The organism is Actinobaculum massiliense (assembly GCF_001457435.1).
Taxonomy (GTDB): domain Bacteria; phylum Actinomycetota; class Actinomycetes; order Actinomycetales; family Actinomycetaceae; genus Actinobaculum; species Actinobaculum massiliense.
This window is the reverse complement of sequence record NZ_LN881717.1, coordinates 748,564-805,113: the sequence shown is the minus strand read 5'-3', so window position 1 is coordinate 805,113 and position 56,550 is coordinate 748,564. Positions and strand designations below refer to the sequence as shown.

The 56,550-nt window shown below is 59.9% G+C and carries 53 protein-coding genes, 2 tRNA genes and 1 other RNA gene (2 of these 56 cut by a window edge); 36 read left to right on the top strand and 20 right to left on the bottom strand.

What is annotated here, in order from left to right:
- Nucleotides 1-268 carry the 3' portion of a hypothetical protein gene (locus BN2664_RS05425; RefSeq protein ID WP_007001213.1) on the top strand. The gene continues 104 nt to the left of window position 1, outside the view, so the window shows 268 of its 372 coding nt (coding positions 105-372); the start codon falls outside the window, past its left edge; it ends in the stop codon at nt 266-268.
- Nucleotides 269-465: 197 nt separating this feature from the next.
- On the opposite strand, the gene BN2664_RS05420 is transcribed toward BN2664_RS05425, so the two are convergent.
- Both BN2664_RS05420 and BN2664_RS09365 read right to left on the bottom strand, forming a co-directional pair.
- The gene (locus BN2664_RS05420; protein WP_007001214.1) at nt 466-729 is read right to left on the bottom strand and encodes a hypothetical protein; all 264 of its coding nucleotides are present in this window, start codon (nt 727-729) and stop codon (nt 466-468) included.
- A complete protein-coding gene (locus tag BN2664_RS09365) occupies nt 726-1,241 on the bottom strand; it encodes a pyrimidine dimer DNA glycosylase/endonuclease V (RefSeq protein WP_081586577.1) in 516 nt (171 codons plus the stop codon). The genes BN2664_RS05420 and BN2664_RS09365 overlap by 4 nt, the downstream gene beginning before the upstream one ends.
- A 200-nt stretch (nt 1,242-1,441) precedes the next feature.
- On the opposite strand from BN2664_RS09365, the gene BN2664_RS05415 reads away from it, so the two are divergent.
- Nucleotides 1,442-4,786 carry a Cna B-type domain-containing protein gene (locus BN2664_RS05415; RefSeq protein ID WP_058120639.1) on the top strand — a complete coding sequence of 1,115 codons (3,345 nt, stop codon included), beginning with the start codon at nt 1,442-1,444 and terminating at the stop codon, nt 4,784-4,786.
- Nucleotides 4,787-4,867: 81 nt separating this feature from the next.
- Here BN2664_RS05415 and BN2664_RS05410 read toward each other — a convergent pair whose 3' ends face one another.
- Nucleotides 4,868-5,842, bottom strand: coding sequence for a PfkB family carbohydrate kinase (locus BN2664_RS05410; protein ID WP_007001217.1), 975 nt, complete (start codon nt 5,840-5,842; stop codon nt 4,868-4,870).
- Between the two features lie 27 nt (nt 5,843-5,869).
- Entirely contained in the window at nt 5,870-7,273 is a 1,404-nt protein-coding gene (locus BN2664_RS05405) for a sugar porter family MFS transporter (protein WP_007001218.1), read from the bottom strand.
- Between the two features lie 203 nt (nt 7,274-7,476).
- Here BN2664_RS05405 and BN2664_RS05400 point away from each other — a divergent pair, with 203 nt between their 5' ends.
- Nucleotides 7,477-8,475: a LacI family DNA-binding transcriptional regulator gene (locus tag BN2664_RS05400; RefSeq protein WP_007001220.1), complete on the top strand. Its 999-nt coding sequence runs from the start codon at nt 7,477-7,479 to the stop codon at nt 8,473-8,475.
- Nucleotides 8,476-8,646: 171 nt separating this feature from the next.
- Here the strand turns inward: BN2664_RS05400 and BN2664_RS05395 are convergent, their stop codons facing one another.
- The 3 genes from BN2664_RS05395 to BN2664_RS05385 all read right to left on the bottom strand — a co-directional run bounded on the left by BN2664_RS05395 (nt 8,647) and on the right by BN2664_RS05385 (nt 10,719).
- On the bottom strand, nt 8,647-8,931 hold the full coding sequence (locus BN2664_RS05395; protein ID WP_007001221.1) for a hypothetical protein: 285 nt from the start codon (nt 8,929-8,931) through the stop codon (nt 8,647-8,649).
- A gap of 206 nt (nt 8,932-9,137) precedes the next feature.
- Nucleotides 9,138-9,848 carry an SGNH/GDSL hydrolase family protein gene (locus BN2664_RS05390; protein WP_051014120.1) on the bottom strand — a complete coding sequence of 237 codons (711 nt, stop codon included), beginning with the start codon at nt 9,846-9,848 and terminating at the stop codon, nt 9,138-9,140.
- Between the two features lie 268 nt (nt 9,849-10,116).
- On the bottom strand, nt 10,117-10,719 hold the full coding sequence (locus BN2664_RS05385; RefSeq protein ID WP_007001223.1) for a biotin transporter BioY: 603 nt from the start codon (nt 10,717-10,719) through the stop codon (nt 10,117-10,119).
- Between the two features lie 421 nt (nt 10,720-11,140).
- On the opposite strand from BN2664_RS05385, the gene BN2664_RS05380 reads away from it, so the two are divergent.
- The 6 genes from BN2664_RS05380 to BN2664_RS05360 all read left to right on the top strand — a co-directional run bounded on the left by BN2664_RS05380 (nt 11,141) and on the right by BN2664_RS05360 (nt 16,521).
- Nucleotides 11,141-12,376 (top strand): amidohydrolase, encoded by a 1,236-nt coding sequence (locus BN2664_RS05380; RefSeq protein WP_007001224.1) that lies wholly within the window; start codon nt 11,141-11,143, stop codon nt 12,374-12,376.
- Complete coding sequence (locus BN2664_RS05375; protein ID WP_007001225.1) at nt 12,377-14,146, top strand: MFS transporter; 1,770 nt, start codon at nt 12,377-12,379, stop codon at nt 14,144-14,146.
- A 383-nt stretch (nt 14,147-14,529) separates the two neighbouring features.
- The gene (locus tag BN2664_RS05370) at nt 14,530-14,727 is read left to right on the top strand and encodes a hypothetical protein (RefSeq protein WP_007001226.1); all 198 of its coding nucleotides are present in this window, start codon (nt 14,530-14,532) and stop codon (nt 14,725-14,727) included.
- A 204-nt stretch (nt 14,728-14,931) separates the two neighbouring features.
- A complete protein-coding gene (locus BN2664_RS05365; protein ID WP_007001227.1) occupies nt 14,932-15,291 on the top strand; it encodes a hypothetical protein in 360 nt (119 codons plus the stop codon).
- Nucleotides 15,292-15,444: 153 nt separating this feature from the next.
- Nucleotides 15,445-15,618 carry a hypothetical protein gene (locus BN2664_RS09160; protein ID WP_155856489.1) on the top strand — a complete coding sequence of 58 codons (174 nt, stop codon included), beginning with the start codon at nt 15,445-15,447 and terminating at the stop codon, nt 15,616-15,618.
- Nucleotides 15,619-15,783: 165 nt separating this feature from the next.
- The gene (locus BN2664_RS05360) at nt 15,784-16,521 is read left to right on the top strand and encodes a phosphoglyceromutase (protein ID WP_007001228.1); all 738 of its coding nucleotides are present in this window, start codon (nt 15,784-15,786) and stop codon (nt 16,519-16,521) included.
- A gap of 118 nt (nt 16,522-16,639) precedes the next feature.
- On the opposite strand, the gene phoU is transcribed toward BN2664_RS05360, so the two are convergent.
- Nucleotides 16,640-17,323 carry a phosphate signaling complex protein PhoU gene (gene phoU / locus BN2664_RS05355; protein ID WP_007001229.1) on the bottom strand — a complete coding sequence of 228 codons (684 nt, stop codon included), beginning with the start codon at nt 17,321-17,323 and terminating at the stop codon, nt 16,640-16,642.
- A 262-nt stretch (nt 17,324-17,585) separates the two neighbouring features.
- On the opposite strand from phoU, the gene BN2664_RS05350 reads away from it, so the two are divergent.
- From BN2664_RS05350 to BN2664_RS05340, 3 genes are all read left to right on the top strand, one after another.
- A complete protein-coding gene (locus BN2664_RS05350) occupies nt 17,586-18,914 on the top strand; it encodes a sensor histidine kinase (RefSeq protein ID WP_007001230.1) in 1,329 nt (442 codons plus the stop codon).
- Nucleotides 18,911-19,603, top strand: coding sequence for a response regulator transcription factor (locus tag BN2664_RS05345; protein ID WP_007001231.1), 693 nt, complete (start codon nt 18,911-18,913; stop codon nt 19,601-19,603). The genes BN2664_RS05350 and BN2664_RS05345 overlap by 4 nt, the downstream gene beginning before the upstream one ends.
- A 95-nt stretch (nt 19,604-19,698) precedes the next feature.
- Nucleotides 19,699-20,250 (top strand): CarD family transcriptional regulator, encoded by a 552-nt coding sequence (locus BN2664_RS05340; RefSeq protein WP_007001232.1) that lies wholly within the window; start codon nt 19,699-19,701, stop codon nt 20,248-20,250.
- Nucleotides 20,251-20,410: 160 nt separating this feature from the next.
- Here the strand turns inward: BN2664_RS05340 and BN2664_RS05335 are convergent, their stop codons facing one another.
- A complete protein-coding gene (locus BN2664_RS05335; protein WP_007001233.1) occupies nt 20,411-21,826 on the bottom strand; it encodes an MFS transporter in 1,416 nt (471 codons plus the stop codon).
- 67 nt (nt 21,827-21,893) lie between these two features.
- On the opposite strand from BN2664_RS05335, the gene cysS reads away from it, so the two are divergent.
- From cysS to BN2664_RS05315, 4 genes are all read left to right on the top strand, one after another.
- Nucleotides 21,894-23,321, top strand: coding sequence for a cysteine--tRNA ligase (cysS, locus tag BN2664_RS05330; RefSeq protein WP_007001234.1), 1,428 nt, complete (start codon nt 21,894-21,896; stop codon nt 23,319-23,321).
- Between the two features lie 94 nt (nt 23,322-23,415).
- Nucleotides 23,416-24,423 (top strand): 23S rRNA (guanosine(2251)-2'-O)-methyltransferase RlmB, encoded by a 1,008-nt coding sequence (rlmB, locus tag BN2664_RS05325; protein WP_007001235.1) that lies wholly within the window; start codon nt 23,416-23,418, stop codon nt 24,421-24,423.
- 76 nt (nt 24,424-24,499) lie between these two features.
- Entirely contained in the window at nt 24,500-26,005 is a 1,506-nt protein-coding gene (locus BN2664_RS05320) for a hypothetical protein (protein ID WP_007001236.1), read from the top strand.
- Nucleotides 26,006-26,043: 38 nt separating this feature from the next.
- A complete protein-coding gene (locus BN2664_RS05315) occupies nt 26,044-26,754 on the top strand; it encodes an ASCH domain-containing protein (protein ID WP_007001237.1) in 711 nt (236 codons plus the stop codon).
- Nucleotides 26,755-26,821: 67 nt separating this feature from the next.
- On the opposite strand, the gene BN2664_RS05310 is transcribed toward BN2664_RS05315, so the two are convergent.
- On the bottom strand, nt 26,822-27,421 hold the full coding sequence (locus tag BN2664_RS05310; protein ID WP_007001238.1) for a LytR C-terminal domain-containing protein: 600 nt from the start codon (nt 27,419-27,421) through the stop codon (nt 26,822-26,824).
- Nucleotides 27,422-27,607: 186 nt separating this feature from the next.
- On the opposite strand from BN2664_RS05310, the gene BN2664_RS05305 reads away from it, so the two are divergent.
- The 5 genes from BN2664_RS05305 (at nt 27,608) to BN2664_RS05285 (ending at nt 32,362) form a co-directional block, all read left to right on the top strand.
- Entirely contained in the window at nt 27,608-29,104 is a 1,497-nt protein-coding gene (locus BN2664_RS05305; protein ID WP_058120637.1) for a uracil-xanthine permease family protein, read from the top strand.
- A 491-nt stretch (nt 29,105-29,595) separates the two neighbouring features.
- Complete coding sequence (locus BN2664_RS05300) at nt 29,596-30,246, top strand: hypothetical protein (protein WP_007001240.1); 651 nt, start codon at nt 29,596-29,598, stop codon at nt 30,244-30,246.
- A 218-nt stretch (nt 30,247-30,464) separates the two neighbouring features.
- Nucleotides 30,465-31,163 (top strand): hypothetical protein, encoded by a 699-nt coding sequence (locus BN2664_RS05295; protein ID WP_007001242.1) that lies wholly within the window; start codon nt 30,465-30,467, stop codon nt 31,161-31,163.
- Between the two features lie 115 nt (nt 31,164-31,278).
- The gene (locus BN2664_RS05290; protein WP_007001243.1) at nt 31,279-32,160 is read left to right on the top strand and encodes a patatin-like phospholipase family protein; all 882 of its coding nucleotides are present in this window, start codon (nt 31,279-31,281) and stop codon (nt 32,158-32,160) included.
- Nucleotides 32,161-32,277: 117 nt separating this feature from the next.
- A tRNA-Ser gene (locus tag BN2664_RS05285) sits at nt 32,278-32,362 on the top strand.
- A gap of 66 nt (nt 32,363-32,428) precedes the next feature.
- On the opposite strand, the gene BN2664_RS05280 is transcribed toward BN2664_RS05285, so the two are convergent.
- The 5 genes from BN2664_RS05280 to BN2664_RS05260 form a co-directional block, all read right to left on the bottom strand.
- Nucleotides 32,429-32,641 carry a hypothetical protein gene (locus tag BN2664_RS05280; protein WP_007001244.1) on the bottom strand — a complete coding sequence of 71 codons (213 nt, stop codon included), beginning with the start codon at nt 32,639-32,641 and terminating at the stop codon, nt 32,429-32,431.
- 41 nt (nt 32,642-32,682) lie between these two features.
- Nucleotides 32,683-33,609, bottom strand: a complete 927-nt coding sequence (locus tag BN2664_RS05275; protein ID WP_007001245.1) for a DedA family protein — start codon at nt 33,607-33,609, stop codon at nt 32,683-32,685.
- 88 nt (nt 33,610-33,697) lie between these two features.
- Nucleotides 33,698-34,282, bottom strand: coding sequence for a YbaK/EbsC family protein (locus tag BN2664_RS05270; protein WP_007001246.1), 585 nt, complete (start codon nt 34,280-34,282; stop codon nt 33,698-33,700).
- A gap of 153 nt (nt 34,283-34,435) precedes the next feature.
- Entirely contained in the window at nt 34,436-34,630 is a 195-nt protein-coding gene (locus tag BN2664_RS05265; protein ID WP_040316989.1) for a hypothetical protein, read from the bottom strand.
- A gap of 110 nt (nt 34,631-34,740) precedes the next feature.
- A complete protein-coding gene (locus BN2664_RS05260) occupies nt 34,741-35,886 on the bottom strand; it encodes an acyl-CoA dehydrogenase family protein (protein ID WP_007001248.1) in 1,146 nt (381 codons plus the stop codon).
- 228 nt (nt 35,887-36,114) lie between these two features.
- Here BN2664_RS05260 and ffs point away from each other — a divergent pair.
- The 5 genes from ffs to BN2664_RS05240 all read left to right on the top strand — a co-directional run bounded on the left by ffs (nt 36,115) and on the right by BN2664_RS05240 (nt 42,460).
- Nucleotides 36,115-36,211: signal recognition particle sRNA small type (gene ffs, locus BN2664_RS09010), an RNA gene on the top strand.
- A 105-nt stretch (nt 36,212-36,316) separates the two neighbouring features.
- The gene (locus BN2664_RS05255; protein WP_058120636.1) at nt 36,317-39,157 is read left to right on the top strand and encodes a DNA polymerase III subunit gamma and tau; all 2,841 of its coding nucleotides are present in this window, start codon (nt 36,317-36,319) and stop codon (nt 39,155-39,157) included.
- The gene (recR, locus tag BN2664_RS05250) at nt 39,157-39,819 is read left to right on the top strand and encodes a recombination mediator RecR (protein WP_007001250.1); all 663 of its coding nucleotides are present in this window, start codon (nt 39,157-39,159) and stop codon (nt 39,817-39,819) included. Before BN2664_RS05255 ends, recR begins: the two co-directional genes overlap by 1 nt.
- Nucleotides 39,820-40,064: 245 nt before the next feature.
- Nucleotides 40,065-41,339: an aspartate kinase gene (locus BN2664_RS05245; protein WP_058120635.1), complete on the top strand. Its 1,275-nt coding sequence runs from the start codon at nt 40,065-40,067 to the stop codon at nt 41,337-41,339.
- A complete protein-coding gene (locus BN2664_RS05240) occupies nt 41,336-42,460 on the top strand; it encodes an aspartate-semialdehyde dehydrogenase (RefSeq protein ID WP_007001252.1) in 1,125 nt (374 codons plus the stop codon). The genes BN2664_RS05245 and BN2664_RS05240 overlap by 4 nt, the downstream gene beginning before the upstream one ends.
- An 11-nt stretch (nt 42,461-42,471) precedes the next feature.
- Here BN2664_RS05240 and BN2664_RS05235 read toward each other — a convergent pair whose 3' ends face one another.
- Nucleotides 42,472-43,770 (bottom strand): DUF4032 domain-containing protein, encoded by a 1,299-nt coding sequence (locus tag BN2664_RS05235; protein WP_007001253.1) that lies wholly within the window; start codon nt 43,768-43,770, stop codon nt 42,472-42,474.
- A 111-nt stretch (nt 43,771-43,881) separates the two neighbouring features.
- On the bottom strand, nt 43,882-44,604 hold the full coding sequence (locus BN2664_RS05230) for an ABC transporter ATP-binding protein (RefSeq protein WP_007001254.1): 723 nt from the start codon (nt 44,602-44,604) through the stop codon (nt 43,882-43,884).
- Nucleotides 44,605-45,122: 518 nt separating this feature from the next.
- On the opposite strand from BN2664_RS05230, the gene BN2664_RS05225 reads away from it, so the two are divergent.
- The 4 genes from BN2664_RS05225 (at nt 45,123) to BN2664_RS05210 (ending at nt 49,487) form a co-directional block, all read left to right on the top strand.
- Complete coding sequence (locus BN2664_RS05225) at nt 45,123-46,205, top strand: protein kinase domain-containing protein (protein WP_081586552.1); 1,083 nt, start codon at nt 45,123-45,125, stop codon at nt 46,203-46,205.
- Between the two features lie 45 nt (nt 46,206-46,250).
- Nucleotides 46,251-48,233 (top strand): bifunctional serine/threonine protein kinase/MFS transporter, encoded by a 1,983-nt coding sequence (locus BN2664_RS05220; protein WP_007001256.1) that lies wholly within the window; start codon nt 46,251-46,253, stop codon nt 48,231-48,233.
- 125 nt (nt 48,234-48,358) lie between these two features.
- On the top strand, nt 48,359-49,204 hold the full coding sequence (locus BN2664_RS05215) for a DsbA family protein (RefSeq protein WP_007001257.1): 846 nt from the start codon (nt 48,359-48,361) through the stop codon (nt 49,202-49,204).
- Between the two features lie 210 nt (nt 49,205-49,414).
- Nucleotides 49,415-49,487 (top strand) — tRNA-Thr (locus tag BN2664_RS05210).
- A 112-nt stretch (nt 49,488-49,599) separates the two neighbouring features.
- Here the strand turns inward: BN2664_RS05210 and BN2664_RS05205 are convergent.
- Nucleotides 49,600-50,289, bottom strand: a complete 690-nt coding sequence (locus BN2664_RS05205; protein WP_202898584.1) for a uracil-DNA glycosylase — start codon at nt 50,287-50,289, stop codon at nt 49,600-49,602.
- Between the two features lie 26 nt (nt 50,290-50,315).
- On the opposite strand from BN2664_RS05205, the gene BN2664_RS05200 reads away from it, so the two are divergent.
- The 4 genes from BN2664_RS05200 to BN2664_RS05185 all read left to right on the top strand — a co-directional run bounded on the left by BN2664_RS05200 (nt 50,316) and on the right by BN2664_RS05185 (nt 54,817).
- On the top strand, nt 50,316-50,600 hold the full coding sequence (locus BN2664_RS05200; protein WP_007001259.1) for a DUF3263 domain-containing protein: 285 nt from the start codon (nt 50,316-50,318) through the stop codon (nt 50,598-50,600).
- 137 nt (nt 50,601-50,737) lie between these two features.
- On the top strand, nt 50,738-51,382 hold the full coding sequence (locus tag BN2664_RS05195; RefSeq protein WP_007001260.1) for a LytR C-terminal domain-containing protein: 645 nt from the start codon (nt 50,738-50,740) through the stop codon (nt 51,380-51,382).
- Between the two features lie 415 nt (nt 51,383-51,797).
- Nucleotides 51,798-53,420, top strand: coding sequence for a chaperonin GroEL (gene groL, locus BN2664_RS05190; protein WP_007001261.1), 1,623 nt, complete (start codon nt 51,798-51,800; stop codon nt 53,418-53,420).
- Nucleotides 53,421-54,424: 1,004 nt separating this feature from the next.
- Entirely contained in the window at nt 54,425-54,817 is a 393-nt protein-coding gene (locus BN2664_RS05185) for a hypothetical protein (protein ID WP_007001262.1), read from the top strand.
- A gap of 205 nt (nt 54,818-55,022) precedes the next feature.
- Here the strand turns inward: BN2664_RS05185 and BN2664_RS05180 are convergent, their stop codons facing one another.
- On the bottom strand, nt 55,023-55,355 hold the full coding sequence (locus BN2664_RS05180) for a hypothetical protein (RefSeq protein WP_058120633.1): 333 nt from the start codon (nt 55,353-55,355) through the stop codon (nt 55,023-55,025).
- Between the two features lie 644 nt (nt 55,356-55,999).
- Here BN2664_RS05180 and BN2664_RS09360 point away from each other — a divergent pair.
- Together BN2664_RS09360 and BN2664_RS09355 are read left to right on the top strand one after the other, a co-directional pair.
- The gene (locus BN2664_RS09360) at nt 56,000-56,212 is read left to right on the top strand and encodes a hypothetical protein (protein ID WP_007001264.1); all 213 of its coding nucleotides are present in this window, start codon (nt 56,000-56,002) and stop codon (nt 56,210-56,212) included.
- A 7-nt stretch (nt 56,213-56,219) separates the two neighbouring features.
- A complete protein-coding gene (locus BN2664_RS09355; RefSeq protein ID WP_007001265.1) occupies nt 56,220-56,444 on the top strand; it encodes a hypothetical protein in 225 nt (74 codons plus the stop codon).
- 88 nt (nt 56,445-56,532) lie between these two features.
- On the opposite strand, the gene BN2664_RS05170 is transcribed toward BN2664_RS09355, so the two are convergent.
- A protein-coding gene (locus BN2664_RS05170; protein WP_007001266.1) for a hypothetical protein crosses the window boundary here: on the bottom strand, nt 56,533-56,550 show its 3' end. The gene runs 1,434 nt beyond the window's last position; 18 of the gene's 1,452 nt are visible here — the last part of the coding sequence; its start codon lies off the right edge, out of view; its stop codon occupies nt 56,533-56,535.

Here is a 56,550-nt window from a genome sequence, read left to right as displayed (position 1 = left end):
GCTTGTACGAGGAGCCACTTACGATCCGGGCATTGTGAAAGAGCCGAAGGGGATACGAGCTCTGGGGCTCAACACGCTTGGCAAAAAGGTATCGGCCACCTACCGCAAAGATCACGAGCAACACTACTGGAACGTGACCGGTGCGGCAGATGTTCTCGTCATTGAACTTGATCCGACGTTTAAGTACAGGCGCCTCATTCTTTCTGTCGACGATCCAACCGGTCTAGAACAGGAAATCAATAGGCAAGTCCTCGCTGACCGGGGATAGTGATTGGCGCCCCGTTTAGCGGGAGTTAGATCTTCTTGGGCGAAACGCAGCAAATACCGAGCGCGGTGTGTATTCATTCTCTTGGGTGAGCAACACCAGAAATCCCGGCCCGCTCGACGCCCGGTATCAAAATGAGAGTCTCAATATGTGAATCCCCCGGTTTACTGCGGAAATCCGGGGGATTCTATTTTTATCGGCTATCTCCCACTGGGCCGATTCTCGGATATTTTGCCTGAATCCGTGGAAGAAAAGCGCTCTCTGACCTTGAAAACAGTCAGACCGCCGACGAGGAGTGCGAGCTGAAAAAGATAAGTTATCCAGAACTCCTTGGGCACGCCCTGACGTCCGATAAAGATCCAATCCACACCGGATGAATAAAGTGCGAGAGGAACCGGCACCAAGAGGAAAATTGCCACAGTTACCGCGAGAGCCCTCCAGGTAGTGTCCTTCTTCTTTTTCATGAAGTTATACTAGCGGAACCCGCTTGATGGGAACCTTTCTCCCAATTCGCGATCGGTCCTGCCTTGACCGTGAACAGAGGATGAGGTTGAAGTGGGCTCCCTTGCAGGTTCTTCTCCCAGCCAGGTGCCCGCTTGGCAATTTTCATCCGCAAGTGCGCCTCTTCAAACTCCAATTGCCCTGTAGTTACAGATATTCGGACTGCTGAATTCTTAACAGTAGAGGCGGCAACGCCAGCTCTACTCGTAGCTGACCATTCGCGTGCCTCCGGATAATCGATCTTTGCCCCATTGAAGGAGTACCCACGCCGTGTGGCTTCCTCCCAAACTTCCCAGAGATAAATACCAATTGCTGCTAGAGGATCTGGCTGGCCTCGAAAGCGTTCGAGTTGCGGATGGTGTGTGTATCCGCGGGTTTTACCGCTAAGAACAGCCTGCGCGAGGAGCGCTTCACGCCACAGTGCAACAAGCCCCGCGCGATCTAGATATTTCGGATGGATCGACCACAACCTCATGGTCGCCATTCTAATAAATTCAAACCGGAGTATTTTCGGGCATCTTGTGGTTGAGATTTCCAGGTCGGATAGCTATCGGTTGCTCGCGGAAATCAATTACCGCTGTTCGCTGGCTCTAAGGATTAAGCCTTGATAGGTAACGCGTTTTCTATGGATGACATTGGGTAAATCCGTGGCCTGAATAGTTAAAAAGGAGGAGAATGGGTGAGTCATTCAAAATGGGTCTCTCGAAAGGAATTGAAATGCGGAATCTGGGTGGGCTCCTTGCGGGTGCTCTTGCCTTAGCGTTAGGTCTTTTTACCGTGCCTGGAGGGGTTGCCCTCGGTGACGATAACACTACCTGGAGTCAACTTGTTAATCGGGTGGCGAGCCTCAATAGCGGTAGTGAAGAGAATATTTCTATTGACGGGGCGATCACCGCAATTGAGGGGCAGCCTCTCGTTGTGCCCGCGGGAGCAAGCCTCACTTTGAGTGGGAAGGGAGAGGTGTCAGGACCCGGGGGAGACACCATCAAGGTGGAGGCCGGAGCCCATCTGAGACTCGCTGGTCCGTCCTTCTCCAAGGCGCGAATTAGCGTGGAAGGTGGAGCCCTCGATTTTGTTGACGGGTCAATTCACGACACGAAGATGACCGGTCCGATCATTTTTGTCAAAGACGGAACGTTCAAAATGGGTGGCACCGCTGATTTTTCACGGAATGACGTCACTAACGTTAGCGGAGCGCTACCAGAAGGCGTCAAGGAGCACCTCTACGCGCCGATCACTGTTTACAACGGTAAAGGTGTGAGCATTACAGGTGGAACAGTAACGCATAACCATGGTTATCAACGGGGCGGTGCTATCGGTATATGGGGGAGCCCTGATGCTCCTACACCCGTCGTTCTAACTGGTGGCGAGATTTCGGGTAATGACGCAATTCATCCTCGCTGGAACGGATACGGCGGTGGCGTTTACGCCACGGAAGCAAACGTGACCTTAGACGGAGCAACGATGGCGGGGAATACCGCCGAGAATGGCGGTGGCCTGGCGATTGAAGGCGGGGAGAGCTTCTCTCTAAAAAGCGGGCTGGTCAAGGAAAACACTAACGGTAAGTACGACGGTAGAGGCGGCGGTGTTTACGTCTCAAACGTGAAAGCCGTAGACATCTCGGGTGGTGCCATAGAGAAGAACACTGCCAATGGTCACGGCGGCGGAATCTTGGTTATGGGCGGCAAGAACGTCACGTCTGATGTAGCCATAAGCGGTGGGAGCATCTCGCTGAACACAACCGTCGGTAATGCTGGATATGGTGGAGGCGCCTACATTCAGAAAGCCAATGTGACGATTAAGGACGGCAAGTTCGCTGAAAATAATGCGGCTACGGGCGGTGGCGGAATTGGCATCCGCGCCAGCAAAGCCTCGATTAGCGGCGGAGAATTTGCGGGCAATACGGCCGGACTGTCTGGTGGCGGGCTGTATCTTTCCGGCGAATCCAGCGCCACCATGACAGCTGCCAATATCCATGACAATACGTCGAAGGGTTTCTGGGGAGGAGGCGGAATCTTCATTGAGAAAGACTCCAGCCTCAACGTCCACAATGCGCTTATCCGTGGCAACACGATCAAAGACGTAATCCTGGTAGGGGCAGGAAGTGCCATTCGTGTTAGTCCCCAAGGTGGCGGAGTCTGGAACTGTCCGACGGGCCAAACCACTCTGAAGATTACAAAGGGCGTCGCTATTTTCGATAACTCCGCCCCGGATGCGGGTAGAGAAAAGCAATACAAGGGTGCCGGTGACGATTTTGTGGGGATCGCGGCACACCAATTCGAAGAGGCCGTGCCCGCAAATCCGGGGCAACCGGTTTCTATCTCCGAAAGGATGCTAGGCGGTGGCGAGCGCATCTGGTACCAAGATGGTTCCGTCTACAATATTCACAAGAACTGGCTTCCGGGAAAACAGCTCCCACGCTATGCTCCGGGCGCCGAAAATACCCGCATCGAGTACGACACCGAATACAAGGTCAACCGTGCCTTCAAGTCCGTGCCGAGCGAAGAGTCCAAGCAACTTGCTGAGCGCCTGGCAACTGTTCGAATCGAGAACAACTACGCGACTCGTACCGGCATCAGCGGCGCTGGTATAGCTAATAACGGGCGTCTCACGTTTGGTGAAGATGGGTGGAAACTGAAGATAACGAAGAGCTGGGAAGATGATGATCCGGGCGCGCGTCCCGCAAGCATTACTGTAGATGTGCTTGTTGGCGGCGTAACGGTTGTCAGAGGGGTCGAGCTGACGAAAGCCAATAACTGGGAAACGGTTATTGAAAACTTCCCGAACCCTGAAACCCTTATTGATGCCAAAACGGGGGAGCGTCTTCCGCTGGAATTCAAGGAAAGCGGTGCTGATGGATACTCCATGGAGGTAGCGGAGCGTCCAATGGCGTCTGAATTAACCTATGCCGTCACCCTCACCAATCGGCTTGTCACGTCGGTCGATGTTTCGAAGCAGTGGCTCGATTCTGATGGAACCGCGCTCGTAGCTGGCGACCAACCGCAAAAAGTCGAGGTCGAACTCTTGGCAGACGGCGCACCGACTGGGCAGAAGCTCCAGCTGGTGGCCAGGAACTCCTGGGCGGGAACGTTCACGGATTTGCCGAAGTATAAGGATGGCAAGCTCATCAACTACGCGGTGCGTGAGGTTGCAGTTCCTGGATTTACCTCCGAAGTGACGGGGACGCCCGCGGGTGGATTCACCGTAGTAAATACGAAGATTCCGCCAGAGAAGACGCAGGTTCAGGTTCTCAAGAAATGGCTGGACTACGACGGCAGTGTGCTCGCGAGCGCTTTGCCAGAGTCGGTTGATGTGGAGTTGTTGGCCGACGGCGTCGCTACCGGCCAGAAGATAACTTTGACAAAGGAAAATTCCTGGGTGGGCACGTTCAAGGATTTGCCGAAGTACAAGGACGATGGCTCAACCTTGATCAAGTACACGGTCAAGGAGTCGCCGGTTCCCGGATTCGTTACCGCTGTTGCGGGTTCGAGCGGTCAAGGGTTCACGGTGACGAACACCCGGGAAACTCCACCACCGCCGAAGGTCACTGAGTTGTTGGTGCAAAAGCAGTGGGTCGATTCCGACGGCGATGTTGTTGACCGGAATCTGCCCCGGGCAATTGAGCTCCAGCTCGTGCGTGTGGCGGCAGGAGAGAATATCCCGGTTGGTGATCCAGTGGAGGTCACGCCGGATAGCGAGGGCCGGTGGCAGTACCTCTTTACCGATTTGCCGATAGAGGTAAATGGCGAAACCGCCGTCTACTCGGTGGTAGAGAGCCCGGTCGATGGTTTCACTGCCTCGGTGGGCGAGATTATCGATGGCAAGGTGACGCTGACAAACAAGCAGAACACCCCTCCGCCGTCGACACCGCAAACGACGCCGCCAACGGTTTCACCGACGACACCGCCGAGTAAGCCGCCGTTGGTGCCGACGGGCGCTCAGGTGGGTGGCCTGCTTGCGGCCGGTGCGGTGATGGCGCTACTTGGAGTCGCGATTGTGCGGCGACGCGGCGATAGCTAAGGCGCACGCTATGTAGCGACGCAAAAAGCCCCTCGGGAATCTGACTATCGATTCCCGAGGGGCCTCCGCTATCTGAGTGCCCTAGAGTGCCGGATCGGCCATCCGCACGCGGGCGACTTCGGAGCGATTGGGCGAATAGGCTCCGGCGTGGCTTACCGTCAGCCCGGAGGTGATGGTGGCCCGGTGGAGGGCGTCGCGCACTTGCGCGAGCTTGGCGCTACGCAAGCGATGCTTGGCTTCCACGCTGCCCAGCAGTCCGGCGTCGAGCAGGCCGGAAATGAGGCCGGCCATGAACGAATCGCCAGCTCCCACCGTGTCACCGACCTCCACATTAAGCGGATCGATAACGAGCATGTCGCGGTCGCCCGCCACCTTGGCGTAGGCACCCCACGGGCCGCGAGTGGCAACAACCATTCCGGCACCGAGGGAGAGCCAGTGGCGTAGAACCTTTTCGGTGGGAACATCGGGCCCGTAGAACCAGGCGATGTCCTCATCGGAAGCCTTAACGAGGTCGGAAAGGCCGATGATTTCTTCGATCTGCGGCACAACGTCCTCGCGGCTTCCCATAATGGATGGGCGGGCGTTCGGGTCATAGGAGACCGTGCCGGCGAGCGCCATATTCTTCACTGCGGCCAGCACATCTTTGCCGCCGGGGGCGAGGGTGGCAGAGAAACTGCCCGTGTGCAGGTGGGAGATCTCCGTTGCCTCCGGGAGGTGGGGAACTTGCCAGTCCAGATCGAAGGTGTAGCTGGCTTGGCCATCTTCGTCGATCTGGGCATCCGCAACCGGCGTGCGCGCTGCGCCGTCGGACCCCGAAACGATCCCCACGCCGGCCGCGCCGAGGTGCTCCTCAATCATTTTCCCGTGAGCGTCGCGCCCCCACCACGAGCCAATCAAAGTCGGATGCTCGAGTTGAGCAATCCCGCAGGCCACGTTGAGCGGGCTACCGCCAACGTGCTCCTCGGTGGGAGCGCCGGCGCGGGAGATGACGTCAATAAGTGCTTCGCCCAGGCAAAGAACGGGGCGGGCATTTTCTGCTGCAGAAGTGGTATCCATATCAGTTCCTCCTAGACCTATCCGTGTCTACTTTTCCTCGAGCCCCAGGGTGGAGGCCATTTCCTCGAGCGGAATCCCCTTCGTTTCGGGCATGATCTTCAAAACCCAGAATAGCTGGCCGCACATGCACAGGAAGAAGAAGAGGAAGCTTACCCCACCGCCGAACATCGAAAGCATCGACGGGAAAGCGAAGGACGTAAGAGCGGCGAAAGCCCAATGGGTCGTCGAACCGAAGGACTGACCGCGCCCGCGCACCCGGTTGGGGAAGATTTCCGAGATGAAGACCCAGATAACCGAGCCCTGGCCAAAAGCGTGGGCGGCGATGAAGGCGAGGAGGCCAACGAGCACCATCCAGGAGGAGGTGGAAGTGAAGTTGCCTTCGAACTTGAACATGACGAAGGTGAGGAACCCGAGGCTCACCAGGTAGCCAATCGAGCCCACCAGCATGAGCGTGCGGCGGCCCAACTTGTCGATCACCGTGAGGGCCAGCATGGTGGCGATGAGGTTCATGAAGCCGACGGCGATGGACATGAGATAGGAGGCGCTTTCACCGGCACCGGCTTCCTGCATCACCATCGGGGCGTAGTAGAGAATCGCATTAATGCCCGAGAGCTGGTTAAACATTGCAATGCAGAAGGCCATGAGGATGACCTTGCGGTAGCGCTTCGTAAAGAAGGGAACGCGCTTGGCGCTCGCCTTGGCGTCCGCCTGCAACTGCGCTCGAATCTCGGCAATCTGATTCTCGGATTCTTCTTCGGTGCGGCACAGCCGCTGGCTGACCTCGCGTGCCTCGGCTTCGCGGCCTTGGCTCATTAGCCAGCGCGGAGTTTCCGGAACGCTGAAGAGGAGAGAAATGAAGATGAGGGCGGGAATTGCCATTACTCCGAGCATCCAGCGCCAGGCGTCGGGGCCATCCACGACGGCGCGAATAATTGCGTTGGATGCGTACGCCACGAGAATTCCGAGCACGATATTGAACTGCACCAGGCCCACCAGGCGCCCGCGATGGGCGGCGGGGGAGATTTCCGCGGTGTAAATAGGTGCGCAAACGCTGGAGAATCCAACACCAATACCGCCCAAAATGCGGCAGGTAATGAAGAGCCAGTAAGCGGACGCCGGTGAAAGCGCGGTGCCGAGGGCGCCAACGAGGAAGAGCCCGCCCATGGCGAACAGCATTTTCTTGCGACCGAAGCGATCAGCCAGGGAGCCGGCAAAGATAGCGCCAATAATTGTTCCGATAGTTGCGCTTGAAACAGCGAAGCCCAGCCCGAAACTGTCCAGGCCGAAGACTTGTTCAAGGGATTTCGTGGTACCAGAGATCACTGCGGTATCGAAACCGAAGATCAAACCACCTAGCGCCGCCACGATTGCGCTACGAAGTACGAGCCCGCTCGGGCCGGATTTCTGTTGTTCTACTGCTTCACTTGCCATTGTGAGCTGCCTTCCAGCTAAGTGCCGAGCCAGGGCCAATGAGCGGTTGTCCGCTTACCGCCTCGGTGAACCTGGTCTTGTCGGCTGACAACGTTGTCATGTTTAAGACGATAAAGGACAAATTTTGCTTTTGCAAGTCCTGATTTTCGCGATCTGGCAGACAACTCTGACACAATGGAGACATGGTGAGGTCAAGAGTGACAATGAAGGACGTGGCTTCCCACGCGGGAGTGAGTCTGAAGACGGTGTCTCGAGTGGTCAATGGGGAAGCCGGGGTTTCCCTCGAAACGCGCCAAAGCGTGGACGACGCAATTGAAGCCCTCGGATATCGAACAGATCTTCAAGCCCAGGCTCTGCGCCGCACCGACCGCCGCTCGCACACCGTGGGGTTGCTTATCTCTTCCGTGGCAAATCCCTTTGACTCCGCCATTCACGCTGCCCTGGAAGAGGTGGCGCGGCAAAACTCCGCGAGCGTCCTCGCGCTTTCCTCGAATGACGATCCGGAAACGGCCCGCGCCGGGGTAGCCGTGCTCGCCCAGCACCAAATTGACGGCCTAGTTTTTTCACCGGTCACCGATGACCAAAGCTGGCTGGCCCAAATACTTGGGAAGCGCCCCGTCGTCGCCGTCGACCGCGAACCCGGAACCCCGGTAGGCGACGCCGTGGTTTCGGACAACCGGGTCGGCGCACTTCGAGCTACCCGCCACCTGCTCAGTCAGGGGCACACGAAAATTGCGTTCTTCGGGGATCGCGAGCAAATTCAGACCGCTCGCGCCCGCCGCTCCGGTTTTGAGCAGGCCATGAAGGAGGCGGGAATCGAGACGCTGGCGGAGCTGTGGCGCCCCAACCTCGCCGGCGAAGAGGCAGCTCGCATGGCCGCTCACGAGATGCTCACCGGTCCCACGCCGCCGACGGCGATTTTCGCCGCGCAAAACACGCTCACCGCGGGAGTTTTGCGGGCGCTTCGCGATCTTCAACTCGATGAGCGCGTGGCCGTCATTTCCTTTGACGATCTTCCCTACGCCGAGCTTTTCAAGGTGGGCCTGACGGCGATCACCCAGGACCCTCATCGCATTGGTCAAATCGCCGCCGAGCGCCTCTTTGGGCGCATCAACGGGGAAATCACCGGCGAGCCGCGCACCATCACGGTTCCCACCGGTTTCGAGATTCGCGGTAGCGGCGAGATTCCGCCGGCTCGCTAGAGATTTAGGCGCTCCGGTTGCTGGTTGCTTTGGTGCTGGTTCGCGTTAGGCGCTCCGGTTAGCGTTCGGTGTGCGGACGGCGCAGTTTCCGCAGCGCCCAGCCGCCCGCCGCGAGGCAGGCTTAAGACACGGCGAGGGTAATCACGACGCCGGAGTTCACGCCGTAGCGGATCAGGGCTTCGGATCTGTGCTCAAGGCACTGCAGATCAGCATCCAATCAGCGTGCCACTCGCTTTGCGACCAGGCGGCAAGCTCCTCGGCCCAGGCCCGATACCCGGCCTCGTTGGGATGCGCCAACTCCTGCATGGTCCGCGCGTTCTCGGCCCCGAAAAGTCCGGCCGTTCCATCGGAAATCTCCCGGCGCGCGCCTTCCTCCAGGCTCACCTTCGCGAACCAGGAATCCTCGTCGCAAATCGTGTGGGGCGGCTGCGGAAAATCGCCCACGGAGGGTGCCATAGCAATCGGGTAGCCCTACCGGCCAAGTCATCGACCGCAGCGCTCGCTGATTGGTTGAGCGCCTCAATGAGTTGGTTTCCAAAGCGCACCTGAGAAGGCGAAAAGCCGAAAGGAGCGTCCGGGAGCTTCCCGCCGAACACCCCGAACATCCAGCTCACTGCCGCATGCCCGCGATTGTGTCCATCACTAAAGAAACTTTCCGCGCGCTACCCATTGGGCTGGGTAGGCAAAAGTTTGGGATAGGGGGAAACCACGAGCGGCGCCAACTGACCCACGCGGGCATGAATGAACTCCGGTGTGTTCATGGCATCGAGGATGTGCCGGTAGGAAACCGCCGTCATCGCCTGCTGGGCGCGTGCGTCCTCGAGGATGCACTTTTGATCGGTCGGTTCGTCGCAGCGCCCCATTAGGCATTTCGTCACCACGTTCGCAAAACCAATATCATTCCCGCCAATGGTGAGCAGACCCACGCCCGGTGCCTCACCATGGATTTTCATTTGGTCGGTTTGCGCGGGATGCGGCTGGCCGGTTTTATGCCCGGAGAGCCACGTGTCATACATGATCGCGCCCGAGCAGGCATAGATATTTGTGTCGCTTCCGCCCGGCACCGCCCCGTAGGTTTTCAGCGAGCGATGGCAGGGCAGATAGTCGCCGTCGCCCATATACGGCCCGGCACCTTCGCCCGAAGAATACGAATCGCCAATAGCAGTTAGTGGCCCGGCGGCGCCCCGCGGTGCGCGGGCTGCGTGGGCCTCTCGCCTGGCGCCGGTTGAGTGGGTCGCGCGGTTGGCGGGCCCTGGTACGGGCTGGATTGCGCGGGTTGGGTGAGTGGAGGCGGTGTTTCCGTTGCGGGGATCCAATCCATGAACAGCATCGTTCATAAATAACGCGGACTTTGAAGCCAGGCTATCGGTCATGCGCATCGGGCGTGACTGTTAAAAAATGCATTTTCTAGGGCCTATCGCCGCCGAGTCGAATTTCGGCATCTAGCTGGGCAAATGCGTCGGCGGCAAGAAAGTGGCGGGTCCGTGCACGCTAAGTAGTGCCGGGCAGAGGTTAGGTAAAAACTGTGGGGACGAGAGCTTCGAGCTCTCGTCCCCACTGGTTTATGTATTTATGCCTACGCCGCTTATCGCGGGTTTTCTAGGAAACGCCGCGCGTGGCAGGAGCGCGGGGCAACGAGGGCTACGCGCGGGCCTCGACGTCGCGAACGAGCTTCCATAGCGACGGGATCAAGCAGGCCGCGAGTAGCCACTTGATAATCCCTCCGATAATGAAGGGCGTGAAGCCGGCGTTCAGAGTCTGCGCAAAGGTGAGCGTGACGCCCGAAGTCTTGAGGATTGCCCACATATAGGGCATGCCGGTCAAGAAGGGGATGAGCGAGGCAATTCCGAAGGCGGCTAGGGCGCGCAATGAACGCCGATCCCAGCCGAGCTCAGCCAGCCGGCCAATGATCCAAGCCGCAATGGGGAAGCCGATAATGTAACCGAAGGATGGCTTGGCCAGAGTGGTGATCCCTCCGGTGAAGTCGGCGAACCAGGGCACTCCTGCCAGGCCGAGCGCCGCGTAGGTAACCATCGAGGCCGCGCCGCGCCGCGAGCCGAGCGTGGCTCCCACGAGTAGCACACCGAGGGTTTGCCCGGTAATTGGCACCGGCCAGAGCGGAATGGAAACCTGGGCCAGAAGCCCAACAACAAGCGCACCGGCTACTACCAGCGCAATATTAATCACGTTGGAGGTGCGAATTGCCTTATCGATAAGGACGGGTCGAATCGCGAGCGTGGACATAGTGTTACCTCCCTATCCTCGGCGATTTGAACAGTTTGATCTAGGTGTTCTATATCTTTTCATTCGCGAGGCCGAAATGGAATAAAGCCTGGGATTAAGTTCCCAATGTCTCTACGCTTGGCCGCCTTTCGCGCGGCAAAGCGTAGAAAACATAAATCGTGGCGCCAGAATAATGCCGGCGCGTAAGCTCCGTTGGGGGCGACCATAATGTAGACGCCGAGACTGCGAGGATCTATTGCGCGGCCAGGCTTCGATTGTTAAGGTTATCCGTCGCGGTTGAGGCGGCGTCGTCGCTGATAAAAAGCGTAAGTATCGGACGTTCTGCCCATGCCGCAGGGACATTTTCGAAGTTCAATGAGTGCGAGTATGGTTGTAATGCGTGCCACAAAGGCAAACCACGTTTCGTGTTTTAGGAGGGCGTATGTCGCGTTTTGATGCCGTGAAGTCGCTGGAAGAAATCCAGCCTAAGCTGGAGGAGCTCTACGTGGAGCTCCATCAGAATCCCGAACTTTCCATGCTCGAAGAAGAAACGGCGCAGAGGCTCGATGGGCTCCTGACCGATTTCGGTTTCGAGACGATGCGCATTGGTGGCGGCGTCGTCGGGATTCTTAAGAACGGAGAGGGCCCGGCGGTTCTCTACCGCGCGGATATTGATGGCCTCCCGGTGGAAGAGGCGACCGGTCTGGACTACGCCTCCACGAAGACGCAGCAGGATCGGAATGGCGCCACCCAGCACGTCATGCACGCCTGCGGGCATGATTTCCACATGACAGCGGGGATCGGAGCGGCGTGGGTGCTCGCGAACAATAAAGACGCCTGGTCCGGAACCTACGTAGCGCTGTTCCAGCCGGCGGAGGAAACCGCCGAGGGCGCGCGCTCGATGGTGGCTGACGGCCTGGTGGACAAGGTGAACGAGAAGATTGGAAAGCTGGATGTCGCACTCGCCCAGCACGTTCTCACCGTTCCCGAGTCCGGGAAGGTGGGGACGACGGCGGGGCCGGTGCTCTCCACTGCCGCTTCGCTTCGCATTACCGTCACCGGCAAGGGCTCGCACGGCTCCATGCCGCATTTGGGGATTGACCCGATTCTGCTCGCGTCCTCGATTGTGGTGCGTCTGCAGGGAATCGTGGCTCGCGAAATTGCGCCGTCGGACTTCGCGGTGGTGACCGTCGGTTCGCTTCAGGCGGGGACGCAGGCGAACATTATTCCGAATGCGGCCACCCTGCTACTGAACGTGCGCGCCTACTCCAATGAGATTCGCGAACAGCTCATTGAGGCTATTCGCCGTATTGTGATCGCCGAATGTGAAGCATCGGGTACCGAGGTGGAGCCGTCCATCGAGGTCTACGATGAATTCCCGCTCACCAACAACGATGAGGAAGTGCATGAGGTTGTGCGCAGTGCCTTCATTGAGTACTTCGGAGAGGATCGGGTGGAGCACTTGGCTCCGGTAACCGCCTCTGAAGACTTCTCGATTGTGCCGGACGCTTTCGGTGTTCCGTACTGCTACTGGGGTTTTGGCGGTTTCGAAGCTGGTCAGCAAACCTACCCCAACCACAACCCGCATTTCGGGCCCACGTTGCAGCCCACCTTGCGGACTGGCGCCGAGGCCGCAGCAACTGCGGCACTCGCTTATCTTGGAAAAGGAGCCAATTAAATGGCCAAAAAGAATAATTCCGTGGCGCAGGCCGCCGCGGGCGAGACGAAATTCGTAGGAGGGGACAAGCTCCTCCTCGGCATCGTGCTCGCGGTGTTGACATACTGGCTCTTCGCCGGCACGCTCGGAAACCTGGTGACCGTCATCGTTGGCGATATCGGCACCGAGCATATTTCGGAGTCGGTGGTTTCGCTCGCCGCGCCGCTGGCGGGCCTGTTCTCCGGTCTGTTCATCGTGGTGATGGGCGGCCTGGCGGACAAAGTTGGCCGCGTTAAGGTGACGCTCATCGGCATCGTGCTCTCGGCAATTGGCTCGCTTTTGCTCGTGCTCGCCACGGGCGGCCTCGCCACCCCGCTGATGCTCGTAGGCCGTGCTCTGCAGGGCCTGTCCACGGCGTGCATCATGCCTGCCACCATGGCGCTCCTCAAGGACTATTGGGAGGGACCGGCGCGCCAGCGCGCGGTGTCCATGTGGTCGATTGGTTCGTGGGGCGGTTCGGGCCTCGCCGCGCTCTTTGGTGGTTTCGTTTCCCAGCAGCTCAACTGGCGCTGGATCTTCATCATTTCCATCATTATTGCGGTGATCGCCTTCGTTCTTATTCTGGGTACGCCCGAATCGAAGGCCGCGGTGGTAACGAAGAAGAAGTTTGACGTCGTTGGTCTCATCATCTTCATGATCGCGCTTCTGTGCCTGATGGTGGCCCTGATCTTCGGAGCCGGGATGCCCAATGGTGGCTGGATGTCTCCGATTACCTTGGCTCTTTTCGCCATCGCAATTGTGGGCATGGGTCTGTTCGTGAAATGGGAGATGTCGCAGGACAATCCGTTCATCGACTTCTCGCTTTTCAAGAACACCACCTTTACCGGTGCCACGATCTCGAACTTCATGATCAACGCGACGATTGGCCTGCTCAACGTCTCCCAGCTGGTGCTGATTGGTGCGCGTCCGCGCACCATCGAGGACTGCGGTTCAGACCTGTGCCGGCAGAACTTCGTTGATCTGAACGGGGACGGCATTCACGATCAGTTCGTTTCCGCCTGGGATGCCGGGCTCCTCACGCTCAGCTACGGCGTGATGATCATCGCCTTCATTCGCGTTGGCGAGAAGCTCCTGCAAAAGTACGGCCCGCGCAAGCCTATGCTCTGGGGCTCGGCCATCGTGATCCTGGCCGGCGCATTGCTCACGCCCACCTTCTTCAACCTGGGCACCTACAAGATCCTGGCGATCATTGGATACGGCCTGTTCGGCCTGGGCCTGGCGTTCTACGCCACGCCGTCCACCGACGCCGCGCTCTCCAACCTGCCGAGCGAAAAGTCCGGTGCCGGATCTGGTATCTACAAGATGGCATCCTCGCTGGGTGGTGCGATTGGCCTCGCGCTTTCGCTCACCATCTTCAATGCCTTGAAGGGCGGTAGCGGTGAGGACGTCACGTACGCGCTCACGATGTCCGGGGTGCAGGACAATACGTCCCTGCGCTTTGCGGGCATGGTGGTGATGCTCTTCAATATCTTCCTCACCCTCATCGCGATTATCTCCATTGTGATGACGGTTCCGAAGGGTGGCGGAAGCCGCGACCTGGGCAAGGTTGCGCCGTCCGCGGCCCCGGCTCCGCACGCGACGGCGGACGAAGAGCGCGCTGCCGTGATCGATCGCCTCTCGGCACTTTCGCTCTCCGAGCTTGAAGAGCTCGAGCGCCAGGTGATGATCAACAAGCTCGAGAAGCTCGATCCCAAGGTGCTCCAGCGCTTGGTTGAGGAGTATCGAAGCTAGGACTCTCCGTTGGCCTCCCACAAAAATATGAGGGGTCAATAACGTAGTGGATAAAAGGCATCGCGCCGGCCGGGTTTCTCCCAGCCGGCGCGATGCTGTATCGGTCTTGTGCAGGTTCTGAATTCGGATTAATTGCTATCGCTTTTGCGCCGGATGGCAAGGAGCTTGAACCGATTGTCGTACAGAATCTACGGGGATCGGATGAGGGATTTTACGTGGAGACGCGCGTATATCTAGTGCAGGTTTAAAGCATTAATTTGCGAGTGGCGGAGCTTTCATGCCGGGGCCTGTGATGTTTGGTCGGTCCGGCCTAAAATGCGGGTGACGCCATCGGAGGCAAGGTCGATGGCGACAACTGATCGCAAACGAAAGGCATGAGGATAATGCGTGAATTTCAGGTGAACCTCAAGAACAACGGTGATGACTGGACCGCTCAGGGCCTGGATCTGCCGGAGTTGACCGCTGAGGGAGCTTCCTTGACGGAGGTGCGCGAAAATGTTGAGAAGCGCCTTCCCGAGGTGGCGAAGCTTGAAACTGGCGAGAAGTGGCACGTGACGTATCAGATGTCCAAGGAAGCATAGGTTAGACCTAGCGAAGCTAGAGTATCGCGCGGCGGCGAGGCCGGGCGCTCTGCTGGAGCGGCCGCTTCGCCGCCGTCGTATCGCGTACCGTTGTAGCGCATACCGCCGTCGCGCCTACCCGCCACCGCCGGCCCGCTTCCCGGCCGCGGGGAACGGGCGCGACAACAGAAAGCATCCGAATTGAAAACGGTAGAGGTTGGATAGATGAGATCGAATAACCCCGCTCCTAATCCGCGCGAGAACGTGCTGCGGTCGGTTCCGGGACTCGTATGGGGGCTACTGCTCATGTGGCTGGGCACCCAACTGCAGGCCGACCCTGCCTACCGGGTGAACTCGCCCCTTATGTTTTGGCTTTTCGTGGCGGGCTTGGCGATCACGCTGATCGGCGGGGGAGCGGCGCTTTACCTCACCGAATACGATCTGCGCGAAGTGATCGTTTTCGGATGTTTCGCCCTCCTTACTTTTGGGCTCCTTTTGGTCAGCAACACCGAACCCATGCGCTTTGTAGTCATCGTGATGGCCCTCGTGTATTCGGGTTTCTACGGCTTTATTGCGCGCTCCTAGCCGCGTCGTATTTCGCGCTTTTAGCCGCGCCCCCACGGAAGCTACCACGCTATTTCGCGTTTTAGCTGCGCCGGCACGGAGCCGCCGCACCCATTTCATTGAAAACAAAACTATCGCGCGCGCAAATTGTTTCGAAAACGGTACTCTGGTGGAATGAAGAAGATTCTTGCGCTTGCCGCCCTCGCGCTCGCGGCCCTTGGTTTTTCCGGCTGTAGCTCCTCGAACGAGGTGCCTGATCCAACCCCAACCGCCACTCAGTCCGGCACGGCGGAGGTTTGCGCTCCTGGCGGGGACACCGATTCGGGGAAGATTCCTGGCTGCGAATAAGCTGAGCCACCTGTAGAAGCCCCCTTAACGCCCTTGTTAAGGGGACCAATGCATTATAACGCAGTGTGGGATATGTCTCGGGACGAGCGTCCCGGTGATTGATTCTTACCCTTCCTCCGCCGTTCGTCCTGGTGCTCGGGCGGGGGAGCGTGGAACAATAATGCCATGACTTACACCCTGGTATTGCTCCGCCACGGCGAGAGCGAATGGAATTCGAAGAATCTGTTCACGGGCTGGGTCGATGTACCGCTTTCCGAAAAGGGACGCGCTGAGGCAAAGCACGGCGGTGAGCTCCTCAAGGAAAACAACATCCTTCCTGACGTTGTTTTCACTTCGCTCCTGCGCCGCGCCATCTCGACCGCGAATATCGCGCTCGATGTTGCCGACCGTCACTGGATCCCGGTTCATCGTCACTGGCGTTTGAACGAGCGTCACTACGGTGCACTGCAAGGCCTGAACAAGAAGGAAATCCGCGACCAGTACGGCGAGGAACAGTTCATGGCTTGGCGTCGCTCCTACGACGTACCGCCGCCCGAGATCGAGCTTGGCTCGGAATGGTCGCAGGACCAGGATCCGCGCTACGCGGGTGAGCCGGTTCCGCGTTCGGAGTGCCTCAAGGACGTTATCGCCCGTATGCTCCCGTTCTGGGAGTCGGAGATCGTCCCCACGATCAAGACGGGCAAGACGGTTATGATCGCCGCTCACGGTAACTCGCTCCGCGGCGTTGTGAAGCATCTAGATGAGATCTCGGACGAGGATATTCCCGGTCTGAACATTCCAACCGGTATTCCGCTCGTCTACGAGCTCGATGAGGAGACGCTCAAGCCCGTGAAGAAGGGCGGCACCTACCTTGATCCCGAAGCTCAGAAGAAGATCGAAGAGGTTGCTAACCAGGGCAAGTAAAAGCCCATATAAGTGAACTCAATCCTTGGGGGCGTTCGTAGCCGAAGCTGCGAACGCCCCCAAGACCTATGGTGATACGGAAAGGATTCTGGTCGATTTAGGCCCGGCCTTGCGGGTTTTAGCCGAGCATTTCTTCCTCGGTGCTGGGCCCCGGATCGGCATCAACGTGCAGGCCTGTGATAAGGAAGCGCATATTGCGCGCCGCGTTCACGCCCTGATCGCCGTAGCGCTCGAGGAAGCGGCCGAGCAGAACCACGTCAACCACGGTCTGACGGGTCAAGTCGTTGTTTTCGTCGAGTACGAGGTCGAAGGTCTCGCGGTGGAGCTCATCCAGCCGGTCATCCTCTATCTCGATCTGCTTAGCCAGGTCAATATCCTGGTTCTCAATCATCTGTTCAACCTTCTTGCCGGTGTGGGCGGCTTCTTCAGCCATCTTGACGAGGAGGTCGTAAGCCTTGCCGTCCACCGCGGTCTGCGGGAAGCGGCCCCGGGCAATATAGGCAACGTGGCGCGCCAAATCGCCCATGCGTTCCAGGATCGTGCCGATGCGAAGGGCAGTAACAACCGTGCGTAGATCGGAGGCCACCGGCGCCTGGCGCGCGAGCAACGAAATCGTCATTTCTTCGATCTGGCGCTCGAAAGCGTCAATATTGCTGTCGGCGTCGATAACGCTTTCGGCCAGTCCGAGGTTCGCGTCTCGAAGTGACTTTGAAGCGCGATCCATCGCCTTCGCGGCGCTCCGCGCCATCATTGTGAGGGTCTCTTCAAGAGACCTCATTTCGTTTCGAAATTCCTCGCGCATTAATGCTCCTTGTTAAACGGGTGCGAGTGCTAGCACATGGCTGGCACCATCGTGGCGCTTCGTCGACTCACGAACTCACGAAAATCCATCCGCGATTTGTGCTTTCGCAAACCAGCGCACCCGATTTAGCCAGCACCACGATGGCGCACTTGCCGATGATGACACCACCCTATGTTGAATTTAACCCAGCCGCTCTGTGAACGATCGGTAAACAAATCTAAATTCATTTCCGAGCCGGGCCAAAGGTGGATACCCTGGGAATATGAGTGATTTAGTTGCCACGGCGAACCTCGATCTGGGGCTGTCGTCTGGAACCATGGTGCTGCTCCTGGTGGCCGCGCTCGTGGGGCTGGCCGTTGGAGTGATCGCTTCACTCGCGTATTCCTATTCGCAGAGAGAGTTTCACGCCGGCGGGGAAAGCCGGCAACCAGAAGATGCCGCGGTGCAGTCCGAGCGCATCCTCGATGCGATTCCGCAGTTTCACATAGTGGTGGCCGAGGGAAATCGAGTTGAACGCGCTTCCACGCAGGCATATAGCTTCGGGATTGTGAAGAACGATGCGCTGGCCCGCCCGGAATTTAAAGACGTGGCGCAGGCCGTTCGCTCCACTGGCGAGATTGTGCAGAAAAACCTGCGGATTCGCCGCTCAGCACTCAAAGACCAAACGGATATTCGCCTCGCGGTTTACGGTGCGCCACTTTCGGCAGGCCGGATCCTCATACTTTTCGAAGACAATACGAAGAAGATTCGGGTGGAAGAAACCCGGCGCGATTTCGTGGCGAACGTTTCCCACGAGTTAAAGACGCCCGTGGGCGCCATCAGTTTGTTGGCGGAGACCATTGATTCTGCGGCTGATGATCCGCAGGCTGTGCACCACTTCTCCCGGCAGCTCAACCTCGAGGTTGAGCGTTTGCGCGGCCTCGTGCTTGATATGATCGAGCTTTCCCGGGTCCAAGACCGGGATGCGCTTTCGGTGCCGGAACTGGTGGATGTAGACGCCGTCGTCGCTGAATCGGTAGCGCGCATGGAAGTGGAAGCGAAGGAACGCGACGTCAATATCGTCACCGGTGGTACCCCGGAGCTTAAGGTCTACGGGGACCGGAAAATGCTCGCCACCGCGATGCGAAATTTGCTCGATAACGCGGTGCGCTACACCCGTCCGCACGGGCGCGTTTCGATGGCGACCAGTTTGGTGGACGGTCAGGTAAGTATCGCCGTTATTGACCAGGGCGAGGGTATTCCGCCCGAGCTCCACGATCGTATTTTTGAGCGTTTTTACCGCGGCGATGCGGCTCGCGATCGCAACTCGGGCGGGTCGGGCATTGGCCTGGCCATCGTCAAACACGTGGTGCAAGACCACGGCGGCCGCATCAAGCTTTGGAGCCGAAAGGGGCAGGGCTCCACGTTTACGGTGTTATTGCCCGAACCCTACATTCCGGAGCCGGCGGACGGAGAGCTCGCGGAGGCAGAACCCACGGATGTTGCGCCGACGACGCCGGAGTTCACGACGCCGGGCGCCGCGCCAGAAAATCTGGTGCCGGCCGCGGGCCGAGCTGATGGAGTACCTAACCCAAAGGAGCACACACTATGACGCGAATCCTCGTGGTCGACGACGAACCTACCTATCGCGATACCCTGTCTTTCAATCTTGGCCGGGATGGTTTTGAAGTAGAGACGGCGTCGGACGGGAACATGGCACTCGAACGGTTCCACTCCAAGAATCCGGATCTCATTTTGCTCGACCTCATGCTCCCCGGGATTTCGGGGGAGGAGGTGGCGCGCCGGGTGCGTCAGGAATCGAGTGTGCCGATCATTATGCTCACCGCCAAGGATTCGGAAATTGACAAGGTGGTGGGGCTGGAAGTCGGCGCGGACGATTACGTGACCAAGCCGTACTCCTACCGTGAGCTGGTGGCGCGCGTGCGCGCGGTGATGCGCCGGGTGGATTCAGGTTCGCTCGACGATGACTCTTCGGATGTGCTCAGCGTGGGACGGGTGGAAATGGACACCGAGAAGCACGAGGTGCGGGTGGCCGGCGAGGTAGTGCAAATGCCGCTACGCGAATTTGAGCTTCTCGAGCTGTTTATCCGCAACCCCAACCGCGTGCTCACGCGCTCGCAGATCCTGGATCGAATCTGGGGAGTGGATTATCTGGGTGACTCGAAAACGCTCGATGTGCACGTGAAGCGAATCCGCTCGAAAATTGAGGAAGATTCTAAGACGCCGAAGTTGCTCGTTACGGTGCGAGGGCTGGGGTACAAGCTCGTTTCGCAGGGCTAATTTGGGCCTCGCGAACCCTATACCTTTCGTGCTAGAATGTCTATTCGTATAGCGCGATTTATTCGCGATGTCGAAGCGGAAAGGGTCATTACTCCATGCCGTTCAAGGTTGGCGAAACCGTCATTTACCCTCACCATGGGGCCGCTGAAATCATTGAAATTTCGGATAAGGTCATTCGAGGTGAGAAGCGGCGTTACCTTACTTTGAACGTGACGCAGAGTGAAATGGTGATCCAGGTTCCCGAATCATCACTCGAAGAAGTAGGCGTGCGCGATGTTTCCAATGAGGAACAGCTGCAGCGCGTTTTTGATGTCCTGCGGGTGGCGGAAATCGAGGAGCCCTCGAATTGGAGCCGTCGCTACAAGGCAAACTCTGAGAAGCTTTCCTCCGGTGACGTGATGAAAGTTGCCGAGGTCGTGCGCGATCTTACCCGCCGCGATCACGAGCGCCATCTTTCCGCTGGTGAGAAGCGCATGTTGCAGCAGGCTCGGCAAATCCTCGGTTCGGAAGTTGCGCTGGCGCGCGATTTGAACGAAGAAGATACCGGGGCGCTGATGGATGAGATCCTGCTCGAAGGCGAGGAAGAAGCCCAGCGGATCGCCGCTGAAAACAAGGGCAAGAAGAAAGCCAAGGCCGCGGGCAAATAACAGCGTTGGCATTAAAACTTCAGAGGGCCGGGATTAATCCCGGCCCTCTTTGCGTCGTTGGCTCAACCCAGCGATCGCCGCGCAATATTTTCGCGTGGCCGCACTCGCGGTGCTAGCGCTCCGCGGGCTCGGCTTTTTGCGGCTGGGATTGGCCGCGGGTTTAGTTCGAGCGGGCGGGGCTTGCGGCAGGCCGTTTCTGGCCCGGCTTGGCATCATGCACGGGCAGGAAGAGTAGCAAGCCAACCAAGAGCACGAAGGCGATGCCCAGCACCCCGAAATGCGCAGCCAGATCCTGGGGTACACCGCTGGCCGCCGCGCCAATGGTGATCGCCACGCCGTACATGAGCGGGGAGAGGAAGGAGATCGCGCGGCCCGTGGTGGCGTAAAGTCCGAACATTTCTCCGCTCAACCCCGGCGGGGTAACGCGAATAAGGTAGGTGCGCGAAGAGCTTTGCACCGGGCCCACGAAGATACATAGCACCAGGCCACACACCCAAAATGCGGCTTTCCCGCTCGAGTGCAGGGCAAACACCCCAAGTCCCGCGGCGAGCATAAGCACCAGGGACAAAATAATGAGCTTGCGCGATCCAATCCGGTCGTCAATAAAACCAAACAGCATGGTGGCGATACCGGCCACGAGATTCGCGGCGATACCGAAAATCAAAACTTCCCCGGCGCTAAACCCGTACGCCGCGGCTGCCAGGGTGCCGCCAAAGGAAAAGACTCCCGCCAGGCCGTCGCGGTAGACGGCGGAGGCGAGGAGGAACCACACAATGGAGCGATCGCGGTTCCAGAGAGTGCGAATTTGATGGAAGAGTTGCTTATAAGCGCCCACCAGGCCGACCGGAGGTTTGCCGTTGGGGCCCGTGTCCACGGAGGAGATCATAAGCGGCGCGGAGAAAATCAATGTCCACAGCGCGCAGGCGATCATGCAGGCCCGGATGTCGAGGCCGGCGTCGCTGGTTACCCCGAACCATCCCACCTCTGGCCCGATAAATCCGACGTACAAAATCAGCAGCAGCACGATTCCGCCCACATATCCCATTCCCCAGCCGAAGCCGGAAACGCGCCCCACCGTTCCCGGCTTGGAAATATCGGAGACCATGGCGTTATAAACCACCGAGCCAATTTCGAAAAGAATGTTGCCGATGGCGAGTAGCACAATGCCGATCAAGAGCAGCGAGGTGGAGTGCGGCTTAGCCCAGAACATTCCGACCATGCAGGCGATGGTTCCGAGGGTGGTAACGGAAAGTAGCGTGTTCTTCTTTCCCGTCCGATCCGCCCACTGCCCAATGGTGGGGGCGATAAGTGCAACCACCAGGCCCGCCAGCGAAAGCCCCCAGGCCACCCGGGTATTGGCTTGCGGTCCGAAGTTGGAGGCCGCGGTGAGGTAGGGGGTGAAAACGAAGGTGGTGACGACGGCGTTAAAGGCTGCCGACCCCCAGTCCCAGAGGGACCACGCCCAGACTTTCTTCGTCAAAAAGCCCATGCCACTCTTGGCCGGCGCATCGGATTTTTCATTTCCGCTCGTGGAGACGTGCCCACCGCTAGCGGGCTCTGTGGATTGTGATGCCATGGCTAAGAGAATAAACCACGATGGTAAACAAAGTTATTCGTGTCGGATTTGCCGCTAGGCTAGACCCGTGAGTTTCGAAATCTATGATTCCTCCTACCGGTCCAACCGCGAGTTCGTTCCCATCCACGAGGGAAAGGTCGGGATTTACCTGTGTGGTGCCACGGTTCAGGGCGCTCCGCATATCGGCCATATGCGCTCGTCGGTAGCGTTCGATGTGCTCGTGCGGTGGCTGAAGAAATTGGGGTACGACGTCGCCCTGGTTCGTAACGTCACCGATATTGACGATAAGATCCTGGCCAAATCCGCCGAAGCGGATCGCCCGTGGTGGGCCTGGGGATATCGGTTTGAGCACGAATTCACTCATGCCTATGAGGCGCTGGGGGTGCTATCGCCTACTTACGAGCCTCACGCCACCGGCCATATCACCCAGATGCTCCACCTCATCCAGGAAATCATTGATAACGGCCACGCCTACGTAGGCAACCCGGGCAATGTGTACTTTGACGTCTCGTCCTTGAAGGACTACGGCTCGCTCACCCGGCAAAGCCTTTCGCATATGGTGGTTGACGAAACCGAGATGGAGCCCGATAAACGCAATCCGCACGACTTCGCGCTGTGGAAGGCGCATAAGCCCTCCGAGCCGGAAACGGCATCCTGGGATTCTCCCTGGGGGCGGGGCCGGCCGGGCTGGCACCTTGAATGCACGGCAATGTCCACCCACTACCTCGGCGATGAATTCGATATCCACGCCGGCGGAATTGATTTGCGCTTCCCGCATCACGAGAACGAGCAGGCGCAGGCGCACGCTGCCGGCCGCCGCTTTGCCAAGCAATGGATGCATAATGCATGGGTGACGGTCAAGGGTGAGAAGATGGGTAAGTCTCTGGGCAATGCGCTGGAGGTTGAGAACATCCTCAAGGAAGTTCCGGCCGTGGTGTTGCGCTTTGCCCTGGGTACCGTGCACTACCGCTCCACCGTGGAGTACTCTCCGGAGACCCTGGCCGAAGCCGCCGCGGTGTGGGAGCGTTTGGCGGGATTCGTGGATCGCGCGGTGGATGCGGTCGAGGAGGTCCCGGCCGAGGAAGTTGCCCAGATTCCGCTGGAGGATCTTCCGGAAGCCTTTGTGGAAGCGATGAACGACGACCTCAATGTTTCCGGCGCTTTGGCGGCGATCCACGAAGAGGTGCGGCGCGGTAATAACGCGCTGGCCGAACGCGATGATCCGGTAATTCGCGAGGCGCAGTTGCGCACCCGCGCCATGCTGGACGTGCTGGGCCTGGATCCGCTCGCCGCGCCCTGGCGCGGGCGGGGCGGTTCCTCCTCGGCTGATGCGGCCCTCGAGACCCTGGTAGAGGAGATGCTTGCCCAGCGCGCGGAGGCCCGCGCCGAAAAGAATTGGGCGCGTGCCGATGAGTTGCGTGATGCGCTCACCGCTGCCGGCATCGTAGTTGAGGATTCGGCCGACGGCGCCCGGTGGCATCTGGGATCTAAGTAAAACCTGGTGGCGCGGCCGGGTCGCCCGGCGGCGTCGTCGGGAAGGTAAGATAATCGCGCGAAACCGCTAGTTAACGGGAGAAGAGCGAGGCAGGATGGCAGACGGACGCACGCGACGGCCGAAGGGGAAGAAGGGGCCCACCAAGGGCACCGGAGGGCATAACCGCAACCGATTGAAGGGGCGCGGGCCCACCCCGAAGGCGGAGGACCGCGTCTACCACAAGGCGCATAAGGCGAAACTCGCCGCGGAAGAAAAGGCGCGGCGCGAGGAAGCTCGCAAGGCTTCGCGCACGCCCAAACTGCGCGCGGAGCTCGCAATTGCCGAAGGCCACGAGCTCGTGGTGGGGCGAAACCCGGTACTCGAGGCGGTGCGGGCGGGAATTCCGCTTTCGCGCGTGTTCCTCGCCGCGTCGATGACGAGCGATGAGCGACTCCAGGAAGTGGCGCAGCGGGCAACCGCTTCCGGCACGCGCCTGGTGGAGGTTTCGCGCACCGAACTCGACCGCATGTGCGGGGGTGAAACTCACCAGGGCGTCGGCATTGAGGTGCCGCCCTACGCCTACGCGGACGCTGAAGAGCTCGCTGACTCGGCGGACGATCGCAGTAGCGCCAAGGATGTTCCCCCGCTTTTCATTGCTTTGGATTCGGTGACCGATCCGCACAATTTGGGCGCGGCGATGCGAAGCGCGGCAGCTTTCAACGCCGACGGCGTGATTATTCCGGAGCGGCGAGCGGCGGGCGTGAATGCGACGGTATGGAAAGTCAGCGCCGGGGCGGCCGCGATTTTGCCGGTGGCGCGAGTGACGAATCTGGTGCGTACCCTGCAGGATTTCAAATCACGCGGCTACTTTGTGGTGGGCCTGGACGGCGGCGGAGACGTTTCGATTGAAAACCTGGAGCTGGCCGACACCCCGCTGGTGCTCGTCACCGGTTCCGAGGGGAAGGGCCTAGCGCGCCTAACGCGCGAGACCTGCGATCAGATTGCCTCGATTCCGATCTCCGCGCGCATGGAATCTCTCAACGCGGCGGTTGCCACCGGCATCGCGCTCTATGAGGTGGCTCGCCTGCGTGCCCATCGCGTAGAGGGTGGCGCTGGCGAATAATTCAGCGCGGCAATTCTAGCTTTTCCCTTCGATTTATCTACGATGGAAGGGCAAGCGGGAGGAAGGTGCATTGCACATGGACGAGAACACGAAGAAATACAATTGGCGTCCCGTTCGCGGCGAAATTCTGCGCAATGACCAGTCGCTCGCGGGCCCGGCTGATATTGAGGAATTCTTTGCCGAAGAAGGCGTGGTTGCGCGCGGTGAGCATGAGGGCGCCCTTTTCCGCTTCGAAATTGCGGTGGTTGGCAGGCGCCGGCGCGTGGCGACCATTAAGCGCTCCGACGACGGCAAGGAGTTCATTGGTCCGGGCCGCCACCTCACCGATTTTCTGGAGCGCGCCTACGCCACCTTGCGCAAAGTCCGGGTGGAAGCGGATAACGAGGTGCTCGGTGACACCATTGACCTCGGCGAAGTGCCGATTACCGAGGATGATTTTGCCTATGCGGATGCCGATGTGGCCGCGGATGGTGGCGTAGCCGCGGGGGATGGCGCCGCTACGGATCTCGGCCTCGAAGGCGCGCCGATTTCGGGCGAGCACGAGGGCGAGGCGGGCCTTCCGGAAGGGGAGGTAGAGAACCTCCTGGCCGACGACGAAGGTAAAATTCCTACGCTCAACGATGGGCCGATGCTCGTGGTTTCCGATGTGCCATTTGCGCGGGTGCCGGGGCTAGCCGCGCGCATTAATGCGCCGGTCGCCGTTATGCCTGCCGAAGACGGAGCCAATGCCATGGTAGCTGATGTTCCGCTGACGAAGGCGGCGAAGATTGGAAGCCAGCCGGGCTTTGTTTTGGTGCTTTCCGTTGACCTCAGCGGCGAACGTAATCCGGTGCTGGTAATCCGACAGGATTCTGGCATTGCCTCGTGGAAGTGGATCGATACCCTCTCCGATATGAGCCACACCGAGGCTTCGGAGGCGGCCAGCCAGTTTGCCCGCCGCGAGCTGGGATCGGGAGCACGGGCGGCGCGTATTATCAACGACTTCCCCTCGGTTGACCCGGGTGATTTACTCGATGCGCTCAACGCTCCGGCGGAAGAGGGTGTGGCGAAGTTCGTGGAAGCAATTCATCTGCCGCACGAGGTTTCCGATACTTTGGCCGGTCTCTTAGAGGCACGGCGCATCCCGGAGGCCACGGTTTTTGAACCGGAGGCTTTCCGTAAGCGCTTCCAATCCAGCATGGCCTATGAGGTTTCCGGGCAGGGCCGGGCCCCCGCCGAATTCTGGGAGTTCTACCGCAAGATTTATCTGCGCCATCCGCGCGCTTTGGAGGTCGGTGCTACCGTTCAAGCCGGAATTGGTACCGCGCTCGGGGTGGCAGGTGTGCGTTTGTGGAATAAGCGCGGCGGGAAGTTGCTCACCGCTGTCGGCGCAGGTCTCGCGGTCAACGCCGCGATACGCATTCTCACCACTCAGTGGATCCAGGTAGCGCTCGAACGCGCCGGGCTGGCCGAGCGCCTGCGCATGGCCGCTGAAGAAGAAATGGCGTCCCAAGCTGCTGAAGCCGATGAGGCCGAAGCCGCGCCTGGCAAAGAAAAAACCGGCTCCGAGCCCGCTACCGAAAATAATGAACCTGGCGAGTAGCGTCGCGCCACTCGTTCTCCTCGGGAAAGGTAAAAATCGTGGAAATTTTTGATTTTTCCAAGCGCAATAAGCGCGCTACCGCGGATGATTCCCGCGCGGAACAGCCCACCGCGGAACAGCCCACCGCGGAACAGCCCATCGCTGAAGCGCTAACCGACGCGGATGCCAGCGGCGCGCAGGCACCTGCCCCGCAGACACCTGCCACGCAGCCGGAGCTCTCAAATGAGATCCCGCAGGTCCCCGATGCGGATCTGGAGGCCTTCTGGACTCGCGCGATCACCCGGGCCAAGCTCAATCCGCTCGAGGTGGTGCTCGGATCTGACAATGCATCCGTTTTCCGCCCTCCGGCTTTCGCATTCGGAGATGGTCCGGAAATGGCCACCGAGCTTGCGCAGCTGGTGATTTCGGGGCAAAAAACAGCTACGACGTCGCTCGCCAAGGCATACGAAGAGACGGGGGAGGGCCTTCCCCAGGTCGGCGAACTAGCAATTGTGACCGACGGGTCCGGTGCTCCGTGCGCTCTGATCGTCACCGAGCAGGTAGAGGTCATGCCGTTCTTGGAAGTCGACGCTACAGTTGCCCGCGCGGAAGGCGAAGGAGACCTCAGCCTCGAGTATTGGCGAGCCGCTCACCAGGAATTCTTTGGCCGAGAAGCGGCCTTGTTCGGTATTGATTTCAACCCGGAGGCCGATGAGGTCGTGGTTGAACATTTCAAGGTGCTCTATAGTCCCGAACTCCACGAAGCCTAGGCGGGCCGCCGGCCGCGCGGGCGGCGGCAACGCACGGCCACCGTTTTCCAAGCGCCGGGAGATTGCGCTAGTTGTCGCTGTTCGCCGCCGCGATATCGATGCACCCCTCGGGCGATTCAAATTCGGTCTGCGGGAATTCTTGAGCAACTTCTTCGGGCGTACGAACGGCGTCGAACTTATCACCCAACACCACGGTGAGCGACTCGCCGCTCATATCGTTGGAGAAGACGACCACGGCGCCCGGCAAGAAGCGGGCCAGTGTGTACGCGCCCTCAAGTCCGGCGGGTCCGGCAATGATGCGTGCCGGTTCTTCGAGCTTTTCGTTCCAGTTTCCGGTGTTCGAGACGTTCATCCCGGCGTTTGCAAGCGCCTGCCCCACGCTGCCGGCGAGTCCGGATCGCTCAGTGGAGTTGTAGACGAGCACGTTGATAGTTCCCGGGTCGACGGCGCTGCTGCCTTGCGGTGGGCAGGGAATGACGACGCTACTCGCCTTTTCCGGCTTTGAGAACGCCGGGTTGATGAGTGCGGGCAGAACTCCGGCCCATACGAGCAGGCACAGAGCGAGCAAAAACATCAAGATGCCGCCGAGGGTAGCGAAAATAACTGTCTGCCTCTGCTGCGTCTTCTTGCGGTAGACGGCGCGTGTTTGGGTTCTCTGCTCGCTCACAGCACCCACCGTAATTTATTTTTGTGCCAGCGGGTACATTAAACGCGGAAAATCCCGGGTGATTTTGGCCCGGCTTCAGCTCGCGTGATGTGGTAGCTATCGCATTTTCGCCTTTCAGAATTCCCTCGGTGTACCATCACCAAGGCTCTAAAGCCACCTACACGCAAAACGCAAGGAGTTTTAAGCATGGCGAAATTCTGGAAACTGCACGGTGACGGTTTACATATCGCACCCGGGGAGGTGGTTCAGCCCGACGAGCGCCTCGCGTGGCCAGCCACCATCGGCATTGGAACACAACACGTGGTGGCCATGTTTGGAGCCACGTTCCTGGTTCCGTTACTTACTGGTTTCGATCCTTCGACGACATTGTTCTTCACGGGGATCGGAACCATTCTTTTTATCCTCATTACCGCCGGAAAATTGCCCAGTTACCTGGGCTCTTCTTTTGCCCTCATCGCCCCGATCGGCGCTGTAACCGGCTATGTGCAGGGTGGCGGCAAAATTGATTCCTACGGCCAGGCGCTCGCGCAGGGTGGCATTATCGCAACCGGCGCCTCGCTCCTCGTGGTCGGCGCCATCGTCATGCTGGTGGGATCCCAGTGGATCGACAAACTCATGCCGCCGGTCGTTACCGGCGCCATCGTCGCCCTCATTGGTTTCAACCTGGCGCCCTCTGCCTGGAACAACGTCAAGGCCGCGCCGGTCACCGCCGTCGTCACCATCGTGGCGATCCTCCTGGTCACGGTGCTCTTCAAGGGAATCATTGGCCGCCTCTCGATCCTCATCGGCGTGCTGATCGGCTACGGTTGCGCGGTGATTCGCGGCGAAGTGAACTTCTCCGGCGTTAGCGAAGCTTCCTGGGTGGGCCTGCCTAACTTCCACGCACCTGCCTTCGACGTCTCTACCCTCGGCCTCTTCATCCCGGTGGTGCTGGTTCTTATCGCCGAAAACGTGGGACACGTAAAGTCGGTCTCCGCCATGACCGGCCGCAACCTTGACGGTTTGACCGGCCGCGCGCTCTTCGCGGACGGTCTCTCGACCGTGTTCGCCGGTACCGGTGGCGGTTCGGGTACGACGACGTACGCCGAGAACATCGGCGTTATGGCCGCGACCCGCGTCTACTCGACGGCTGCCTACATCGTGGCAGCTTGCACCGCGCTTCTGCTCTCGCTCTTCCCGAAGTTCGGCGTCATTATCGCTACGATCCCGCAGGGCGTGCTCGGCGGTGCGGCAACGATCCTCTACGGCATGATCGGAATGCTGGGAGTTCGTATCTGGGTGCAGAATCGAGTGGACTTCTCCGACCCGGTGAACCTGAATACCGCGGCCATTGCCATGGTGGTCGCCATCGCGAACTACACCTGGATGGTGGGAGACATGGTGTTCGAGGGCATCGCGCTTGGCTCCTTCGGCGCCATCATCATCTACCACTCGATGCGTGCCCTCTCCCGCTGGCGCGGTACTTCGCTCGAGTCTGCCTCACCGGCTTCGACGCCGGCGGGCACCGAGCTGGAGGAAGGCCAGCTGCAGCGTTCCTGGGATGAGAGCGACTCCGGTAAGAAGGCGCGCCGCATCGGCCAGCACCGCTCGAGCGATATCGCCGCCGAAGCGCGCGCAGAGGATGCTGCCGCAACTGTTCCGGTCGATGTTCACAACGATGAGCCCGGAAGCGGAGCAAAATAAAGTTATTCGGATCTGAACGGTAGCACCGCCCCACGGAAAAGGCCCAAAGCTTTTCCGTGGGGCGGTTTTGCATCTGCTGAGCGTCGAGAGTTTCTTGAGCGCGAATCAGGAAGATTTAAAGTTTGCGACATAGTTGCACCCATGCCTAGCTAGAAATCAAAATCGAAAAGAGGTTAGTAAGGCTAGGTAAGAAAACGTGAAAGTCGCCATAATTTTTATGCGAGTTTCGCGGCCTGGGTGCGCAGGTAGTCTCTAAGCTTTTACGGTTTAGAAATTTCTTGCAATGGTGCCTGATTAAAATCGGATACAGGAGAACCGGACGTTCCACGGGATCTAGTTCTCGGCCCAGGTTCGTCCGATACCGGGTGCGATCCGGGCGCTCACTCGCGATGAAGGGAGGAAATGTGCGACACAAAAAATAGTCGCTTGGGCGACGGGGGTGGCGCTGACAGTCAGCCCGCTCGTTGTGATGCCCCGCTCTAAGTAATGCAGTGGAAACGGTATCTATTTCAACGCTTTCGCAGTGTGCTGAGCAAGCTGACGGCCCGGCGTTGATCCCGGTGGGAGATGCTTCTGGCACAGACCGCCTGGTCACCATTACTGGAAATAACGACCAGCAGATGCAGGGAAGCGTCTGGTGGCCTATCGAGGATAAAGCAGGCAACAAGGTTGATACCGCTCCGCATGTTGCCAACTCGACCACCGAGCCGCTAGTGGATATCTCCCAAACGCAGACCGTATACTCTAATTTTGAAATAAAGAATATTTCTAACGCCAACTACAACGTCAACGAAGCCTTCTGGCTTCCGCGAGTCGAATCGGTCCTTACTTCGGATGTCGACAAAATGGAAAGCCACCCGGATAACCCTGAGGCGAAAATTCCCGCCGTCGATTCCGAGCTGGTGGCGCCTGGCTTGGACTTGGAATTCGGCCGTGGTCTTGGCTTAGGTGGAGAAAACGGCTACAACAGGCCGCTCCGTGGGAACAAAATTGAATGGGAAAGATTCGATAATATCTGGGCGAGGTTCATCCTTAAGCCTGGTCAGCACGTAAAGGTGACGATTCCCTACAAGCTTAAGGAAAGTGCCTCTCTTAAGCTTGATGGCTCCGAGAAAACCACCACTGACGTACACAATTCCTAGTCAAAGCTGGCGACCGCGATGGGCAAGGACGCGATCGTCCTCACGAAGTCGGCTTACCAGCTAGAGTCCTCTGATAATTTCACTGTCTACACAACCCAGGAACACGGAAGCACAGTTGGCGCGCCGCAAAGCGTTATCGATGCTGTGAACGCGCTTGGCCCTACCGCGATTTCTTCGGTGGGCTCTTCGGGGGAGAAAACCTCGCTTGAAGACGGGGCGTGCTGTACGCCGGTCAGAAGTATGAGGTTGATGCGTCGGCCGCACGCCAGGCACTACTAGAGCCGGGCTGGATTATCCCAGACTCGCAACAAGCTCGCGCCACGGAGGACTGCTCGAAGCTCGCCGTGAAGGCGGTGGAGATCATTAAGGCCGAAGACTTCACGGCATTCGCCGACGGTATTGAGAGAAACGATATTCAGGCCACGGTTATCACCTCCCCGAGTGGTGTCGATGTTTGGTGGAATGCTAAAAAGGACGAGAATGGGAACTTCGTTGCGGATAACGGTAACGCGGTGCTTGATCTCTCACAGGTAGGCACAGAGGTTAACACTCCCTACCCGACGACGTACACCTATAACTATGGCGGCGTGAAGGTTTCGAAGACGGTAAACGGCACGCTTTTTCCGATTCCCCAGGATATGGATATTTCGAAGGCGGGGGATGAACCCCTCAAGGGTGACGACACGACGACGCAGCCGGGTGAGCAGGCATCTGATGCTGGCCAGAAGGGTGATTCTGGTAAGTCGGATGCAGGCAAGTCGGATACTGGCAAGAAGGCCACCGGTAAGCACGGTGCTGCTGGTGAGAAGCATCAGGGCAAGCTCTCGCACACAGGTGCGGCGGTTATGCCTGTTGCACTCGCCATGGTGGCGCTCGTTGGCGGCGGAGTTTTGATTCTGCGCCGGCGTGATGCCTAAACGGTGTAGGTAGGTTTTACCTGCTGAAATTCACCACGTGAGGGGGGGGGGAGGCCGAGGCCTCCCCTCACTGCGTATATTGATACCGTTGAGTGGACGAATAGGCAGGAGATAGATGGCAGGCATCGACGAAACAGCGGTAATTTTCGAGGGCGGAGCATTTCGGGCAGTTGCCACCGTGCCCGTGGTTCAAAAGCTTATTGAACTGGGGATCGAATTCCCGTATGTCGCGGGTATATCTGCTGGATCGACGCATTTGTGCAATTACATTTCGAAAGATCCCGGCCGTGCAAGGGCGTCGTTTATAAGCCTCGCTGCCGACAAGCGTGCAGGCGGCCTGCAGTCTTTCCTGCACGGTCGAGGGCTGTTCGATTCTGAGTACATTTACCAGCACACCTCTAATCCCGGAGAACTTCTACCCTTCGATTTCGAAACTTTCCGAGCCTCGCAACAAGACTTCCGGATCGTCGCCTACCGAATTGCTGACGGCCGGCAGATGGCCTGGAGTAGAGCGGATGTTCACTCTCGAGATGACTTGTTGCGGCGGGTGCAGGCGTCGTCGTCAATGCCCGGGTTGATGCCTTTTACCGCCGTCGACGGCGAGTTTTACACCGACGGCGCAATTGGGCCGTCTGGTGGCATCGCCGTCGACGTTGCGGAAAAAGACGGCTACGAAAAGTTCTTTGTGGTGATGACTCGGCGGCGTGAGTATGTGAAAACTCAAAGCGTGCTTTCTGAGCGCATGATGCGCGCGATTTTTAGAAACGCGCCCAGGGTGGCTGAAGGCCTCAACGCGCGTGCCACAAACTACAACGCCACACGCGCGCATTTGTTTGAGCTGGAGAGACGGGGAAGGGCTTACCTCTACTTCCCTAAGCACGATTTGCCTAGCAACCGGGAGCGTGACCCCGAAAAACTCGAAGCCGTCTACGCGCAGGCGCAAAAGCAGGTCGAGCGTGAATATCCGCGCTGGCTCGAATTCCTCGGAATCGATTAGCCATTCAGTAAATACGGGTGCCGCGCGGCCGTAGACGTGGTGTGCGTTACCGCTCAGCGCTAAACCTCGCGAAATCAGGCGCTAATCAGCTATTCTATTCAGGCGCGTAAGCGTAAAGGAGGATTCGCCTAGTGGCCTATGGCGCTCGCCTGGAACGCGGGTTGGGTTAACGCCCTCGGGGGTTCGAATCCCCCATCCTCCGCAAAAGCCCCTCGAAAGAGGGGCTTTTTTGTTGATATTTCGAGGAAAAATCGGTTAGCTCGAGTGGCTATTTCTTGAACATTTTGAGGATGTCCGAGACGCCGAACGTCGTGCGCTTGTAGATGGCGTTCTTCATCGCGCGCTCGGGGTCGCGGATCCACCCCATACCCTTCTTGCCGTAAAAAGGATTAATTGCGCGCTTGACGGCGCGGGTGGCACGGCCCTTGGTGCGGGCAGCAATGGACTTCTTGATGCTGGGTTTACGCATTCCAAACTTCATGGCATCAGACTACCCGCGCGAGCGGCGCGAATCACAGCGGTTTAGGCTTCTGATTTCGGGGTTTTCTTGGCGTTACGCCAAGCCTGAAAAACGGCGATAGCGATGAGCACAAGCGTGATCCACAGGAGGTAGCGGTTCACCACCTGCACGATGCTCAGAACCTGAGTGCCGAAGGTCCATCCCAGGCCCACGAAAATTCCGTTGACCACGAGAACCGAAGCAACATTAATCGCCATCATGGCCCAGAAGGGAACTCGAAGGAGCCCGAGGAGCGCATTGATGATGGAATTTGGTACCGGGCCGGGGCAGTACCCGAGCGGTACCAACGCTGTTGTGAATGCCCTTGCCCGCGAGGACCCCATCGCGCGGCGTACGAGGGTCTTAATCCGCGGGGTGTATTGCACCGAAAGGTCAATGAAATCCATGCCCCAGCGCCGGCCCATCCAGTAGTAGAACGGCATGAACTTGAGGACGCCCACCAGTGTGCAGAGCCAGTAGCCCCACCACGGACCGTCGCCCACCGAGGCGTTTGCCCCGCCTATGATCGACGACGTATAGCCGCCCACTAACAGCGTGTAGGCCCAGGGGTGGCCCGTGAGCCAAGCTCGAAGCGGAATCATGACGACGCCGAAGACGAATATCACGAAGAGCATTCCGAGCAGGAACAAGTCGGTCTTTTCGGGATGCTCGAGGAACTCGGGAAGTTGAATGTCATCGTCGGCTTCGCTCGGGGTCGCCGATTCCTCTTGCGCGGGATCGTCAGCCTGTGCGGAATCGGCCGCCTCCGGGAGATCGTCAGCCCGCGCGAAGTCGTCAGCCCGCGCGGAATTATCCCGTTGCGCCGGCTCGGCATCTCGAGCCGCTACATCACCCCGCGCGGGGCCGCTGCTCCCTGCCTGGTTTTCACTGCGTGCCGGGAGCACAGTGGAACGATCTTCGACGTCGTCAAAAAGTTCGCGATGGGTCACGTGAGGTCCTCCTGCGGATGATGCTCTTCGGAGTATAGATTCTGGCGGCCGGGAAAAGTCCGCGCCGCGCACAGGTCACTAAACCCCGTCACTCAACCCCGAGGCCCTCGACCACCTCCGCCTGAGGGAGCTTCGCCAGGAGCGCGCCCGGGACCAGCAATTTAGACGGTCGGATTCCGGAGCCAATGCAGGCGATTCCGGCAACAACCTGAGTATCGAGCAAAAGCCGCCACTGTGCGGGAACTCCCACCGGAGTAATTGCCCCGTACTCCATTCCCGACGCTTCCACCGCCCGATCGGTAGGCCAGAAGGATGCCTTACGAACGTCCAGGCGCTTCTTCACTACGTGGTTGATGTCTGCCTGCGTTGTGGCCCGAACCACGCAGGCCGCCACCCGCTCCTCGCCGTTACGTTTTCCGGCCACAAGCACGCAATTGCATACAAGTTTTTCGTCGACGCCGTATTTCTCCACCATTGGAGCCGTATCAGAAAATTCGGGATCGATTTCGGCAACGAGGGCTTGGGCCGCCAGTTCCGGTTCGCGGGCGGCGATCTCCTCCAGGGCGCGGGCAACGGGCTCGGCGAGCAAGTCTTTGTGTTCCAGAGCGGGGAGCCAGGTGAGGTTGCCGGCTGCTGATTCGTCTAAATTCGTGTATTCATCCGCGTTTTGCATATATCTATGCTCCAAGCGCGGCGAAGAATTTTCTAGGGATTTCGCTATGTGGAAGCGGCGGGGGCTTTAGGCCCCAGCTCCGGGCCGCAGGCTTTACCAGCGAGCTCCAGCCGTGGGCGCGCTCCTAACGCCTCGCGGCCCGGCCCGCAGGCTTTACGCTCCGGCGTCGGCGCGCAGGACGTGCGCGATGGCGCGGATTGCCTGCTCGCGATACCCCTTGCGATCAAAGCTCGTAAACAGCGTCCCCTGGATGGCGTATCTCTCCAGAAGCCCAATGAACATTGGCGCCGCTCCCCGCGCGGCCTGGCGATCTCCGCCCGTGCGATCGGGATCTCCTTCGGTGCGCACATCTGCCCGGGTAGAAATGCGCCGGGACGAGAACGGGCGTATGCGGCCCGTCCTCGTCCCGGTGGAGTAGCTCAGCTAAGTTTCCCGCGCTGTTGCCTGGCGCCTCCGCGTTATTTCTGCACGGGCCCCATAACTAGGCTGGCCCAGGAGGAATGCAGAGATTCCTGATCGGAGGGCTGGAAAAGCCCGGCCAGCACGTCTCGGTACAGACGCGAGAGCTCATGCTTTGAGTAGTACGAGCTGCCGCCGCACGCGCGCACGCACTCTTCGACGGCGCGCAAGGAAGCCTCGGCAGCGAGGTTCTTCGCAGCGGAGAAGCGCGGATACTCGCTCGGATCCTCGAGGCACCCGCCGGCATCCACCTGATCCGCGAGCTCGCGCAGGGCCGGGCCCACCGGGTACATCGTGAGCGCTGCCTCGGCGATGCGCCAGCGAATATCGGGATCGTTCGCGTACACATCCTGGTGGAGCACGGACTTCCTCTGCTTGGAGTGCTCGGTGGCTACCTCGATTGCCCGCTCGCCAATTCCCGCGTAGGTCGACCCCAGCAGAATCTCGAAATTGGAGAAAATTCCGTACACAACCGGCTCCTTCGAGGGGCCCGGGTCCACCACGCCGAGCACGTTTTCCGGCCGGATCAGTGCCTCGCGCAAAACCGTGGTATTCGATTGGGTGGCGCGCATTCCCATCACGTCCCAATCGCTTTTGATCTCAAATCCGCCGTCGTCGCGCGAAATCAAGCCGAAAACGTCCTTCGTACCGGCATCGGTTTTCAGCGCCCCGAAGCTCATAAGCCAGTCCCAGGCGGGTGCGAGCGAGGTGAACACCTTCGTTCCGGTGAGCTTGTATCCGCCGTCCTCGGTGGGCTCGGCCTGCGTGAGGGAACCGAAAAGGACCAGGTCATTACCGGGTTCTGAGATGCCGAAGGCGAAAAGCTTACCGGCCGCCGCCTCGCGCAAAATCACTTCGCCCGCTTCCACGCCATGGCTGATCAGCCAGCGGCCCAAACCGACGATGATCTGGTGCATATTAATGCCCAACGCGGTGGCGGGCGCGGCCTTGGCGAGCCGAGTCTGCTCAGCGGCAATTTCCTTGAGCGAGAGGCCGGCGCCGCCGAATTCTTGCGGCACAAAGGCAGCGTAGTAGCCGGCATTCTTGAGGTCTTCGTAATCGTTGTGAGGAAATTCGTTGGACGCATCGTGCTGCGCCGCGCGGGCGTGGAGCGTGCTGAGTAAATCCTCGGATAGAAAAGCCATAGTTCTCCCCGTTTTCGTAATCCAATGCGCCTGTTGCGCACCTCACCATCATAGGCCGGGCGGCTGGCATAAGGGCGCGAGGGTGGGTGCCCGACGCCGTAGCTCGGGCCGGGTGCGGGTGGGCACCGGCGTTGTTCTGGCAGGGGGCGATCAGATTCGGGCCCGGTGCCGATGGGCGAAGTGAGCCACACACATTTGGTTCGCCTTAGTTGAGCCTGTAGACTTCTTTCCGACTCCCCACGCGGCGTTATCTTGCAAAACTCCCCCAGGGCCGGAAGGCAGCAAGGGTATGCGGGCTCTGGCGGGTGCGTGGGGCGTCTTTGTTTTTAACCTGAGCGTTGTGAACCTCAGCATTTTGAACCTGAGCGACTGAGTGGGGGATTGGGCTCGGTCCGAGTCGGAGGCGCAACGTAGACTGTGCTTCGTGAGCATGGCACTTTATCGCAGGTACCGCCCGGAGCGGTTTCAGGATGTTATCGGGCAAGAGCAGGTGACGCGCCCGCTGATGGCGGCTTTGCGCGGGGGACGAACCGTCCACGCCTACCTCTTCTCCGGCCCGCGCGGTTGCGGGAAAACTACTTCGGCACGCATTTTCGCCCGGTGTCTGAACTGTGCCAAGGCTCCGACCGATACTCCCTGCGGTGAATGCGAATCCTGCCGTGATCTGGCCAATGACGGCCCGGGTTCCCTCGATGTGGTGGAAATGGACGCGGCCTCTCACGGCGGTGTCGACGACGCTCGCGACCTGGTGGAACGCGCGGCCTTCGCTCCGGCACGCGATCGCTTCAAGATTTTCATCATTGACGAGGCACATATGGTGACGACGCAAGGCTTCAACGCTTTGCTCAAGTTGGTGGAAGAACCGCCACCGCATATCAAATTCATCTTTGCCACCACGGAGCCGGAAAAGGTCATTGGCACCATTCGTTCCCGTACCCACCACTATCCGTTCCGGCTGGTCGCGCCGGACACCATGGAGAGCTATCTGGCCGGAATCTGTGCCGAAGAAGGGTTCTTGGCCGGTCCTGGCGTTCTGGGTTTGGTGGTGCGGGCCGGCGCGGGATCGGTGCGCGATTCTATGTCCGTGCTCGATCAATTGATGGGCGGGGCAGAAGATAAAACCCTCGACTATGAGCAAGCGATTGGGCTTCTCGGCTATACCGACTCGGCCATGATTGATCGCGCGGTGGAGGCAATTGCTAGCGAGGATGGCGGGCGGCTCTTCGCCGTCGTCGAAGAACTGATTGGCGCCGGGCATGAACCGCGGCGATTCGTGGAGGATTTGCTTCAGCGTCTGCGCGATTTGGTGGTTATCGGCCTGGCTGGTCAGGCGGCCACGGATGCTTTGGGATCACTGCCGCAAGACCGTTTGGAGCGCATGCGCGAGCAGGCCAGGGCTCTGGGCGCCGAGCGGGCAACCTACAGTGCGGAGCAAACGAATGAGGTGCTTTCGCAAATGACGGGCGCCACCTCGCCGCGCCTGCAACTGGAATTGCTCTGTGCGCGGCTCCTCCTGCCCGCGTACGAAAAGCGGGGCAAGGAGGCCGGCGGGCCGAGTGCGCCCGGGCGGCCTGCGGCTTCTCCCGAATTGGCGCGGGTAGGCGGGGCTCCCGAGGGTTCGGGATACCGGCCCGCCGCCGCGGGCGCAAAATCCGCGCAAGAGATGGCTCGAGAGCGTGCGATTGCCGCGGCTCGTAATGCCGCAACGTCGCGTGAACACCAGAGCGGGCAGGAGCATTTGCCTTCGCGCGGAAATCTGCCGTCGTGGGAGAACGCTGGTGTAACCGGGCAGGGCAAGCCCGGCGCCGAAAACCCGTTGGCCCAAGCGGGCGGTGAAAGTGGCTCGCCCGCCCAAGCGCAGGCGGAGCCGGCGCGGCGAGAAGCCGATGTGCCGGGCGCTGAAGCGGAGCCTGCGCGGGCGGAAACGTCTACTGCCGGCGAAAAGGCCCAGGAATCCGGCGAGCAGGTCCATCAGCAACCGGCCGCGGAAAGTAATGCGGCCGGCCCGGAAACGCCGGACCTTTTGGCGGTGGTGCAGAAGAGATGGCCGGAGATTATTTCTTCGGGACGCTTTGCCCAGGCTATTTTCGAAGCGCCGGCGAAGGCCGTTTCCCAAGCCGGAGACGTTATTACCATTGAGTTTTCGGGGGAGCGGGCCTTCCACGCGCTTGAGGATGAGCGGAATTTGCAACGCCTCAATGCGCATATATCAATGTTTACGGAGGAAGACGCCGGGCGGCCGGTAACTGTGCGGCCCGTTCGCCAGTCAGCGGACGAAGCAGGTGATGCCAGCCCAAAAGCTGAAGCCGCCCCAGGGGCGGCGGCCCCCACAGAGCAGACTTCGCCGCGCCCGGCCGCCCAGATGCCGCGCGTGATCGACGAGGAACACTCCGACGAGCCGCCGCTACCAGAAGAAATCGTGGACGAAGACTCCGATCCTTACGCGGGCTATGATCCCTACGCGCAGGACCGGAGCGCCGCTACGCCCGGTGCAGCTACTCCCTTCGTTGCACGAATTGGCGTTCTAGCCAATATTCCAGCTGCTGGCAGTGGCCAGGCGGAAGCACAAACCTCGACGCAAGAAGAGCCTGAGGAGGACGTTCCCTTCTATATGCAACGGATGCCGATGCCAAAATTCCCGCAGGCGCCGAGTGCACAAGCACCCGCGCCGGGGGCATCGGAAGATAACGCACCCGGCTCGCAAACATCGGAGCCGCCGGCTCCTAATACACAATTAGCAGCGCCGCAGGGACCGAGCGCTAGAGCATCGGAGCCACAGGCATCCAGTGCGCGGGCGGAGGGAGGCCCGGCAACCAGCTCAACGCCGGGCCCCGTAGCCAGCCAAGTGCCGCGCTCTGAAGACGTTGCCTTCCATGTTCCCACTATGCCCAAGGCACAGCACGATTTCAGTGCTCCAAAATTCTCGGCGATGGAGGCCGTTTTGCGGCGTCAAAGGCCGGGAGCCGGTAGTAACAGTGCGGGTTCTCCAGTACCGGACCAAAGCCCGGCATATCAAGCTACCGCAAATCAAGCTACGGCAAGTCATATCACGGTAAACCAAGCCCCAGCTAATTCGGAAGCTTCGCCCGGCTGGAGTGGCTCGCCGGAACCGGAACCCGCTGAGGTGGATGATTGGGGCGGGGAAGAATCAGTCTCCGCGGACGATCCCACCATCGAGCAGTCGAGCGTGGTGGGAATTGAAGTGGTCCTGAAAACGTTCGAGGGCACGATTATTGAAGAGACGTCGGATCAGCAACGAGAGGAGTTTTAGTGGCGAGTATTTTCGACGGCGCAGTGCAAGCGCTGATTGATGAATTCAGCCGGTTGCCGAGCATCGGGCCAAAAACCGCGCAGCGGATTGTTTTCTACCTCCTCGAACAGGATGATTCTGAGGTCAAGGCGCTCGCGGATGCGCTTCGGGCGGTTAAAGAAAATGTTCGGTTCTGTGAGATCTGCGGCAACGTCACCGAGCAGACCGTGTGCTCCATTTGCTCTGATCAGCGGCGCACCAACGAAGTAATTTGCGTGGTCGAAGAGGCCAAAGACATTGTTGCAATTGAGCGCACCCGCGAGTTCCGCGGAAAATACCATGTGCTCGGTGGGTCTATTAACCCGATCCAGGGCGTGGGGCCGGAAGATTTACGGATCCGCGAGTTGCTGACCCGGCTACAGGACGGCAGTACGCAGGAAGTCATTCTCGCTACCGATCCGAATATTGAAGGCGAGGCCACCGCGGCTTACCTCATTCGCCTACTCGCGCCCATTGGCTTGCGCGTTTCGCGCTTGGCCTCCGGTTTGCCGGTGGGCGGCGATCTCGAATACGCCGACGAAATTACGCTTTCACGTGCTTTCGAAGGGCGTACCAAGGTCGCCGGTTTTGAATCGCCGCAGTCGCCTGCCCAGCCGGCGTCCCCAGCCGACCCAGCGGTCTAAAGTCTCCAGACTTAAGACCCCCGCGCGGCGGAGAGAGGCATCATGCTTTAGTCGCGAAAGCCCCGAACGTGGCCGGTATCTCACGCCGGGGAGGCGGACAAGCCGGCACGGGTGCTCGCAACGCGGTTAGAATCGCGATAAGCAACGGCTTAGTGGGCCTGTTCCTCAACGGGCGGGAGTTCCTACCAGGTGTTGGGCTCCCGAGGGATAGCGCGCTAGGCACAGCCATAAGAAAGTGGGCTCGAGTGGCGCTAATTGTGCAAAAGTTCGGCGGATCGTCCGTGGCGGATGCCGCGGGGCTCAAGCGCGTTGCCGATCGGATCGTCCAGAGTGCACGGCGCGGAAATAAAGTTGTCGTCGTCGTTTCGGCGATGGGAGATACCACCGACGATCTTCTCGATTTGGCCGCCAGCGTCACCGATACGCCGCCGGCGCGCGAGTTGGATATTCTCCTCACCGCCGGGGAACGTATTTCGATGGCGCTCCTTTCCATGGCGGTGAATCAGAAGGGCGTGCGGGCGCGCTCCTTCACCGGCCAGCAGGCGGGTCTGCACACCGATGCGGCATATGGCAAGGCGTCCATCGTAGGGATTGTGCCCGAGCGGATTTTGCGCACGCTGCAAGACGGTTACGTGGCGATTATTGCCGGATTCCAGGGAGTTAATGAGCGCGAGGACGTCACCACGCTGGGCCGGGGAGGTTCGGATACCACCGCCGTCGCCTTTGCCGCCGCCCTCGGTGCTGATTCGTGCGAAATCTACACGGATGTGGACGGCGTTTTTACGGCCGATCCGCGCTCGGTTCCGGCCGCCGCCCCGCTTTCCCTGATTACCTACGAAGAAACCCTGGAAATGGCCGCTCACGGAGCGAAAGTTCTCCATTTGCGAGCGGTCGAATTCGCGCGGAAATACCAAGTTCCGCTGCACGTTCGCTCGTCGTTCTCGAACAAAGAAGGAACCTGGATCGTGGAAGATACTTCAAAGAAGCTGATTGAAAAAGGCATCGAGGAACCGGCCGTCACCGGCGTTGCCGCCGACACCAGTCAGGGAAAGATTTCCGTGGTGGGGGTTCCCGACCAACCGGGTGTTGCCGCGCGGGTCTTCGCCGTCGTCGCCGAAGTGGACGGCAATATTGACATGATCGTCCAGAACACCTCGCTGACGCAGAAGGGACTCTCGAACATTTCCTTCACCGTTCCGCGCGAGGATGTCAGCAACGTGGTGGAGGCGCTGGAGGCGAAGAAAGACGAACTTGGTTTCCACAATATCGCGGTCGAGCGGCAAATCGGCATCCTCTCCATTATTGGCGCGGGGATGCGCTCGCATTCGGGTGTTTCCGCGAAATTCTTCCAGGCGCTGGGGAGCTTGGACGTGAACGTCGACATGATTACCACCTCGGAAATTCGCATTTCCGTGGTGGTGGATCCGAACCAGCTGGCGGAAGCGGCGCGCCGAATCCACACCGCGTTCGGACTGGACGCATCTGAAGCAGCAATCGTGTACGGAGGTACGGGACGATGAGTTTGACGCTAGGCGTGGTTGGCGCCACCGGGCAGGTGGGTCGCGTAATGCGCGCGATTCTGGAGGAACAGAATTTCCCCGCTGAGCGAGTGCGTTTCTTCGCCTCCGCCCGTAGCGCCGGGAAGCGCCTGCCGTTTAGGGGCGAAGAGATTGAGGTTGAGGCGCTCGACGCCGCCGACCCGGCCGGCCTCGATATCGCGGTGTTCTCCGCGGGTGGCGATGTTTCGCGCACCTACGCGCCCAAGTTTGCGCAGGCCGGATGCGTGGTGGTGGATAACTCCTCCGCGTGGCGTTCTGACCCCGAGGTGCCGCTGGTGGTGTCGGAAGTTAACCCGCACGACGCCGATCGGCGGCCCAAAGGAATTATTGCTAATCCAAACTGCACCACTATGGCGGCAATGCCAATTTTGAAGCCGCTCCACGATGCCTACGGTCTAAAGCGCCTGGTGGTTTCCAGCTATCAGGCCGTTTCCGGCTCGGGCGTGGCGGGAGTGGAAGAGCTTGCCAACGGAGTGCAAGCCGCGGTCCGTGCGGGTGCCGGCGAGGCTGGCGATGGCGAGGCGGGCGAAGTCATAGCGGGCGGCGAGTTCGCAGCCGATGGAGTTGGCGCCGGATCCGGTATGCGCGCGCTAGCTTTGAATGGACACGCGGTGGAGCTTCCGCCGTCGCGCGTCTATAAGGCTCCGATTGCTTTCAACGCGGTGGCTTTTGCCGGAAATCTGGCCGCGGATGGCTCGCTTGAAACGGATGAGGAACAAAAGCTTCGCAACGAATCGCGCAAAATTCTTGGAATCCCGGATTTGCGAGTGGCTGGAACTTGCGTGCGCGTGCCGGTGTTCACCGCGCACGGTATGGCCGTCAACGCCGAATTCGAGCGGCCGGTTTCGGTGGAGGAAGCCACCCGGATGCTCGAGCAAGCGCCGGGCGTGAAGGTAGTCGATCTGCCGAACCCGCTTGACGCGGCCGGAACCGACCCCTGCTATGTGGGCCGCCTGCGCTTGGATCAAAGCGTCGAGGGCGAACGCGGTTTGGCCTTCTTCTGCGTTGCCGACAACCTGCGCAAAGGCGCCGCGCTCAACACCATTCAAATCGCGCAGTACGTGGCGCAGTCGCTCCGCTAGAAGCCACGCGGCTAGTCGTTATCGGAGATAGCGGCAATGCTGTCTGGTTCGGCTTCCGAGCCGCCCAGTAGCGCCGCCTCATCGCGGTGATGGCGCAGAATATTATCCACGAAGGAACGCACGGCTTCGCGCTGGGGCACATCACGGCCCTGTTGCTCGGAGATAAACCAGCGGTGCTCCAAAATCTCGTGGAAGATCTCCGCTGCCTCCAGCCTCCCGGCCAGCTCCTTGGGGATAGCCGCCAGCGTCGGTTCGTAGACGTCCCGTAGCCAGGCGTGCGCAATCGTCAGTTCGGAAGATTGTTCCAGCTGATGCGTCACCGCATATTCGCCAATGTCGTTGAGGATACGGCGAGCCTGGTTTTCCTCCACCGTCAATCCCGTCAGGCGCTCGACCTTGCGCGCATAGTGCCCCGCCTCCACAATCTTGGGACGGATGCGAAGCTGCTTTTCGCCAGGTCGCGTGGTGATGGACAGCTCGTCGACGTCGAACCCCAAATCATTGAGGCGATTGACGCGCTCGGTGACCTTCCATTTCTCACCCTGCCCAATTGTGGTGACGGCGGTAACTTCGTCCCACAGTTCGTGGTACCGGCGCTCGAAGTAGTCGCCGACGGCGATGGCGTCGAAATCTTCGGGGAGCACCGCGCCGGCAATGAGGTCCATAAGCTCGCCAATAATGTTCGTTCGCGCCACGTCGATGTCATAGGCTCGCTTGCCATCCGTAATCGGATCAAAGAGCTCGCCGGTTTCGGCGTCCACGAGGTAGGCGGCGAAAGATCCGGCGTCGCGCCTAAAAAGGGTGTTTGAAAGCGAAACGTCGCCCCAGAAGAAGCCCGCCAAGTGGAGGCGCACCATCAAAACAGCGAGGGCGTCAATGAGTCGTTGCACGGCGGCCTGGCGGTGGTCGCGCCCGATTACCGCGCGGTAGGGGAGCGAGTGGGGGAGATGGTCGGTGATGAGGCAGGCGTTGAGCGGCTTGCCGGTCTGGTCGATGCGCCCGGTGACGACGGCGGTGGGTAAAACCGTGGGAAGATCGAGCTTTTCCAGGTTTCGCAGGAGCTCATATTCGCGGAATGCCACGGTTTCTGCGATCTCCTTGACCGCGATGATCTTCTTTCCGCCCAGGCGCACGAAGCGAACAACGTGGCGCGAAATGCCGCGGGGGAGAGCCGCGATGAGGTCCTCGGGCCAGGTATCAAGCGGGAATGACCATGGCAGGTCAATCAGGTCAGGCTCGATTTGCGCGGCGGTAATACGGAGTTCGGAGGTCACGCCCTCGAAGTTCGGCCAATCGAATCCATCGGACATATTTTGTAGCAACCCTTGCTTTCAGACGACGATCAGAAATTCACGAATTGACGGTATCGGGATCAAAGGTACAGGGGGAAGCCCTGCGGAAACGAATCTAGAGATGGGTTTTTAGAGGCCAGGTTTCAAAAAATGGCGTACGAATTCGCATTCGGGATGATTGAGCAGTTCCTCGGGAGTGTCGGCTTGAAGGAGCTTGCCCTCGCTCATGATTCCCACGCGCGTGCCCAAATTGATCGCCTCTTCCGGGTCCGCCGTCACGTAAACAGTGGTTACCCCGCTATGTTCTTGTAAGCGCACGATCAGATCACGGGTGCGATCACGCAGGTCAAGGTCAAGGTTGATCAGCGGCTCGTCCATGAGGAAAACCTTAGGGGAACGAACCAAGGCGCGGCCCATGGCAACGCGCTGACGCTCGGCGCGCGAGAGATCGCCTGGCTTTTCTTGGAGTTTTCCGTCCAGTTCCAAAACTTCAGCGGCGTCGCGCACCCGCTCGGCAATGAAATCCGGGTCTTTCCCCGCGATCTTGAGGGTAAATCCCATATTGTCCTCAATGCTCATATGCGGATAGAGCGCGTAATTCTGGAAGGCGATCGCAACATCGCGCATTTTCGGAGGCAGGTGCGTCACGTCTTCCGAATCGACGAAAATATGGCCCGCATCCACGTTCTCCAAGCCCGCTAGCATCCGCATTGCCGTCGACTTCCCGCAGCCGGAAGGTCCGGCGAGCACGAAGAATTCGCCGTCGCTAACGGAAAGAGAAAGATGATCGACAGCGGGGACGACGGCGTTGGGGTACAGACGCGTCGCCTCGTCGAACGTAACGGATGCCATGGCTGCCCCTCCTCGGATGAGCCACTCGAAAGCAGATAAACCACTCGAAAGTAGATGTGAGAACGTTGGCGTTCCTCTGTGAACGCCGCCGGGGTGCTTCGCTCCGTGATCTGCGAGCACACCGTTAACTATTATGGCAGTGATTTTGTTTCGATGTGTAATCCAAAGGTATGGCGCATTTTCTTATATAGCGAAGTGGGCGTTTTTGGCGGGGTGGAAGGCGGCCGCAGCCATCCACAAAACCGGCTCGCGGTACGGAAACTCGCGGCATGGAGAGCGAACACTGCACCGCGGGAAAGCGGCCACTGTGCTACTGATGCGGGTATTTTTGCTTTATGAGCGCTGAGATAGGGGAATATTGGCTGGGCACCGAGGTCTGCGGTACGGCGGTATCCACCGTTTACCACGCCACGAACGCGGCCGGTCAACCGGTGCTTCTCGAGCTTTTTAATCCCGCATTGTTGGGCGGAAAGGCTGGCCGAAAACGCTTGCGAGGCGAGGTTTGAAAGCTCTCTGAGATCTCGGGTCCCTACGCCGCTCAAATTCTCGATTGTGAGGTGGGCGAATCCAGGGTTTACGTGGTAACGGAGGTCCTTGAGGGTTCAACCCTAAGGGAATACATAGATACCCACGAGCCTCTAGCGGGCGAGGAACTGAGGAATCTTGCCGGCGAATTGCGCGATGCGCTCGCTGCCCTGCACGACACCGGCGCTCTCCACCGCAACATCTGCCCCTCCAGCGTGATCCTCACCGCGGACGGGCCGCGCCTGGCTTTCTTCGGACTCGCCATAGTTGCCCGAGACAAGCGCCGCGACCGCCTGGGCTTTTCTCCCCGTGCCTACACAGACCCTCGAGTGCTAGCCGGCGTCGAACCCGATGCGCCCGCCGATGATTGGGCACTCGCCGCCACCATCGCTTTTGCCGCGCTGGGCCGTGACCCCTCCCCGGAGGAGGCGATGGCATACCGCAACATTGGCGGGGCCTCGGCCGCGCCGTTCGATTCGGAAGACCTGCCAGACGAACTCTGGATGCGCCCCGCGCCCGCCGCGTCCTACCTCACCACGCTCGCCGCCATAGGGGTGGTCCTCCTGCTCTGGAAATGGCCGGTGATTGGCATTTTTTGCTTCACCCTCGCCGGTATTCCGCTGAACCTCCTGGCTCGTGTGCGTTTCGCGGCTCAAAAAAGGCTGTTCCTCACCGGTGAAGAAAGCGACTGCCGCTGGATGTTTCGGCGCATCCCGGGCCTGATCCCGGGGGCAGTCTTCTCCGCACTCAAAACCGTGAGCGGGAGCCTCCTCGTCTGGGTGGCCATGTTCATTGTTCTCTGCGGCCTCCGCTACGAGCACCACAACCTCTCATTGCTCATTGGCGCGGGGTTTTTCGCTGTTTGCGCCTGGCATATTTCTCCCATGGGAAGCGCTCGTGAGGGCTCCCGGATGCTCATTGCCGCCCTCGCCCCCTCTCGCGCCTCTCGGGTCGTTTGGGGAATTCTGCTCGCCGCCTTCTCGGTTGGCTGTGCGTATGTGTGCTGGTCGACGCCGACGCACTGGCGCCCTTTCATTCCGCCGCCCGAGCTAACTCCCATCCTCGGCTGGTACTAGTGCCGCGTCGCCCGCGGTGTCGGAGGGCTTGGGTATCGTGGAGCCATGCGAGAAGAAATTGGAGGGTATCGCCTGGTCCGCGTTATTGGGCGGGGTGGAATGTCCACTGTCTATGAAGCGATTGACGGTGGCGGAAATCGGGTTGCCCTCAAACTCCTCCACCCCGCAGCCATCGCCGGGCAGGCCGGTCGGGCCCGCCTGCAGCGCGAAGTCACTATGCTCCAGCGCGTGCGCGGGCCCTACGTTGCCGAGGTGCTGGACGCGGAGACCGAAGGGGAGGGTGCCTTCATCGTCACCGAGCTGGTGGACGGCCCAACCCTGAGCGAAGACGTGAAAGAAGACGGCCCCTACGAGCGTGGAGACCTGGTGGAACTCGCCTCCAGGCTCGGCGCCGCGGTGGAGGCTGTTCACGCCATCGGTGTGTTGCACAGGGATCTGAAGCCCTCAAACGTCATGATTGCTTCCTCCGGCCCGAAACTCATTGACTTCGGCATTGCGCAAACCGGCGCGGACGCGCGGCTCACGCAGAGCGGATCGGTGACGCACACACCCGGTTACCTCGATCCCCGAGTTCTCGAGGGTGCTGAACCAGATGAGGCGGCCGACTTTTGGGCGCTCGCGGCAGTTATTGCTTTTGCCGCCACCGGGCACGATCCCTATCGTGGCAACTCCACGCCGGCAATTATCCGCCGCGTCATGGATGGGGATGTGGACCTCAGCGGCGTTCCGCCGCGAGTGGGCGGGGCGCTACGCGCCGCGCTGGTCAAACCGCTCTCGCGCCGCTTGCCCTATCGCGACCTCATCGCGGTGCTCCGTGACCCTGCCTCTTGGGTGGACGATGGCTCCGAAACGGGTGCGCAGAGCGGCGGGGGGCCTGGTTACGCGGGTGATATGACCCGCGCGGTGCCGCGCAGCCCCCAGGCCCTGGCCACCCTTCCCGTAGACGATGCTGATTTTCCAAACCTAGCTACGGGCTCAATCGGCCAGACCGAGCCGTACGACGCGGAGAGCTACGACGCAGAGCAGTATGGCGCCGCATACGCGCCGGACGCCGGGCATACGGCCGCGTATGCATTTGGTAGCGGGCGCACAGCGGCCTACGAATCCGCCGCGGAAGCATCCGCTTACGAGCGAGGCGCCGGGGCGACCGCGGCTTACGAGTCCGCGCCTGCGCGGCCAGGCACGAACTACGATGATTTTTACGGCGAAGTCGAGGGGCAGGTTCCGGCAGATGCCCTCGCGCCGATTTATGCTAACCAGTCTCTCAATCAACCTCGCGGCGGGGGTGCTAATTATCCGCCGCAGTCTTATGGGCCCTCCAGCTACGGAGCCGAGCAGGTACGCCCGCCAAACGACGGTGGCCACTTTGCCGATTTTTCTCCCGAGTTCGAACACTGGGGAGAACCGTCGCCCATTCCTGTCTGGGCCAGGCCGGCACCTAGCTTCCCTTTCCTTACTCTGCTCGCCGGCGTCATCGCGGCCGTCCTCATCTGGCGTTGGCCCGTGGTAGGGACAGCGGTTTTTGCTCTTCTCTGCGTGTGCCTCGGGGTCGTCGGAATCACCCGTAGCGCCCTGCAACGGCGCCGCCTTTCCGCTGGGCGAAAAAGCGCCAGCGACGGTTTCTGGGCCCTCGGCCGCCTGCCACTGAGTCTTGCCAATGCAATACTGCGTAGCGCGGTTGGCGTCGCCTGGGGTTTGGTCGGCGCGGTCGCGCTCCTCTGGGTACTTTTTGGCCTCGGCCTGCGCGCCAGCGAATACTCGCTGCTGGGTGCGGCGGCGCTTTTTGTGGTCCTCACCTGGTATGCCGTCCTCGCGCGCTACGTCCGCGAGGGCTCGCGGGTGGTGTTTGCGGTCGTAGCGCCCTCCCGCGGTTACCGCTTCTTCTGGGGGATCATCCTCCTTGCAATTGTGGCCGCGGCTATTTTGATTTGCTCGTCGACGCCGACTAGCTGGCTACCGCTTGATTCCCCGCCCGGTTTTGTGCCCGACGGCGTGCCGCCGGATTGGTTCCCCACCATATTTCAGTAAGGCCGAATAAGATTTGTTGCGTTGTGTTCGCCCGCTCTTGCACGGTGGGAAGAAATAGCTACTCTTTGAAGGTACGCCCGAATTTCCCGGGGCGGTTGTAAACCGCGAATGAACAAAGGAAGAAAATGGCAAAGAATGAAACTAACGCCCAGCGTCGCGAGCGGGCCAGGCAAACCGCGGCGAAGTTGCGCGAGGAAGAGATCAAGCGGACGAAGCGTAACCGCATTATTGCCGTAGTTGCCGGCGTCGTTGTCGTTGCCCTTTTGGCCGGCGTTATTTGGTTCATCGTTTCGGGAGGTTCGAATAAGAGCGCGGGCAAGGCGGCGGATCCGTCGTCGTCGGGCGTCCAGTCGAGCAGTGAAATCACCACCGAGATCCCTAACGGCGTCAACAAGTATGGCGGTATTTCCGTGGGCAAGGATCTCACCGCGGGCACCGCGAATGAGGGCGCCCCGCGCGTCTCGATCTACTTCGACTACCTTTGCTCGCACTGCAACCACCTCGAGGCCGAGTACGCCGAGCAGCTCGCGACTATGGCGAAGAACGGCGAAATTACGCTCGAGTACTACCCCACGTCGATTTACCCGAACGTTCCTTTCTCCGCTGACGGCCAGCGCGCCGAAATGTGGATGGCTAACCACGCCCCGGATAAGTACATTGATTTCCACAACCGCGTGATGGCTGAGCACACCATTCCTCTGTTCGAGAATCCCTCCTCCGGCGGTATCGTTCCGCCCGAGGTCGACAAGCTTTACGAGGTCGCCAGCGAAGTCGGTTTGTCCAGCGCGCAAGTGGCACAAATGAAGGAAGACCTCGGTGGAGGCGCCTACAAGGAACTGGTTGAGCAGCTGATGAACCAGTTCCGGGCGAACGGTTTCACCGGCACTCCCACCGTCCTGATTAACGGCGAAGTGCTCAAGACGGATTGGTCGAATGGTGGCCTGACCAAGGCGATCGAGGCGGCCAAGTAAGCGCCTGCGCGGAGGTAGCCAAGCGCCTCGCGCCGTAGTGTGAGCATTCCGCCCCGACCGGACCAGCCTGTGCTGGTGTGCGATATTTCGCCCGGTCGGGGTGGGAACTTTAATGCGCTTCCCTGTACACTTCATATTTGTTGCCGGCTCGTTTCGGCAACGTGGTTGCCGCCGATTCGGTCGGTAATCAGCCGCCCGCGCGGCGGCAAAGCCTCTGTAGCTCAGCTGGTAGAGCACCTGTCTTGTAAACAGGCGGTCGCAGGTTCGAATCCTGTCGGGGGCTCAAATTTTTTTAACTCGCGAAGGGGTGCCCGCTGGGCAGTCGCGGGTATTCTCTAGCCGTAGTGGGTGCTTTCCAGCGGAAGTGGGTATTTTCTAGCCGGAGCTAGCCGATGCTAGTTAGCGGTGGGCAACGCCCAATCAATCGGCTGTGCTCCCTGATCGATAAGAAGCTGATTTGCGCGCGAGAACGGGCGTGAGCCGAAGAATCCGCGCGAAGCCGAGAGCGGTGAGGGGTGCGGGCTTTTGATCACCGGCGTGTCTCCAAGTAATGGCTGAAGTTCCTGCGCTTGGCGGCCCCATAGAATGGCAACGAGCGGGCCGCCGCGCTTGGCCAGGGTGCGAATGGCATGATCCGTGATCTGCTCCCAGTCCTGGCCGCGATGGGAGGCGGGCTTTCCGGGCATTACCGTGAGGACTCTGTTCAAGAGCATGACCCCGCGCTCGCACCAGGGAGTGAGGTCACCGGTTGCCGGGGCCGGAGCTCCGACGTCGTCGTGTAATTCACGAAAAATGTTTTGCAAGGAACGGGGGATCGGGCGGACGTCGGGGGCCACCGAGAAACTCAAACCGACCGGGTGGCCGGGGGTGGGGTACGGGTCTTGGCCCACGATGAGCACGCGCACCGAGCTAAGCGGGTAGGTAAAGGCGCGCAAAACATTCGCACCGGCGGGAAGATATCCGCGTCCGGCCGCGTTTTCGGAGCGGAGGAAGTCGCCCATGCGGTGAATTTGTTCCTCGACGGGGGCGAGCTCGGCTGCCCAGTCGAGTGAAATGATGTCGGAGAGGGGTTGCATACTATTCAGCGTAACCGAGGAAGGGGGAAATCGTAGTGCCAGGGTCTAACCAGGAACCGGAATTGCCGGCGAAGTTCGAGAAACTTGCCCAGCTCACTAGCGCCGAGCGGCGCATACTTGAGAACGAGAAAACGTGGCGCTCACGCTTTCCCTCGAAAGGCGCCTCAATCGCGGCCATGCGCATGAGCGAGCCCGAGTACTACCTCACGCTTGCGGCGGCGATTGCTAAGCCGCGCGCAGAGTTAGAGGAGCCCGAGCTGGTGCGGAGGATTCGGCATTTGCGCGAGGAGCGGGCGCGGGAACGCGGAACTTTGCGTTAGTGCGCCGCACGGCTCGAGCAGCTCAGCAGGAAACAGCGCGGAAGCGGTTCAGCGGGAAACAGTGCGCGGGAGTGAGCCGCGCGGCTCGCGTGATGTTAATCCGTGTGGGTGGCGCTTTGAGAGGTTAGGCTAAGCGAGTGGCTAATAAGTATCCGGAGGATGAGTTCGACGTCGCGGCGCGCGAGCGCAGCACACAGGGAGCGCATCGCAAAAAAGAGTCGAATTTGAAGTGGTGGATTGCCTTGGTGGCAATCCTCATTTTGGCGCCCCTGGTGGGGCTTGGCCTCATTCGTCTGAACACGATGGACGTGCGAACCACGGCCCCCACTCCTTCGCAGATTGCGCCCACCGTGGCCGAAAGCGTCGCTGTTCCAGAGGACGCGGAGAATTCGCAGGCGGAGTCGCCCGAGCAGGAGGAGCCAGGCGCGCCGGCGGCGGAAGAGCCGACGGCGGAGGAACCCAGCGCGGATGAGACGTCGCCTGAGCCTTCGGAGGAGCCGACGGCGGAGGCAGACAAGACTCGTCCCGTCTCGCTACTCAATGCGTCGGGAATTACCGGCTACGCTGCCCAGAAGCAGAAGACCCTGCTCGAGGCCGGCTTCACCAACGTTGCGATCGGTAACTACCGCCACGCGGCTCCGGCACAGAGCCAGATCTATTACCCCAAGGCCAGTGACCTGCAGACGGTGCAGGCCATCGGCGAGTCACTCGGCATTACTCAGTTCACCGAGAATGCCCGCGCCACCGGCGGCGATCAAATCGTGGTGGTTCTCGCTCGGTAGTCGCTATCCGCGCGCGGTGAGTGCCACGCGAGGCGCGGCGGCGTGCGGTAACCAGCGCTCGCGGTGGGTGCCACGCAAGGTGCCTGGCGTGAGGCGTCGACCCTAAAAATTTCGGTTCACGCCACCCGCGAAAAATTGAGTCGTGGGCGCTCAACTAGATGGCGCGACTACGGTGCCGCTTTCCGGTCATTTACCGCGGATTTCTGGGCTTTTTACGCCCCCGGGTACGAATTCCTATCTCTTCCTGGAGCTTGCACTCTCGCGCGGAGAGTGCCAAAATTCTTCTTGGCACTCGAAGTGGTCGAGTGATAATTGCATACTTCGGCCGGTGAGGGGCGCCCTCCGCTCAGGAAATCGGAAAGTCGCCTCGTCCGTCGCGGGCATCGGTCGGAATCGTCCCTAGGGGAGGAAGAAAATGGCAAAAACCATTCTTTTTGACGAAGATGCGCGCCGCTCCATGGAGCGCGGCCTGAATCTTCTGGCTGACACCGTCAAGGTGACGCTTGGCCCGAAGGGCCGTAATGTCGTTCTCGACAAGAAGTGGGGAGCCCCCACCATTACGAACGACGGCGTTTCTATCGCCAAGGAAATTGAACTCGAGGATCCGTACGAGCGCATCGGCGCCGAGCTGGTCAAGGAAGTCGCCAAGAAGACCGACGACGTCGCCGGTGACGGCACCACCACCGCCACGGTTCTGGCCCAAGCGCTGGTGCAGGAAGGTCTGCGCAACGTTGTGGCTGGCGCAAACCCGATCGCACTGAAGAAGGGTATCGAGAAGGCTGTCAAGGCGGTTTCGCAGAAGCTGCTCGACGATGCCACCGAGGTCGACACCCCGGAGCAGATTGCTTCCACCGCCGCGATTTCCGCGGGTGACCGCGAGATCGGCAACGCTATCGCCGAGGCGATGGATAAGGCCGGCAAGGAAGGCGTGATCACGGTTGAGGAATCCACCGGCCTGGAGCTGGAGCTCGAGCTCACCGAAGGTATGAGCTTTAGCCGCGGCTACCTCTCGCCTTACTTCGTCACCGACGCCGAGCGCCAGGAAGCTGTGCTCGAGGATCCCTACATCCTGCTGGTTGACCACAAGGTTTCAAATATGAAGGACCTGCTCCCGGTTCTGGAGAAGGTCATGCAGTCCGGCAAGCCGCTCTTCCTCGTTGCGGAAGACGTTGAGGGTGAAGCGCTGGCTACCCTCGTGGTCAACAAGATTCGTGGCGTCTTCAAGTCGGCTGCCGTCAAGGCTCCGGGCTTCGGCGATCGCCGCAAGGAAATGCTGCAGGATATGGCTATCCTTTCGGGCGGCCAGGTCGTTTCTGAGTCGGTTGGTCTCAAGCTCGAGAACACCGATCTGTCCATGCTCGGCAAGGCTCGCAAGGTTGTTGTCACCAAGGACACCACCACGATCGTTGACGGCGCTGGCGCGGCTGAAGACATCGCCGCTCGCACCGCTCAGATTCGCAAGCAGATCGAAACCTCGACCTCCGAGTACGACACGGAGAAGCTGCAGGAGCGCTTGGCCAAGCTTGCCGGCGGTGTGGCCGTTATCAAGGCCGGTGCCGCTACCGAGGTTGAGCTCAAGGAGCGCAAGCACCGCATCGAGGACGCGGTTCGCAATGCTAAGGCCGCAGTTGAGGAAGGCATCGTCGCCGGCGGCGGCGTCGCGCTGATTCAGGCCGCTGACGAAGCGTTCGCTGATCTCAAGTTCGACGATCCGGATGAGGAAACCGGAGCGAAGATCGTGCGCGTTGCTATCGAGGCTCCGCTCAAGCAGATCGCTGAAAACGCTGGCCTTGAGGGTGGCGTTATCGCGGAGAAGGTCAAGGGCCTGAAGAAGGGCGAAGGCCTGAACGCCGCGACCGGCGAGTACGAGAACCTTCTCGACGCCGGTGTTATGGATCCGGTCAAGGTGACTCGCTCGGCGCTTCAGAACGCCGCATCGATCGCCGGCCTGTTCCTCACCACCGAAGCTGTGGTGGCGGACAAGCCCGAGCCGCCGGCACCCGCCGCACCGGCCGCTGACCAGGGCGGTATGTACTAAGCCTTGTAGGGCGTAGGGCGTAGGGCTCTTTTATCCTGGGGTCGTATGCGCCAAGCCTTGTGAGCGGCAGAGCTCCGGGAAGGTTTGTGAGGCTTGGGCTTGGGCTCGCCTCAGCGGGTCGGAGGGGCTCTGTCCGTGCCGTAGCGGCGAGGCTTAGATAAAAGCAAAAAGACCGGGAGGTCGCGAATTGTCGCGGTCTCCCGGTTTTTTGTGCCTATTTCCGCGGGGTGTAGGGGTGGCTGCGCATTGTTTATCAGCCTGTCGCGCGGATCGGCTCGAGGCAGGAGTTAGCTCGTCAACGCGCCCATTAGTTTCAGGCTTCCTCGTCGTCGTCGATTTTTGCGCCTGTGGATCGGAAGTGGTGTCGGACCCTCGTGCCAAAATAAAGTCGGAGGAAAGCGTTCAAAAGCACCAAATAGTATTAGAGAGAATCACAAAATTACAAAATAATTAAACGCTAGCTCTAATTATCGAAAAGTAGCATAATGGCGCTAAAGTAAAGCTTTGAGGTCTAGCAGAGGAGGGTTGCCATGTCGCCGCGTCATACCGCAATGAGCTTCCTTCCACCTGCCGATTGGGGGGTCGCTGGAATCCGAGCTTCCAAGCGAAGCACTTGCCGCGTTGGAGGCGGCGCTTCCGGGAGTTGCTGAGATCTTTACTAGCCTGAGGCACATTACGTCGGCGCTACGTAATGTGCCCATCACCTCAATAAGCAATCGCAACCTCGAGAAACTCGTCGGCTTTCTCGTCGCTCATGCCACGGCATTGCAAGGTGTCGAAACCTCGTGGTTAGCCGAAGTGGATCGCCGCGCGGATCGTTCGGCCAAAAAAATCTCGAGGGGCTGAGCCGCCTACGGGCGATGATGGCGGGGACTCCGGCGGTAAACCGGGTGACGATGGGCCAGACGGCGGCGGGGGGGGACACTGTTTGCGTATCCGGTGATTTCCGCGAATCCGCATGATTTGCTCGAAAATGCGGGGCAATCGGCTTCCACTGCGCGCGCATGATCCGGGCGCGGTTGACGCGGCGTTTCCCGCTTGTGGGCCGCTCCGTCGCAGACGGTGAAATTACGCCAGGTTACCTCGATGTTCTGGCGCGTTGTGATGCAACGAACCGACGTATTCAGGACTACCTCACCAGCCATCCCGAATCCGAAGAAACTGTGCTCGATCTAGCGTGCAACTCTTCTAGCCCAAGCGTTTTCAGGAAGAAACTTGCCGCGTGGGCCCTTCAGATCATGCCCGAAACAATGGAGCGAGCGGCGCGTGACCCTGCCCGCGTCTCTAAGCTTGCGCTTTTCCCAAAGTATGATGATGGCGGCTGGAAGCTTTCGGGAGATTTTGACGACGTCGACGCCCATCACGTCAACGCGTGGTTCACTAGCATTATGGGCTAGCAAGGCCGCGGATGATGATCGCACCGTCGCCGAGAGGCGGGGAGCCGCTTTCATTGCGGCGATTCTTAACCAGGCATCCACGCCGTCTTCTGATTCCGGTCAGCCCAACAACAATCTTGCCTCTCGCATCCTTGTTCAAGTCCCTTACGCGACTCTAGAGCAATACGCCTATGTCACCTCGGTTGACGGCCGTCACGACTACCCGCTAATTGGCTCTCGTCCAACGGTTCGAGGGCTTCTTGAGTCGGCCAATCCCGCGGCGGGCGTGGCTGGCGTAGGCCTGGCGGGAGATGCTCGCCTGGCGGGAGATGCTCGCCTGGCGGGAGATGCTCGCCTGGCGGGAGATGCTCGCCTGGCGGGAGATGCTCGCCTGGCGGGAGATGCTAGCGAGTTGGGTACACCTAGTCCAGCTTGGAGGGCCTGCCCGCCTGGCGTGGAATCCCGCCGATACGTAAGAAAAACTCTTGACCGGCTCGATCGCGGCTACTCTCGCGCCGCGCACCCTCCGGCCGAACTCTTCGATCAACCCTGCGGCCATTCTCATCCTCTGGTCGCAACGCCACAGTGCCCGTATTGCGAAGACGTTCGGTCTGCGGCGGAGAGGGAACATAAAGAAGAAGCTCGCGGGTTCAAGAACTTGACACCCGCTATATGTAACCTGGAATCTGCAGCCACAGCGCGGGCATTGTTCCGCGGGCGAGCGATAGCCCGGGTGCTCAACCAACGGCCGGCACTCGGGTAGGTTGCGATTCTCCTGCTGACGAATCCCCTGACGGCATCTCCCGCAGGGAACCATCTGTTGAAGCTCGGGCGCCACCTGTTGAAGTATGTCCTGTGACCAGGTAAAGCCAGGGGTGGCACGGAGAGTGCACGCGTACTGGATTCACGCCTGAGCGTCGCCAGTCGGCAACCCTCGTGGCGACAATTCATGAATACCAAACCCAGTCGCACCACGCGGATCTCGCGTCGGAAAAGCAGTGTGGCACATCTTCTTGCGGCGGCGCGTCTTATCTTGACGCATCTTCCGGGGGCACGGCTAGTCGCGGAGTGTCTTCCCGGGGCACGGCGTCCCCGGGCACCAATGCTGAGCAGGGAACCCTTTGGTCCGATCGAGCGGGAGAGTTACCGAGTACTGAGCACACCAGCCTCGCAGGGCAAGACGCCTTAGGGAAGGAACGCGGAATGATTCCCGATGACCCCGCTCGGGCGTTCACCGGCTTTGAGCCGGCCCTTCTGGGGGACGGGACGCCGCTCGTTCCCTCGCAGCTCGGGCATCTTCTGTGCGACTCCTTGATTATTCGCACGGTGTTTGCTGGGCCGAGCACTGTTCTTGACGCGGGTCAGGAGACTCGGCTGTACTCGCAGACGAAAAAATGCGGCGATCGCCAGGGATAAGGGGTGCGTGTTCCCTAGATGCCTCGATGCTTATCAGACTTGCGAAATTCACCACGCGCAACGGTGGCGAGATGGAGACGGCGGCTCAGACATCACCAACGCGGTGTGCCTTTACTGGCGCCACCATCGTTACGTCCATACCGAGCACGTTCGGATCCACGTCCATGACCTCGGACTAATCTTCGAGAACGACGCCGATGGTCTGATCGGTACACACCGCTGGACCGAATGACCTCCGGCAGATGGTTCCGGGCCAGGCGGCTCCCGGTTAGCGGTTCTATGAACTTCGAGTTGGACACGAGCGAGTTAGACCTTGGGTCTTATTCGTCTGGTTCCCG

Bases quoted from the DNA above. Each gene is read 5' to 3' on its own strand.
- BN2664_RS05420 (WP_007001214.1), bottom strand. From the start codon at position 729: ATGAAAAAGAAGAAGGACACTACCTGGAGGGCTCTCGCGGTAACTGTG.
- BN2664_RS09365 (WP_081586577.1), bottom strand. From the start codon at position 1,241: ATGAGGTTGTGGTCGATCCATCCGAAATATCTAGATCGCGCGGGGCTT.
- BN2664_RS05415 (WP_058120639.1), top strand. From the start codon at position 1,442: ATGGGTGAGTCATTCAAAATGGGTCTCTCGAAAGGAATTGAAATGCGG.
- BN2664_RS05410 (WP_007001217.1), bottom strand. From the start codon at position 5,842: ATGGATACCACTTCTGCAGCAGAAAATGCCCGCCCCGTTCTTTGCCTG.
- BN2664_RS05405 (WP_007001218.1), bottom strand. From the start codon at position 7,273: ATGGCAAGTGAAGCAGTAGAACAACAGAAATCCGGCCCGAGCGGGCTC.
- BN2664_RS05400 (WP_007001220.1), top strand. From the start codon at position 7,477: ATGAAGGACGTGGCTTCCCACGCGGGAGTGAGTCTGAAGACGGTGTCT.
- BN2664_RS05395 (WP_007001221.1), bottom strand. From the start codon at position 8,931: ATGGCACCCTCCGTGGGCGATTTTCCGCAGCCGCCCCACACGATTTGC.
- BN2664_RS05390 (WP_051014120.1), bottom strand. From the start codon at position 9,848: ATGACCGATAGCCTGGCTTCAAAGTCCGCGTTATTTATGAACGATGCT.
- BN2664_RS05385 (WP_007001223.1), bottom strand. From the start codon at position 10,719: ATGTCCACGCTCGCGATTCGACCCGTCCTTATCGATAAGGCAATTCGC.
- BN2664_RS05380 (WP_007001224.1), top strand. From the start codon at position 11,141: ATGTCGCGTTTTGATGCCGTGAAGTCGCTGGAAGAAATCCAGCCTAAG.
- BN2664_RS05375 (WP_007001225.1), top strand. From the start codon at position 12,377: ATGGCCAAAAAGAATAATTCCGTGGCGCAGGCCGCCGCGGGCGAGACG.
- BN2664_RS05370 (WP_007001226.1), top strand. From the start codon at position 14,530: ATGCGTGAATTTCAGGTGAACCTCAAGAACAACGGTGATGACTGGACC.
- BN2664_RS05365 (WP_007001227.1), top strand. From the start codon at position 14,932: ATGAGATCGAATAACCCCGCTCCTAATCCGCGCGAGAACGTGCTGCGG.
- BN2664_RS09160 (WP_155856489.1), top strand. From the start codon at position 15,445: ATGAAGAAGATTCTTGCGCTTGCCGCCCTCGCGCTCGCGGCCCTTGGT.
- BN2664_RS05360 (WP_007001228.1), top strand. From the start codon at position 15,784: ATGACTTACACCCTGGTATTGCTCCGCCACGGCGAGAGCGAATGGAAT.
- phoU (WP_007001229.1), bottom strand. From the start codon at position 17,323: ATGCGCGAGGAATTTCGAAACGAAATGAGGTCTCTTGAAGAGACCCTC.
- BN2664_RS05350 (WP_007001230.1), top strand. From the start codon at position 17,586: ATGAGTGATTTAGTTGCCACGGCGAACCTCGATCTGGGGCTGTCGTCT.
- BN2664_RS05345 (WP_007001231.1), top strand. From the start codon at position 18,911: ATGACGCGAATCCTCGTGGTCGACGACGAACCTACCTATCGCGATACC.
- BN2664_RS05340 (WP_007001232.1), top strand. From the start codon at position 19,699: ATGCCGTTCAAGGTTGGCGAAACCGTCATTTACCCTCACCATGGGGCC.
- BN2664_RS05335 (WP_007001233.1), bottom strand. From the start codon at position 21,826: ATGGCATCACAATCCACAGAGCCCGCTAGCGGTGGGCACGTCTCCACG.
- rlmB (WP_007001235.1), top strand. From the start codon at position 23,416: ATGGCAGACGGACGCACGCGACGGCCGAAGGGGAAGAAGGGGCCCACC.
- BN2664_RS05320 (WP_007001236.1), top strand. From the start codon at position 24,500: ATGGACGAGAACACGAAGAAATACAATTGGCGTCCCGTTCGCGGCGAA.
- BN2664_RS05305 (WP_058120637.1), top strand. From the start codon at position 27,608: ATGGCGAAATTCTGGAAACTGCACGGTGACGGTTTACATATCGCACCC.
- BN2664_RS05290 (WP_007001243.1), top strand. From the start codon at position 31,279: ATGGCAGGCATCGACGAAACAGCGGTAATTTTCGAGGGCGGAGCATTT.
- BN2664_RS05280 (WP_007001244.1), bottom strand. From the start codon at position 32,641: ATGAAGTTTGGAATGCGTAAACCCAGCATCAAGAAGTCCATTGCTGCC.
- BN2664_RS05270 (WP_007001246.1), bottom strand. From the start codon at position 34,282: ATGCAAAACGCGGATGAATACACGAATTTAGACGAATCAGCAGCCGGC.
- BN2664_RS05260 (WP_007001248.1), bottom strand. From the start codon at position 35,886: ATGGCTTTTCTATCCGAGGATTTACTCAGCACGCTCCACGCCCGCGCG.
- BN2664_RS05255 (WP_058120636.1), top strand. From the start codon at position 36,317: ATGGCACTTTATCGCAGGTACCGCCCGGAGCGGTTTCAGGATGTTATC.
- BN2664_RS05240 (WP_007001252.1), top strand. From the start codon at position 41,336: ATGAGTTTGACGCTAGGCGTGGTTGGCGCCACCGGGCAGGTGGGTCGC.
- BN2664_RS05235 (WP_007001253.1), bottom strand. From the start codon at position 43,770: ATGTCCGATGGATTCGATTGGCCGAACTTCGAGGGCGTGACCTCCGAA.
- BN2664_RS05230 (WP_007001254.1), bottom strand. From the start codon at position 44,604: ATGGCATCCGTTACGTTCGACGAGGCGACGCGTCTGTACCCCAACGCC.
- BN2664_RS05220 (WP_007001256.1), top strand. From the start codon at position 46,251: ATGCGAGAAGAAATTGGAGGGTATCGCCTGGTCCGCGTTATTGGGCGG.
- BN2664_RS05215 (WP_007001257.1), top strand. From the start codon at position 48,359: ATGGCAAAGAATGAAACTAACGCCCAGCGTCGCGAGCGGGCCAGGCAA.
- groL (WP_007001261.1), top strand. From the start codon at position 51,798: ATGGCAAAAACCATTCTTTTTGACGAAGATGCGCGCCGCTCCATGGAG.
- BN2664_RS05185 (WP_007001262.1), top strand. From the start codon at position 54,425: ATGATCCGGGCGCGGTTGACGCGGCGTTTCCCGCTTGTGGGCCGCTCC.
- BN2664_RS05180 (WP_058120633.1), bottom strand. From the start codon at position 55,355: ATGGCCGCAGGGTTGATCGAAGAGTTCGGCCGGAGGGTGCGCGGCGCG.
- BN2664_RS09360 (WP_007001264.1), top strand. From the start codon at position 56,000: ATGATTCCCGATGACCCCGCTCGGGCGTTCACCGGCTTTGAGCCGGCC.